The sequence below is a fragment of the Acinetobacter sp. AOR18_HL genome, assembly GCF_027855145.1.
GTDB classification, from domain to species: Bacteria; Pseudomonadota; Gammaproteobacteria; order Pseudomonadales; family Moraxellaceae; genus Acinetobacter; species Acinetobacter pittii.
In genome coordinates, this window is the sequence record NZ_JAKTIG010000059.1 from 1 (window position 1) to 47724 (window position 47724).

43 protein-coding genes and 1 pseudogene are annotated in these 47724 nt (G+C 38.7%); 16 read left to right on the forward strand and 28 right to left on the reverse strand.

The genetic code is table 11. The features are described from left to right. Positions 1-177 precede the first annotated feature (177 nt). The 17 genes and pseudogenes from MKL51_RS14705 to MKL51_RS14785 form a co-directional block, all read right to left on the reverse strand. A pseudogene (locus MKL51_RS14705) lies at positions 178-588 on the reverse strand (ATP-binding protein); the annotation flags it as partial. Positions 589-1403: 815 nt separating this feature from the next. Next, positions 1404-1862, reverse strand: coding sequence for a DUF7226 domain-containing protein (locus tag MKL51_RS14710; RefSeq protein WP_000215928.1), 459 nt, complete (start codon positions 1860-1862; stop codon positions 1404-1406). A 2-nt stretch (positions 1863-1864) separates the two neighbouring features. After that, entirely contained in the window at positions 1865-3769 is a 1905-nt protein-coding gene (locus MKL51_RS14715) for a Dam family site-specific DNA-(adenine-N6)-methyltransferase (protein ID WP_000879942.1), read from the reverse strand. 4 nt (positions 3770-3773) lie between these two features. Beyond that, positions 3774-4061, reverse strand: coding sequence for a hypothetical protein (locus MKL51_RS14720; protein ID WP_000384516.1), 288 nt, complete (start codon positions 4059-4061; stop codon positions 3774-3776). Between the two features lie 349 nt (positions 4062-4410). Next, positions 4411-6012 (reverse strand): Tn7-like element transposition protein TnsE, encoded by a 1602-nt coding sequence (locus tag MKL51_RS14725; protein WP_025466762.1) that lies wholly within the window; start codon positions 6010-6012, stop codon positions 4411-4413. Then, positions 6002-7534 (reverse strand): TnsD family Tn7-like transposition protein, encoded by a 1533-nt coding sequence (locus tag MKL51_RS14730; protein WP_000267038.1) that lies wholly within the window; start codon positions 7532-7534, stop codon positions 6002-6004. Before MKL51_RS14730 ends, MKL51_RS14725 begins: the two co-directional genes overlap by 11 nt. Positions 7535-7549: 15 nt before the next feature. Beyond that, positions 7550-9202 carry an AAA family ATPase gene (locus MKL51_RS14735; protein ID WP_000181345.1) on the reverse strand — a complete coding sequence of 551 codons (1653 nt, stop codon included), beginning with the start codon at positions 9200-9202 and terminating at the stop codon, positions 7550-7552. Continuing rightward, positions 9199-11289, reverse strand: a complete 2091-nt coding sequence (locus MKL51_RS14740) for an integrase catalytic domain-containing protein (protein WP_270904343.1) — start codon at positions 11287-11289, stop codon at positions 9199-9201. The genes MKL51_RS14735 and MKL51_RS14740 overlap by 4 nt, the downstream gene beginning before the upstream one ends. After that, entirely contained in the window at positions 11273-12082 is an 810-nt protein-coding gene (locus MKL51_RS14745) for a heteromeric transposase endonuclease subunit TnsA (protein WP_000085285.1), read from the reverse strand. Before MKL51_RS14745 ends, MKL51_RS14740 begins: the two co-directional genes overlap by 17 nt. Positions 12083-12240: 158 nt before the next feature. After that, entirely contained in the window at positions 12241-14079 is a 1839-nt protein-coding gene (gene glmS, locus MKL51_RS14750) for a glutamine--fructose-6-phosphate transaminase (isomerizing) (protein ID WP_017481847.1), read from the reverse strand. 12 nt (positions 14080-14091) lie between these two features. Then, a complete protein-coding gene (gene glmU / locus MKL51_RS14755; RefSeq protein WP_017481846.1) occupies positions 14092-15456 on the reverse strand; it encodes a bifunctional UDP-N-acetylglucosamine diphosphorylase/glucosamine-1-phosphate N-acetyltransferase GlmU in 1365 nt (454 codons plus the stop codon). 8 nt (positions 15457-15464) lie between these two features. Next, positions 15465-15998: a phosphatidylglycerophosphatase A family protein gene (locus tag MKL51_RS14760; protein ID WP_017481845.1), complete on the reverse strand. Its 534-nt coding sequence runs from the start codon at positions 15996-15998 to the stop codon at positions 15465-15467. Beyond that, the gene (thiL, locus tag MKL51_RS14765; protein ID WP_017481844.1) at positions 15976-16893 is read right to left on the reverse strand and encodes a thiamine-phosphate kinase; all 918 of its coding nucleotides are present in this window, start codon (positions 16891-16893) and stop codon (positions 15976-15978) included. The genes MKL51_RS14760 and thiL overlap by 23 nt, the downstream gene beginning before the upstream one ends. Before the next feature lie 16 nt (positions 16894-16909). Beyond that, on the reverse strand, positions 16910-17359 hold the full coding sequence (nusB, locus tag MKL51_RS14770; RefSeq protein WP_002119137.1) for a transcription antitermination factor NusB: 450 nt from the start codon (positions 17357-17359) through the stop codon (positions 16910-16912). A gap of 3 nt (positions 17360-17362) precedes the next feature. Further along, positions 17363-17833: a 6,7-dimethyl-8-ribityllumazine synthase gene (ribH, locus tag MKL51_RS14775; RefSeq protein ID WP_002119264.1), complete on the reverse strand. Its 471-nt coding sequence runs from the start codon at positions 17831-17833 to the stop codon at positions 17363-17365. Between the two features lie 11 nt (positions 17834-17844). Further along, positions 17845-18966 carry a bifunctional 3,4-dihydroxy-2-butanone-4-phosphate synthase/GTP cyclohydrolase II gene (ribBA, locus tag MKL51_RS14780; RefSeq protein WP_002119278.1) on the reverse strand — a complete coding sequence of 374 codons (1122 nt, stop codon included), beginning with the start codon at positions 18964-18966 and terminating at the stop codon, positions 17845-17847. A 239-nt stretch (positions 18967-19205) separates the two neighbouring features. Further along, on the reverse strand, positions 19206-20513 hold the full coding sequence (locus tag MKL51_RS14785) for a hypothetical protein (protein ID WP_080612948.1): 1308 nt from the start codon (positions 20511-20513) through the stop codon (positions 19206-19208). A gap of 59 nt (positions 20514-20572) precedes the next feature. Between MKL51_RS14785 and serB the strand changes: the two genes are divergently transcribed. Then, the gene (gene serB / locus MKL51_RS14790; protein ID WP_005804373.1) at positions 20573-21796 is read left to right on the forward strand and encodes a phosphoserine phosphatase SerB; all 1224 of its coding nucleotides are present in this window, start codon (positions 20573-20575) and stop codon (positions 21794-21796) included. Between the two features lie 23 nt (positions 21797-21819). Here the strand turns inward: serB and MKL51_RS21005 are convergent, their stop codons facing one another. Then, entirely contained in the window at positions 21820-22092 is a 273-nt protein-coding gene (locus MKL51_RS21005) for a hypothetical protein (RefSeq protein ID WP_017481842.1), read from the reverse strand. A gap of 113 nt (positions 22093-22205) precedes the next feature. Here MKL51_RS21005 and aciT point away from each other — a divergent pair, with 113 nt between their 5' ends. Together aciT and MKL51_RS14800 are read left to right on the forward strand one after the other, a co-directional pair. Continuing rightward, entirely contained in the window at positions 22206-22541 is a 336-nt protein-coding gene (gene aciT / locus MKL51_RS14795; protein WP_002119105.1) for a ciprofloxacin tolerance protein AciT, read from the forward strand. A 251-nt stretch (positions 22542-22792) separates the two neighbouring features. After that, positions 22793-23272 (forward strand): hypothetical protein, encoded by a 480-nt coding sequence (locus MKL51_RS14800; protein WP_002119134.1) that lies wholly within the window; start codon positions 22793-22795, stop codon positions 23270-23272. A gap of 44 nt (positions 23273-23316) precedes the next feature. On the opposite strand, the gene dtd is transcribed toward MKL51_RS14800, so the two are convergent. Beyond that, the gene (dtd, locus tag MKL51_RS14805) at positions 23317-23760 is read right to left on the reverse strand and encodes a D-aminoacyl-tRNA deacylase (RefSeq protein WP_005078726.1); all 444 of its coding nucleotides are present in this window, start codon (positions 23758-23760) and stop codon (positions 23317-23319) included. Between the two features lie 168 nt (positions 23761-23928). Between dtd and pncB the strand changes: the two genes are divergently transcribed. From pncB to MKL51_RS14830, 5 genes are all read left to right on the forward strand, one after another. Further along, entirely contained in the window at positions 23929-25143 is a 1215-nt protein-coding gene (gene pncB, locus MKL51_RS14810; RefSeq protein ID WP_017481841.1) for a nicotinate phosphoribosyltransferase, read from the forward strand. A 147-nt stretch (positions 25144-25290) separates the two neighbouring features. After that, a complete protein-coding gene (locus tag MKL51_RS14815; RefSeq protein WP_017481840.1) occupies positions 25291-26139 on the forward strand; it encodes a sulfurtransferase in 849 nt (282 codons plus the stop codon). Continuing rightward, positions 26136-26987 (forward strand): archaetidylserine decarboxylase, encoded by an 852-nt coding sequence (gene asd / locus MKL51_RS14820; protein WP_005066701.1) that lies wholly within the window; start codon positions 26136-26138, stop codon positions 26985-26987. The genes MKL51_RS14815 and asd overlap by 4 nt, the downstream gene beginning before the upstream one ends. A 428-nt stretch (positions 26988-27415) precedes the next feature. After that, positions 27416-28636: an acetamidase/formamidase family protein gene (locus MKL51_RS14825; RefSeq protein ID WP_025468475.1), complete on the forward strand. Its 1221-nt coding sequence runs from the start codon at positions 27416-27418 to the stop codon at positions 28634-28636. Positions 28637-28766: 130 nt separating this feature from the next. Next, the gene (locus MKL51_RS14830; RefSeq protein ID WP_017481838.1) at positions 28767-29186 is read left to right on the forward strand and encodes a hypothetical protein; all 420 of its coding nucleotides are present in this window, start codon (positions 28767-28769) and stop codon (positions 29184-29186) included. A gap of 70 nt (positions 29187-29256) precedes the next feature. Here the strand turns inward: MKL51_RS14830 and MKL51_RS14835 are convergent, their stop codons facing one another. Beyond that, positions 29257-30015 (reverse strand): AcfC family putative adhesin, encoded by a 759-nt coding sequence (locus MKL51_RS14835; protein WP_017481837.1) that lies wholly within the window; start codon positions 30013-30015, stop codon positions 29257-29259. Positions 30016-30256: 241 nt separating this feature from the next. Here MKL51_RS14835 and MKL51_RS14840 point away from each other — a divergent pair, with 241 nt between their 5' ends. Further along, positions 30257-31453, forward strand: coding sequence for an alpha/beta fold hydrolase (locus MKL51_RS14840; protein WP_017481836.1), 1197 nt, complete (start codon positions 30257-30259; stop codon positions 31451-31453). Between the two features lie 68 nt (positions 31454-31521). Here MKL51_RS14840 and phoR read toward each other — a convergent pair whose 3' ends face one another. The 3 genes from phoR to MKL51_RS14855 all read right to left on the reverse strand — a co-directional run bounded on the left by phoR (position 31522) and on the right by MKL51_RS14855 (position 34525). After that, positions 31522-32880, reverse strand: a complete 1359-nt coding sequence (gene phoR / locus MKL51_RS14845) for a phosphate regulon sensor histidine kinase PhoR (RefSeq protein WP_002121907.1) — start codon at positions 32878-32880, stop codon at positions 31522-31524. A gap of 9 nt (positions 32881-32889) precedes the next feature. Next, positions 32890-33600: a phosphate regulon transcriptional regulator PhoB gene (gene phoB, locus MKL51_RS14850; protein ID WP_000650776.1), complete on the reverse strand. Its 711-nt coding sequence runs from the start codon at positions 33598-33600 to the stop codon at positions 32890-32892. Between the two features lie 253 nt (positions 33601-33853). Further along, a complete protein-coding gene (locus tag MKL51_RS14855) occupies positions 33854-34525 on the reverse strand; it encodes a TetR/AcrR family transcriptional regulator (RefSeq protein WP_005066712.1) in 672 nt (223 codons plus the stop codon). Positions 34526-34735: 210 nt separating this feature from the next. Here MKL51_RS14855 and MKL51_RS14860 point away from each other — a divergent pair, with 210 nt between their 5' ends. Beyond that, positions 34736-35569: an SDR family NAD(P)-dependent oxidoreductase gene (locus tag MKL51_RS14860; RefSeq protein WP_002121857.1), complete on the forward strand. Its 834-nt coding sequence runs from the start codon at positions 34736-34738 to the stop codon at positions 35567-35569. Positions 35570-35626: 57 nt separating this feature from the next. On the opposite strand, the gene MKL51_RS14865 is transcribed toward MKL51_RS14860, so the two are convergent. The 5 genes from MKL51_RS14865 to MKL51_RS14885 all read right to left on the reverse strand — a co-directional run bounded on the left by MKL51_RS14865 (position 35627) and on the right by MKL51_RS14885 (position 40770). Then, positions 35627-36994: an MATE family efflux transporter gene (locus tag MKL51_RS14865; protein WP_017481835.1), complete on the reverse strand. Its 1368-nt coding sequence runs from the start codon at positions 36992-36994 to the stop codon at positions 35627-35629. Positions 36995-37100: 106 nt separating this feature from the next. Then, positions 37101-38255 (reverse strand): pyridoxal phosphate-dependent aminotransferase, encoded by a 1155-nt coding sequence (locus MKL51_RS14870; protein WP_017481834.1) that lies wholly within the window; start codon positions 38253-38255, stop codon positions 37101-37103. A 28-nt stretch (positions 38256-38283) separates the two neighbouring features. Next, on the reverse strand, positions 38284-39594 hold the full coding sequence (locus MKL51_RS14875; RefSeq protein ID WP_017387594.1) for a DUF445 domain-containing protein: 1311 nt from the start codon (positions 39592-39594) through the stop codon (positions 38284-38286). Between the two features lie 13 nt (positions 39595-39607). Continuing rightward, on the reverse strand, positions 39608-40171 hold the full coding sequence (locus MKL51_RS14880; protein ID WP_002122008.1) for a CC0125/CC1285 family lipoprotein: 564 nt from the start codon (positions 40169-40171) through the stop codon (positions 39608-39610). A gap of 59 nt (positions 40172-40230) precedes the next feature. After that, the gene (locus MKL51_RS14885) at positions 40231-40770 is read right to left on the reverse strand and encodes a DUF924 family protein (protein ID WP_002121850.1); all 540 of its coding nucleotides are present in this window, start codon (positions 40768-40770) and stop codon (positions 40231-40233) included. A 168-nt stretch (positions 40771-40938) separates the two neighbouring features. On the opposite strand from MKL51_RS14885, the gene gshA reads away from it, so the two are divergent. The 6 genes from gshA to MKL51_RS14915 all read left to right on the forward strand — a co-directional run bounded on the left by gshA (position 40939) and on the right by MKL51_RS14915 (position 47707). Beyond that, entirely contained in the window at positions 40939-42516 is a 1578-nt protein-coding gene (gshA, locus tag MKL51_RS14890; RefSeq protein WP_017481833.1) for a glutamate--cysteine ligase, read from the forward strand. Positions 42517-42532: 16 nt separating this feature from the next. Next, positions 42533-43054: a disulfide bond formation protein B gene (locus MKL51_RS14895; RefSeq protein WP_002121896.1), complete on the forward strand. Its 522-nt coding sequence runs from the start codon at positions 42533-42535 to the stop codon at positions 43052-43054. Between the two features lie 160 nt (positions 43055-43214). Then, positions 43215-46508, forward strand: a complete 3294-nt coding sequence (locus MKL51_RS14900; protein ID WP_068551321.1) for a type VI secretion system Vgr family protein — start codon at positions 43215-43217, stop codon at positions 46506-46508. After that, on the forward strand, positions 46498-46809 hold the full coding sequence (locus MKL51_RS14905) for a hypothetical protein (RefSeq protein ID WP_270904344.1): 312 nt from the start codon (positions 46498-46500) through the stop codon (positions 46807-46809). The genes MKL51_RS14900 and MKL51_RS14905 overlap by 11 nt, the downstream gene beginning before the upstream one ends. Before the next feature lie 69 nt (positions 46810-46878). Then, a complete protein-coding gene (locus tag MKL51_RS14910) occupies positions 46879-47289 on the forward strand; it encodes a transposase family protein (protein WP_171054439.1) in 411 nt (136 codons plus the stop codon). Next, positions 47237-47707 (forward strand): IS5/IS1182 family transposase, encoded by a 471-nt coding sequence (locus tag MKL51_RS14915; RefSeq protein WP_017482311.1) that lies wholly within the window; start codon positions 47237-47239, stop codon positions 47705-47707. The genes MKL51_RS14910 and MKL51_RS14915 overlap by 53 nt, the downstream gene beginning before the upstream one ends. The last annotated feature ends 17 nt before the right edge of the window (positions 47708-47724 follow it).

The following is a 47724-nucleotide window of genomic DNA, read 5'->3' on the forward strand; positions in this document are numbered from 1 at the left end:
GCGTTAGATTGGCTTACACCATTAGAGAAATTTGCTCAGCTTGTTGATTATCATAAGACTTTTCAAACTGTCGCACCTCATGTTTGAATTCGCCGTGATTTCATCAATCGTATCAAACTCCAAGAATGGAATGCTAATATCTTCAAATGAAAGATATGGATTTTCAAATAATCTCCAATCTACGAGGAGAGAAGTAAAAGAGCCGCTAATTTTCTTAGTAACAAGGAAAGTTACATTTCCTAAAAATGCTGCAGAGAGTCGTCCAATACCTTTTTCCCCCTGCGTTTGGCGAACTGGAATGCCAAAACGATCTTCATCACTTAGAGCTTTTTTCTTACTTTTTGATTCAGTACCAACAATTAGCCAGTTATCAATAATTTGCTCTGGTGACATACCACAACCATTATCGATTAATGCACCGCAAGGATAATCGGCATCTACAGTAAATAATGCAACATCTCTTGCATAAGCATCATAAGCATTTTTCCAAAGCTCACTAACAGCCGTGGGGCAGTCTGCAATTTGTCCTTTACCTAAGTGCTCAATAGTACGAGCTCTAGCTCTAAAGTTAAAAGATTTTACAGACATATTAAACCTTAAATAATCAGAATTATGAGGTACGTATCTAATATGGATACTTTTTCTTGTTATATGATAATAACTTAATGTTTGTTAGATGTCTTTTAAAATAAGAGAAGATACGCTGAAAAATTTATATAATTTTAAAAACAGATGTGTTGAGGCCGTATTTTTCAATTTTTCTACCATTTATAATATTAGGTCAAGAGACGTAAAAGAGTTTTTAAGGTTTCTTTTACCAAAATAGATTTGAATATTAATACTATAAATATATTTTTATTTTTTATTATTTTTCAGTGCGATACGGACCATAAATATCTTGTTTGCTTAAACTTAAATTCTTTAATTTTTAAACTGTGGTTGATTGATTAGTAATATAATTTAGAGTGATATTAGTTAAAAACCCCATCCATCCTTTTAATTTATAATCAGGTATTTCCTATTTTTTAAGCGATAAAACACGAGTGGAAGTGGTTTCTTATTATCAGAAGTATCAACCTCTAATATCACAATATTTTAATTATTAAACTAGAAACTGACTTCGACTACCCATCTAGCATTGCTTTCCATTTTTTTATCAATCCTTTGATCAGGCAATAAAAAAGCCCGGTATGCGTTACATATCGGGCTTTCTAATCAACAGAAGCGATCTACACCCTTTATGGCTGTGTTTGAACAATAAAGTTGTAAACTTGTGGTCTAATAAAATCAATAAGTTAAAAATTTCATAAAATTAAATTTTTACATTAAAGTCTTAAACTTAGTTCAAGACTTTATTTTTTCATTTAACATTATAGTTATAAACTACAGGGTTTAATTTTTGCTTAGTATTGAAATCCACAAAAACGCAAATAGTTTATGAAAGTATAAAATCTTCGTTCAGCTGTGTTTTGCTCTCCAGGGTATAAATTAATAAACCACTGTTTTAATTGGCTTTGAGATGGAGGAGGTGTTTGACTTTGGGTAAACTGGATGGCAGCGGCGAATACTGGCAAGTTCCGAATAGCTGAATCCATATATTGATCTTGTTGCGACTTATTGAAAGTAACAAAATTTTGCCCAATAGGAGTCAAAATAGTATGGTTATTTCTAATTAACTCGACTAATCCCAGCTTTTCAGCAGCTAATCTATAGTAACGTCCTTGACGTCCATTTGAATCAACCCCGATATAATTTTCCATAGCATCATCAGTATGGTGTCCATTATGTACGGCAAAGGGAACTAACATTACTTTTTCAATATCATCAGCTTGCAGAAAATTACTTGTATCTATAACTGTCACGTCTAATACCCTATGAATAAATATTCTTGAACTTTGTTGTTATCACTGGAGTTGGCATTTTTGTTGCCAATTGAATAACGATAATCTATTGGGATTACCTCTACATGATACTTATATTTTGACATAATCGCCAACATTTCATCTAGTGTGGGTAGACTATTTGATGAATAAGATACTATAAGTATGTCATTACGGAACCGCTTAAATAATAGATCAAAGGCTTCCGTTGCACCTTTACGAGAAGAAAAAGGAGTTGGGTACGATTTAAACTTTTTTGTAACAGTATGTTCTTGTATTTCAACACCTTGCCAATCTCGGGCCAAACCTTCTACAAAATGATATCGGCGAACATATTCATTATCTGATAATGGTGAATAGTAAGGTGGGTCAATGTAAACGAGTTTATTTCCTTGATGCTTTAATGTCATCGCATCTCCGAGGCGAGCTTTATTTTGCTGACCATTATCAAAGACTGAGGCATTAATCATATTTACTGCATCTAAAAATTGATCTCGAAACGACATTGATAAGTCCTTACGCCCATCGTCATAACGATAGCCAACATAGGTAAAAATACCTCGTGGTCGTTTCTTCAAGCAAGCACGCATTAATGCAGACATAGCAATTGCTTTCTTATATGGATTTTTTATAGTTTTAATATTGGCTCTAAGAATATCTATTAATTTATTATCATCATCAGAAAAATATAAGTCTTTAAACTTAGTTTCTACAAATGAATCATTGGGCCCTTTTGATTCAAGTAATGATAAGGTTTCTTCAGAGGTCAAAACAATATTATTATTCTCAATCATTGCTTTAGCAAAAACAGATGCCATAGTCATGTAATCATTACTAATAACGGTTTTACCATATGATTTAAACATATACCCAACAATGCCCGAACCTGAAAATAAATCTACCGCTGTGTCAAACTCAAATTGAGAAGCAACACCCCAGATCTCAGATAATAATTTATTCTTAGAACCCATATAGCGAGTAGGAGGATATAATTTTATTTGTTCAGATAAGCTTTCAGGAACTATACGAATATCAAATCGAGGTTTTGGTGGAATTGTCACAATAACATCTTCCCCAGTGCGTCGTTTACCATTGCATGAAATATAACGTTTAGTTTGAACTACTTCTATTGGGAATTTTCTATATTGTTCATGTACTAAAGGGTGGTTTGAATTTGTTAGGATGATATGACAACCCAATTCATGTAAGCGCTGGACTTCGGCAGCCAATTCTGTGTGATCCTCTTCATAGAATTGCTCTTTGGTATAGCGTTGGAAATCTGCATATTCAGAAATAGGTAAATATGGAGGATCTAAAAATATAAAGTCTCCAGGCTGAGCTTGTTTCCTTAATACGTCTTTATAATCTCCACAAATAATAGTAGTGTCTTTTAGTATTATTGATGCAGCTCTTAAAGCTTCTTCATCTATTATTTTAGGATTTTTATACTTTCCGAAAGGAACATTAAATTGTCCCTTTTTGTTAACCCTATACAGTCCATTAAAACAAGTCCGATTTAAAAATATAGTTCTTGCAGCAGCTTCTACATTAGGTAGTTTTTTCCAATCTTGACTACGAACAGCATAAAAAACTTCTTCTGTATTTTGATACTGCTTTAACTGATCTAAAATTCCATCTACATCATCTGCTACAGATTGATAGAGATTTACTAACTCTGGATTACTGTCTGCAATTATCCCATTGCTTGGCTTTAAAGCAAAAAAGAGGGCTCCACCACCAAAAAAGGGTTCAATATATCGACCATATTTCTTTGGTATTTTAGGGGTAATTTCTGTTAAAAGTTGAGTTTTCCCCCCAGCCCATTTCAATAGAGGGCGGCAATTTATTACTTTCTCTTGATAGAGTATTTCATTTTTTTTAGCTAACACGATGTTACTCCATTGGTAAAACTATTTGTTTACTGCCACCAAATTTTCCTTTAGAGGCACCACCACGTGGTTTCTTTGGTTCTATCTCAATCTCATTAAAAACTGCACGGAAATCCAGTTTGTTATCGGCCATTACAGCCATAAGCGTTGCAATGATTGCTAGATGAGATGGTACAACCCCTTTTTTTGAGCAATTGGTCACAGCATTACTGCTCATCTTTACCAATTCAGCAAACTCTCCTGTCGTAAGACCTGCCTTACCAAGTTGGCGTCGAAATTCAATGTAATCCATACAATTCAATCAACACATGTTTTAATTATTTTAACACATTAAAATATTAAATAAAATAATTAATTTATTTAATTTATAAATAATAAAATGTGTAAAACACATAAATTTATGTGTTTTATTGTGGGCTTAGACAAATATTTATTGGAAAGTGGACAGTTAAATGTTGCTTTAAAATAATATTCTATTAGTCAAAATAGACTTTGTATGGAGTTGTTCTTAAATTGAATACTATTCAAATAGTATGTATACAAATCTAATTTCATATTTTTTAACTTATTTTTATTATTTGATTTTATCTACTTTGACGTGAAGTTCGGTCTCAGAAGTTATTACTTAATTTATAATTTACTCATTTGTTATCAAAAATAATTAGTTTGTTATAAATTCGACTAGCCCAACTTTCTAAATCTTCAATGGCGATTTGTTGTCCATGTTCTTCAAGACGGGGGTGATTAAATCTGACTTGCTGAACTGCTATTTTTTTGATGAAGCTATGCGGCCAATTGAGTGTTTTTTGAATCACAAATTTACGAATTTTTTCATAATCCTCTTCCCAGCAGTTCATATCTTTTATTATTAATAATTGTGTTGAAAGGCGAGTTGCATTATCGGATGTATCAACTTCCAGTAAAATGAAATGCTGGCCTTGATGCAGAAAATGTACTTCAGCAATACAGCGTGGATTATTATCGGACTTTAAATGTTTGGTAAATCCCTCTACTTCAGGTAGAACTTTTAAAGTCAGTGAATATTGAATTCCATACTTTTCTTCAAGTTTATAAAGCATCTTTATAAAAGCTGAGAAGCGATCTAGATATAAATGAGCATCATCGGTCTGATCCTCAGAACCCTCAAAATCACCAGCTTTAACTGTGCCACCAATTCCTGGCTCATCTGCATTCACATCACCAATTAACTCATCAATATACTCTTGGGCATCATCCACGATAACAGCATTTTTTGAGCCAGTTTTATCTGCGACTTTCCCTGTTTCAAACGGGTCATCAAAATCAAGTAAAGTGGTTGGACCATCTACAATAGTAGGCTTATTACTAGGCGTTGCTTCTTCCTCATCATTCAGTTTGGGTTCTGCATGATTCGGCTTTGGTGGTATGGTACTGGTATTACCCGATTTTTTTGAGGCTTTAGAAAATTTATCATGATGAAAATAAACAGGCTTATCAATATGGGTGGAGAGCCCAGAAAAGCCAATGATTTCATCTATCTTAAATGTATTGGTTAACCTGTCGTAATAACCATGTGCCTCGATGTTTACGTCTGTTAAATTGGGTGGAATGAAACTAAAGTTCCATGTTCTTACCGTATTATTAATGCTTTCAAAAGCTTGGCACTGTTGAGCGATGCTTTCATATGAAGCTCTTATATTTTTATTTAGAAGTAGATATGCAAGGAATCGACGAAACCCTGGTTTATTAAAATGAGAAGTTGCAAGTGAACCTTCACATGATGGAAGAACCTTAATTAGGTAATGATCAGTCTTGCTCTGAATATCAAAGTCTTGTGCCAGCACATTCAACTCAAGCGCAGATCGAGTGAGATAAGCATTTTGGAAGAAGAAAGCTCTGGCTAACTCAAGCTGTGGCAATTGAATATGGACTTGCTTAACGGTTTGTGCTTCATTTGAAAAGGTTGCCAGAGCATCAAACCCAAAAAAGTGAAATTTTGATTTAGATTGGGCAAAAGACATCCACTCTGCTGGTAAGGGACATCTAAATTTTAGGTGAAATCCAGACTTTCTATGTTCATTTTTGGTGGAGTTGATAATTCGACGTTTAGCCAGCAAATGCATGTGGGAAAAAGAGGTGTTATATTTTGCTTTAGAGTCTTCAGACTCTCCCCACAGATTAATAAACCAGGGTTTATCATTATATCTAAATAGGTGTCCTATACCTGTAATCAATGTATCTAAAGGGAGGCGTTTAATGTGCATAAGTCTTCTTCTCACAAATTATATTTAGGAAAATTTGGGCTTCTTGAGTAATCCTTTCTTTACTTAATCCTGCAAGTCGTAATATTCGCCATCTATCTTTAGTACTGGATTCTGTATAACCAAGCCTGATCATGGCATGGGTAATTCTCCGTATTTGATAAGCCATTGTATCTTCAGAATAAGCTGAAAGAAATTTGGAGCTTAAAGGCAGTTGTTGCAAATGTTTGGAAATGGAATTTCCTTTGGATAACTGATTGAGAAACCAACTCTTTGACATTCTTGGACAAGCTAAGTCATCATTTGAACGATATAAAACTTTGAATAATTCTTTGGTTATTGAAAAATCACGGATAGACCAATTTATTTTATTTTTTCGGGCTTGAGGTTGTGATAAATGTCCTGAATTAAATGTCAGTAGCCAATTTTGATCGTTTCTATATAGCCACATATAAGTTGCCGAACCTGATTTAATATTACGGCCAGCCTTTACACCATGAAGTTGTACGATATCTTGCCATTTTTGTCTCATCTCCTCTGTTTTTATAGGAGGAATATTATCAGTAGAAATAGTTCGTTTTACAAAATATGGGGTTGCTGAAATAGAGCTGACATATTGCATAATTTCTTTAGGTGACATTTTGGGTATAAATGAAGACCAGACAATACAATGTTCCAAGAAACTAAAGGCTTTGCGGTGTTTTCTGAAAATAGATTTAAGCCATGAAGTATCTTGTTGGTGGTCAATACTTAAATTCTTAGAACGAAGATAACCAAGATTAAAATTTTTAATCACTTGCTCATAAGTTTGCTCATGACAAACATGATTCCCTCTACGGAAATTCTTTGCATCAGCCATTTCCAGATAAAATTTAGTCCATTGTTCATGGCTTGGCGATGGTTGAGGATCGAGTTGTAATAACTCCACAGCCATTTGCCCTAGTATGAAGTCTTCCTTGTAATAGGAATGAGCGGAGTCTTGAGTTTGATTTGGTAATAAGGGCAAGAATAGATGCCGATGCTGTTGTTGAATATAATCCTGAGACAGAAGTGAACAATTGTGTTTCAGGCAGATTGAAAGGTTGGGTAGAAACCAGGCTCTATTCCAGAAATACTCTCCATAAGTTTCTCGTTGCTGCTGTATGCAGATTGGACAGTAGTGGAATTTGGTGTTGTTGGGGACTCTGGAAGCATTCAGACCAAGCATAAGATGAATAGAGCCAGATGCCTGCTCAGCCATTAAAGTGATTGCCTTTTGTCGATGGGACTCCTGAACAAAAGGTGCATATAAGCCAAACATCGTATGTTTGTAAATCAGGTCTATTAAACTAAAACAGCCAGTTCGCTCTAATAAATGTACGATAGCATTTAAATGACTGGGTAAGTCTATGGTAGCAACGACTTTTCTATCTTGGTAAACCTCATCAAGTAACTGTTTTGGACTTTGAATGCCATGGTGTAATCCAGCACGGGCGATGGTACTGTAAATCAGCTCATCAGGAAGCGGTGTTGGAAAATTCCACATGATTCTTACCCCATACTATGACAACAGGTCTGACATTTGCAAAATTAAACCTTGATGGTCTAATTGGGTATAAATACTTTCTGGGCTGGTTGGGTTTATCGAAAAAATATGCCGAAGATCAGTATCTTCTAGCTCATTCCATTGTTTTAAGCTAATCCGTTGGTTTTTCTTTTTGGTTGCTGGTGCCTGTGACGGTGTATTGTCTGTCTCCATTGCTTGAACAATAGCAGCCAAGAGCTGTTGTCTAGATATTTGAGGTTTTAACGCTACAATTTTTTGAATGGCAAAGATGATGGAGTCTGATGGGAATTCATCTTTTAGCATCAGATATACACGTCGTTGATCATCATTACTCAATTGTTTTAAGGCTTGGTCTTCTTCGGATTCAACGGTAGATGCGGAGATTTTCTGAATAAGATGGATGATTTTCTTATCCATATCGGGTACAGCAAGATCTGAGAATTGAGCGATTCTTTCAGGTATACCTGAACGTAATGCGCTGAGCATAGGATGTACAAGTTTCAGCTCATCTTCATAAACACGTTTCAGCAGCTCTACAGTAATCGTTTCTGCTCCCGTTGCGAGGGCACGTAACTGAGCCAAAATAAAAAGTTTTACTACAATATCGAGAATACCTTGGCTCAAATCAAACCAGGTATCTCGAATCTCATCACTTAAGATAGGGTCTCTTTTCTGCAAGTACTGCAACTTCCAAAGTGTATTGGTAAATGCTATCCACTCAGGGTTTTGACTCTTCTGATCAGGTAGGTATTGTGGGATTGGATTCCAAAAGATAGATCCCAGACCAGCAGCACGTCGACTGGAACGTAGATCAAGATCAAAGATGTCTCTAGCTTTAGGTGTACCCACGAACAGCACAGGAATACCAATGGTATTGGTCATGGTGACAAAGAAGTTCAGCATTTTCTCTGAACCGCCAGACTTTGCCCGACTCAAATGTTGGATTTCATCAATGACTAACAGGCCTAAGGCAAACATATTGGCTGTTTGTGCCATGAGGGCAAGCATGGTTTCTACGCCATGTCTTTTCATCCCATACTTTTTCTCATAATTTGAACCAATGATTTTATCAATTGCTCGGAAAAAATTGAGACAAAGTTCTTTGAGTGAACCATCATGCGAGCAATCTATCTTTAAATAGACGATCTGATGGCGATTTAATGTTGGGTGAAAAATGACTTGAGGATATGTGTTTAGTATTCTTCGTAAAGAGGTCGTTTTACCACTACCTGAACAGCCAATGATGGCCATGCTATGAGCAGTGGATTCAGTTTCATCAAAGCGTTTGGCATTCAGATCACGTGTTTGCAATCTTTCATAACCATTTTGCAGGTGTTGTTGCAACTTTCCTGTGTTTGGATTACGTCCAACATACCCTCCACGAATCATGAGAGAAATACGTTCACTCAGTAACATATGCATTACTAAAGGCTGAAAAAAGGAACCTGTGATCTGATGGATATTATGGGCACGAATGACTCTTTTTTGCTTTAGATCATCAAGAGTAGGCGTTACTTTTGAGATAAGATTTTTTGTATCTTCAAATGGTTCTTGAATAGGTGGTAGGGCCTCAATGAAAGGATTGTCTTTATAAGCATGAACACCTGTGTCCTGATATTCTGCATTTCTTATTATATGATTTGTCATGACTGATCATCCTCATCATCAAAAAGACCTGGAACGAACTGCGGATAGTTTGATTCATCTTGTTTTGGCTTAAATGAAATAATGGTTCCTTGATCTTTAGGGTGTTTATCAGGTTTTAAGGAAGTATTTGATAATTTCTCATTTTCACGAACAGACTTTTTATTCGATTTTATTTCAGATAAACGCTGGCGATTGGATACACCAGAGTTGGTCGCCATTTTTTTTGCTTCAGCAATGGTGTCACGAATAAATTGATCCAGCTCTCTACGAGCAGCTTTGCTATTATCCTTTTCAATCGCATGTAGATTTTTTTCTTGATCTTGTATCTCCCACACTTGCCAAAATGACATACCCGCAAATTGACGACTTTTGGTTGATAAAGAGCATTCCCAATAGATCGTACTATCATGTTTTGGGAATAAATATATCTTATCTACACAGCTTGGATCGTAGGCCGCTTGGAGATCCTGTGGGCGAGTGACTTCTTTACTACGATGTAACCAGCCTTCTCTGAGTATTTCTGATCCAATGTAATACAGGCCCCATAAATTGACACCAGAAGTGGAAATGGAAACTTTCTTGCGAGGTAGTATCATGATTCGCAATGTATCTGGATCTACAGTACGAAGATGGCCTGTACGATTTTGAATTCCCCAGTTCCATATGTGTAATGGAATAGACGGTAAGTCTGGAGGAAAATCTGCATCTCTGTCATAAGTATCCAATACATGATACTGATTACGATAAAGTATTGTCTTTATGATCATTTTGGCAAAGGCAGAAATAGGTAAAACCGCATCAAGACGGTAATCACTTTCGCCATGTTTTTGAATACGATTTCCTTTAACTACTCCAGGAGCATAAGGTTTGAATTCTGCCTGTAATGTTCCAAAATAGCGTTCAACAATACCTTTTGCATCTCCTCGATAAGCAGGTGCATTTTCAATACGAACATTATAACCATGTACTAAGCGTTCGACCTGATGACTCATCATTTCACCACGGTCAGCAAGAATGGCATCAGGTAAACCTAGGGTTGGCCATTGTTCTGGCTCGATATCAATTCCAAGCAATTTGCATAAACTAACTTTATCACTGCAAGCATTTACAATCGCCTGCATGGCAACAACATAGGATGGATTATGAAATCCGATATAGAATCCCACGACCATTCTGCTGAAAACGTCAACCACTACATATAGGATCGGACGACCTATAATCTTGCTTCGATCATCATCAGCAACTAAATAAATGTCGGCAATAGTTGCATCAATTTCATAACGACTACCAGGCCCAAGCGTATTTGCTGTAGCAGTTCCACTTAATGGCCGTATATCTTTTTGAAAACTTAATACAGGAGTTCTGGTTTCTATTCTTTGTGGAAGTTCATATTCACGTTTGTAGAAATGGTCAAATTGTCTACGTGTTGGAATATCTGCCTGTTTTATATGTGGGTAATGTTGAACAAAGAGTTCCTCAAATTGACGATGAGCAGATGTGATATTAATTTTCTTGTCATTTAATAATTCAGATTCAACTATTAATCGAAAGAGCCTTTCAATTTCTGGCGTAATTTTAATACCTGTTCCATTGCCAAATTTACGCTTTGCTCCCGATTTTTTAGAACCTGCTAAGGTTCTTGGCTTTCCTGGTGCACCAGCGTTTCTATAATCTGGCAATAAGGCATTTGGAATTTGGCCTCTTTGCCAATAGCGGCGTAGGTATTTGTATATCGTTGCCTTAGTTGCGATATTTGTCTGTTCTACTAAACGAACCCGTTTAGCTCTAATCTCTTCATTAAAACAGCCTGTGTCATATACGATTGGTTCAATAATTTGGTAAGCCTGAGCACGTTTTTCAAAAGCGACTGAGTTTACGGGTGGCTCTATAGACTTAAGATATTCACAAGGGTCTGAGCTTCTAAATAAGCGTTTTTCATCAATCCATTGTGAAAGTTGTTCTTCAAGAACTAAAGTTGGAACTCCTTTGGCTTCTTCCATATTAATCCATATGATTTCGCCAGATTGAAAGAATAAAATCCGGTAGTGGCTTTCATCAAATTTAACGACCTCATTGATTTGCCACATAAGACACCTCTAAATCAAACACTAAGTCAGACCCTTTTAATTTCTGGAATGGCTGTTGGATATCAAATTTAATTAAACGATTTGCTATAAGTGTTCTTAAATATTGTAGGGTCGTTCCAGCTGTAGTTTTTTCCTGAATATCAATCTCTTTACAGAGTTTAATGATAGAAATCCCTGGTTTTTTTAAAAAATAATAAGAAATTGTATGTAGGCTATCCCAGATATCAGGCTCTAAATGTTCAGTAATAAAAGGGCTCAACCATTCAAGATTTTTTCGGGCAGTTGTGGGAATATTTTGTTCCGTCACAATACTCCATGGGATTTCTTTAACCTCCCAGTATCGACGTTCAATTTCGAGTTTTTCAATTGTTCTTTCTTTGATGAGTTCTTTTAATGGTTTTACCTGAATAACGAATTGAGGTTTTTTCTTATCATTTGTATCAATCAGAAAATCGGAAGTCATAACCTGTTCCGAGCCTTGTATGCTGGGATGTCTCAAACCATGCTCTAAACAGATTTCTTTTGTGTCGTCTAGATTCAAGGGAAATTGTTCCCGAATATCCTGAACAAAACTAGACCAATCTAAAATCAAAAAAACATACAGTTCCAAATTAGAAAGTAAATGATGAACTCTTTGCGTTTTATGAGAGTAGATACGATGAGAGACCCCACGAGAGGGTACATCCTGAATAGTCAGCCATGGTTGGTAATCTTTTCCCATACCTTGTCCACGACCGCTTTTTATTCTTTTGCTAATTTGTTCTTGTGTGAAGAATCTCGGTGCTCTACTCATAGAAAAACCCAGCCTACTTTTTAATCAGTATAGCTGGGTGTATCTGGTTTACAACTTTAATGTCTAGTTTAGAACTATATTGTTACAGTTTAGAACTTTAATGTTCAGTTTAAAACTATATTGTCTAAACACAATGGCATAGATAGCATGTCTGATTATTATTCTACAGTTACTGACTTCGCCAAGTTACGTGGCTGGTCAACGTCTGTACCACGTAATACAGCAACGTGATAAGACAACAACTGAACTGGTACGCTATAAACGATTGGAGCTAACCATTCGTTTACTGCTGGAATATGTACAACGTGTTGACGGTCTTTTCCATTGATTCCGCTATTTTCATCAGCGAAAACGAATAATTCACCACCACGTGCCTGAACTTCTTCCATATTTGATTTTAGCTTATCAAGCATTTCATCATTTGGAGCAAGAATCACGATCGGCATTTCATTATCAACAAGTGCTAATGGACCGTGTTTTAACTCACCAGCTGCATAGCCTTCGGCATGAATATATGAAATTTCTTTTAGCTTTAATGCGCCTTCCAATGCGATTGGATAATTCGTACCACGGCCTAAGAATAAGCAGTGATTTTTTTCAACGAATAATTCAGACAAACGCAAAATTTCTGGATCATACTTAAGCGTATCAAGAATAACTTTCGGGCTGTGCCATAACTCACGTGTAATTTCTTCAAGCAGAGCAGGGCTAATACGTTGTTTCACTTGACCAATTTTCAAGATTAACAACATAAGTGCAGCAAGCTGAGTCGTAAACGCTTTAGTTGAAGCAACACCAATTTCAGGACCAGCAAGCGTCAATAAGTGATGATCAGTTTCACGAACCATTGAAGACGTCGCAACGTTACAGATAGTCAAAGTCTGAATATCGATATTGTTTGCTTTAGCACGTTTTTGAGTTTCACGTAGTGCAGCTAAAGTATCAGCAGTTTCACCTGACTGTGAAATACAAATATAAAGTGTATTTTCAACAATTACAGGAGTGCGATAGCGGAATTCACTTGCGATTTCAACTTGGCAAGGCACGCCAATCAGTTGCTCAAACCAATATTTCGCAATCATTCCTGAGTGATAACTTGTACCACACGCAATGATTTGTACGCTTTGAATTTTATTGAAATCTGCATCAGCATTTTTCAAGAAATCATCACGTAAGCTATTGCCATCAAGCGCTTGAGAAATTGTTTGCTTGATTGCTTCTGGTTGCTCATAAATTTCTTTGAGCATGTAGTGTTTGTATTCACCTTTTGATGCACTACTTACGGTTGCATCAAGCTCTCGTACTGGACGCTCAACGCGTTCGCCATTTGCAAATACTTCAATTGAAGTACGAGTAAGACGTGCAATATCACCTTCTTCTAGGTACATAAAGCGGTTAGTTACAGGCAAAAGTGCAAGTTGGTCTGAACTAATAAAGTTTTCACCAATACCTACACCAATCACGAGTGGTGAACCTTCACGTACAGTAATGAGTTCATCTGGATAATCGCTGTGGATAATACCTAGCGCGTAAGCACCTTTAAGCTGAGGTACAACAGTTTCAACAGCTTCTAAAAGGCTATCTGTACTTTTTAATGCTTCAGCAACTAAGTGTGCAACAACTTCAGTATCTGTTTGAGAAGTAAAAACGTAACCTAAAGCTTGAAGGTCGTCTTTTAATTCTTGGTAGTTTTCAATGATACCGTTATGTACTACAGCGACCTTACCTGACATATGAGGGTGAGCATTGTTTTCAGTTGGTTTACCATGTGTTGCCCAACGGGTATGCGCAATCCCGATAGCCCCCGCAAGTTGGTGTTCAGCGACAGCTTCTGCAAGATTGATAACTTTACCTACACGACGCTCACGTAAAATTTGTTGGTTATTCAGTAAAGCAACACCCGCAGAATCATAACCGCGGTATTCAAGACGTTTTAAACCTTCAAGTAAAATCTCGGTTACACAACGTTGTGCAACGCCTCCGACGATACCACACATACTTCAATCCTCTTATTTTTTAACCTTTTGGGGACGTTGATAATTTGCTTTTGAAATTTGTTGTGCACGTTCAAAGGAGAGACTTTGCTCGGCTACATCTTTCGTAATCACAGAACCAGCACCAACTGTTGCGCCACTCCCAATGGTCACCGGAGCAACCAGCGAGCTATTAGAACCGATAAAAACGGCATCACCAATAGTGGTTTTGTGTTTATTTGCACCGTCGTAATTACAAGTAATCGTACCTGCCCCAATATTCGATTCAGCACCGATTTCTGCATCACCTAAATAGGTGAAATGGTTAGCTTTACTACCCAATCCAATCGTTGTATTTTTAACTTCAACAAAGTTGCCGATATGTACTTCATTTGCCAATTTAGCGCCTGGGCGTAAGCGTGCAAATGGTCCAATTTGAGCATTTTCGCCTACAACTGCGCCATCAAAAACGCTATAGGCTTGAACTTTAGTTCCGGCTGCAATTTTGGTGTTCTTTAAAATACAACCAGCCCCGATTTCTACAAAATCGCCAAGTTCACAGTCACCTTCAATAATCACATTGACGTCAATAAGAACGTCATGTCCAACTTTTACAGAACCGCGTAAGTCAAAGCGTGCAGGGTCTGCAAAAGTTACGCCTTGTTGCATAAGCTCTTTTGCTTGCTGTTGCTGGAACTCACGTTCAAGTGCAGCAAGTTGTAAGCGGTCATTGACGCCTTCAACTTCAAAAGCGAGTTCTGGTTGAATAGATGCGATTTCTAGACCATCTGCAACAGCCATTGCTACGATATCAGTTAGATAATATTCGCCTTGCGCATTTTCGTTTGAAAGTTTAGGCAACCACTCATGAAGTTTTGCATTGCTAACACAGTAAATACCTGTGTTGATTTCTTGAATCTGACGCTGAGCTTCTGTTGCATCTTTATGTTCAACAATCGCTTGAATCTTACCTTCTTGACGAACGATACGACCATAACCTGTTGGGTTGTCGACATGTAAAGTAATCATGCCAATGCCCGTTTTACTTGAAACTTCAACAAGTTGCTCTAGCGTTGTTTGACGTACTAAAGGTACATCACCATAAAGAATTAATGAAATCCCGTCTTTAGGAAGTACGGGTAAAGTCATTTGTACCGCATGACCTGTACCTAGTTGTTCTGCTTGTTCAACCCACTCAATATTTTCTTGTGCAAAAGTTTGCTTGACGTGGCCACCACCATGTCCATAAATCGTAATAATATTTTCTGCATGTATTTTTTTTGCTGTTTGAATGACATGTCCTAGTAGCGGGCGACCAGCTAAAGGTTGCAATACTTTAGGTAGTTGTGAACGCATTCGCGTTCCTTTGCCTGCAGCAAGGATAATGACGGTAGTTGACATGAGTAAACCTACTTAAATGGCGTTACGCCCCAGAAAGTAATAAATATGATGATACAGAGTGCCGCCCAAAGCCCTGCAATGATGTCGTCTAGCATGATCCCGAAACCACCAGCAACTTTCTGGTCGGCAACACGGATTGGCCAAGGTTTCCAAACATCAAATAGGCGGAATAAGCAAAAACCAATTAGTGCCCATTGTAACGACATTATATTAAAAAAGATTAAAGGCAGAAGAGTAATTGATTGTCCTGCAAACTCGTCCCACACAATTCGACCATCATCGTGTACATCAATAACTTTTGCAGTTTGACCACAAATATAAATTCCCACCAAGGACATGATGAGGATAGCGATCAAGCTTAAGTTAAAGCCAAGCGATAACCAGATTGGAATGAAGAGTAGGGCAAAGGCAGAGCCAAAAGTACCGGGAGCTTTAGGTGCGAGACCAGATCCGAAACCAACTCCACAGAAAACGATGCAGCGGTTGAACCAAGACATGTCCTTAAAATGAATCGGTGGCTTATGCAAAGTGTTGGTATCCATGAATTTGCAATGGGTAATCTGAACCCAAATGCTCAAAAGTTAGTTGTGTTTGCTCAACGATCTCTCCGATCATTGTAATCTTAATGTCTAGTTGTTTTTGCAAAAGTTTTTCATAATTTTGCGGTGTTATTGTAAAACATAATTCGTAGTCATCACCACCAGCTAAAGCATATTGCCAGCGCTGTTGTTCTGGTAGTTCTTCTAGCGTTGAATCAATCGGTAACTTTTCTAAAAGTAATCGGGCACCGACCTTTGAAGCTTTTAAAATGTGACCTAAATCTTGGGCTAATCCATCAGAAATATCAATCATACTAGATGCTAATCCCTTTAACTGTTGTCCAAGTTGACAACGTGGTGTCGGATAGTCTAGTCTTTTTTGTAATGGATGACCTAGGTGCTGTAAACCATAAGCTGCATCACCAACTTGACCGCTCACACAAACATAGTCACCGACTTTGGCACCTGAACGTAACACGGCTTGTCCGCTTTCAATCCAGCCCATGGCCGTAACAGTAATGGTGAGATGAGGGCCTTGAGTCGTATCTCCGCCAATAAGAGCAACGCCAAATTGATTACAGCAGTCATAAATTCCCTGACTGAATCCTTCAAGCCATTCATGATCAATTGTAGGTAGGCTGAGCGCCAGTAAAATACTATGCGGTTTTGCCCCCATTGCTGCAATATCTGAAAGATTGACAGCTACGCTTTTCCAGCCAATTGCATGGGCAGAGGTATCAAGAGGAAAATGACGTCCAGCAACGAGTGTATCTGCACAGATCACCAATTGTTGGTTTACGGGAGGGGTAATTAAGGCTGAGTCATCTCCAATACCCAAGGTGACATCTGTGTAAGATTGTCTGTTAAAGTATTGGTCAATAATAGAAAACTCAGCCATATCAACTTCAAACCTATTAGTTTGCTTGTTGTTTTTCAGCACTACGTAGTGTTGAACTTAAACGATCTAGAACGCCATTAATGTATTTATGGCTATCTGCTCCACCAAAGTGTTTAGCGAGTTCAATAGCTTCATCTAGAACGACACGATAAGGTACTTCTAAATGATCACGTAACTCGTAAGCACCCAAGCGTAATGTTGCTAGCTCTACACCATCAAGTGCACTAAGTTCACGGTCAAGAACCGGAATAAGTAATGCATCAAGATCTTCGTGCTGTGCAATCACTTGTGTTAGAAGTTCGTGATAGTAGTTTAAGTCTACCTTGTGCATTGCATTTTCAGCACGGGTGCGTGCTTCGATTTCATGTACAGGGTTGTGACTCATTTGCCACTCATAAATACCTTGTACAGCAAAACGACGTGCTTTACGTTTTGCTGCATAAGCGGCTTGCAGTGTTTGAGACATGCTTTAAATTGCCTTTAATAAATTAACCATTTCAATTGCAGTTAAAGCAGCTTCGCTACCTTTGTTTCCTGCTTTTGTACCTGAACGTTCGATGGCTTGCTCGATGCTATCAGTAGTTAATACACCATTGATGACAGGCAAGCTGCTTTCTAACGCGACTACACCTAAACCTTTTGCACATTCACCAGCAACGAAGTCAAAGTGTGGTGTGCTACCACGAATAACTGCGCCAAGTGCGATAATGGCATCAAACTGGTTTGATGTAGCTAATTTTTTAGCAACAATCGGGAGTTCCCATGCGCCAGGAGCATGAATAACAGTAATGTTATCTTCATTTACACCATGACGTTTTAATGTGTCGATTGCACCATCCAATAAGTGTTCAACAACAAAGCTGTTGAAACGACCCACTAAAATCGCATAACGACCTTCGCTTGCGAGATGTAATAAACCTTCAATACGGCGAATTGCCATAGCAACCTCGATTATTTCGTTGTGATTTGATCAGCAGTGACATATTCCACTACTTCTAAATTAAAGCCAGATAAAGCATTGAAACGTAATGGTGAGCTAAGAAGCTTCATTTTTTCAACACCTAAGTCACGCAAAATTTGAGCACCGACACCAATGGTTTGATATTGATGTGAAAGTGCTGCATTGGATTTCACCGGTTTTGGCTTATTTAAATCATCCAACGCTGGTCCCAAGTCTTGCAAATGATCTTGTCCGATCCAGACTAAAACACCGCGATCACTCGCTGCAATCGTCTGTAGGGCACGGTCTAAATTCCACGCAGGTTCACCATCAGCTTTATTTAGCTTAAGCAAATCGCGAATTGGACTAAAACCATGCACACGTACTGTTGTAACACCTTCTTTTGGCTCGCCTTTAACTAAAGCCAAATGAATGTCCGGGTTACCAATCTCACGATAACGATAAAGTTCAAATGAACCATATTCTGTTTGAATGGTTTTTTGATCCAGACGTTCAACCGTTTGCTCATTGGTCATGCGGTAGTGAATCAAGTCCGCAATTGTACCAATTTTTAAGCCATGCTTCTCGGCAAAAATTTCTAAATCTGCACGGCGTGCCATTGTGCCATCTTCATTAATGATTTCACAAATGACAGAAGCCGGTTCAAGGCCTGCTAAACGAGCTAAATCACAACCTGCTTCGGTATGGCCTGCACGATGTAAAACACCGCCTGGTTGAGCCATTAACGGGAAAATATGACCCGGCTGTACGATATCAGTTGGTTTTGCATGCGCTGCGACAGCAGCTTGAATTGTATGTGCACGCTCTGCTGCTGAAATACCCGTGGTAATACCTTCAGCGGCTTCGATTGATAAGGTAAAGTTTGTACTGTGCTGAGCGCCGTTTTGGTCAACCATCAACGGAAGGTTTAACTGTTTACAGCGCTCACGGCTTAGCGTTAGGCAAACTAGACCACGTGCATGGGTAATCATGAAGTTAATATCTTCAGGACGAACATGCGTTGCTGCAATGACAAGATCACCTTCATTTTCGCGATCTTCGTCATCCATCAAGATAACCATTTTGCCTGCACGAATATCGGCGACAAGATCTTCAACACGACTCAGCGGCATTCGCTTTCACCTTTTTTTGTCGTAAGACAATTTCTATTTAATAAATTTTGCATAGTTTACGCTGTTTAGAGAATTTTGCCTATGATTCTGATTTATCCAAATTTGTGACCTCTAAGAATAGATCGAGATTTATTTATACAAATAAATCATAAGAAAAAGGAGTAGTTTTAAATAAAAGGTATGAATTTAAATAAAAAAACCTAGCCAAAAGGCTAGGTTCTGATGCGCGTAGTTACTTTTTATGAAGCTGCACTACTTGGACTATCACTTTGTGGGATTGATTTTTTTCCCATTAAAATTTCAGTCCGGATATTTTGAGCAAGTTCAGCACATTCTGCATTCATACCATTGATCATAAATGCATGACGTGTCATCACATTGCTTGGGTTTGGCATAGCAACAAGTTGGTAGCTGTCTTGAATTGCTTTGAGCTGTTCATTTTCGAGATATAAAGCAGACTCTTTAGCGTGAAGATGCTGTGCTAAACGTTGAGCAGCTTCTTTTGCATCGATTTGCATAGCTTCTACAGCATTACATGTTGCACTACGAGTTTGCAGCGCAAAGCGTTTATCTTCACGGTAACGTTTATATAAAACATCTGAAAGTAATTGGAATACTGTTCCAATCATAAGTAGACATTCTACGGCATGCGTATGAGAGGTTGAAATCGCAAGTGTCGCACCGTCGGCATTAAACTCATCTACTACTTCAATATCTGTGAGTTTCAATTGGTAATGCTTAACGCATAACTCAATACTCTTGTTTAAAAAGAGCTGGCAGAGTTTGAAATAAGGAACAGATACCGATTGGTTAACACTGCTTAATAACTGTTTAGGGTCATAAAACTGAATATTGAGTGCCAACGTATGTTGGTCAGCTGAATCTGAAGTTTTTTCGGCTTGTTGGCGAGCTGCTGGTTTCGCTTTAGCTTGTTGCTGAGCTTGTGCAACCAAGGTTACCGTATTTTGTTTTTCTAGAGCCAATGCTTGAGTTAACTGCTGAATTTCATGCTTCAAGCGGTTTTCTTCATTAATGCGTGCCAAATATTCACTTCGTGTTGGACGAGCAATCGCGCGATAGGCAAGCCACAATAAAACATGCAAAAACAGAGAAGCTAAAATTGCAAGCCATTGAGTACGAAGAATTTCTCCGATACTTGGCTGAATCAACGTAACTTCAATAGATCCGACTTTCTTTTCATTTTGAAGGGCATCACGAGCAAAAATTTCGCCTTGGCGGGTTTTTGAAATTCCGCTCGTTGCTAGAACCTGTTTGTTTGCATCAAGAATGCGAATAGACGCAACACTTGGATTGGTCGCATAGCGATTGGCAATCAGAGCCAAAGACACCGTATTAGCAGGTTCAAGCTCGGATAAGCTGTCTGCAACGAGCTGACTGGTCATGAGCTGACCTTGACTCGCACGGTTTTCATTAAGCTGGTGTGTCGTTGCAATGACCAATAAAAAGGTATGCAATGCAAAACTAACGATCAGTAGGCTAGCAAATAGCCCTTGTCTAGGCGCAATCAAGTTAAACTTCCAAGGCAATTATATTGAAATTCGATTATGATTCTTACAATAGTTGTCACTCAGACTAGAGTCAATTCATGCGAGAAATCATTCTTATATCCTTTTTAGGACCGGACCAACCAAACCAGTTTACCCGATTAATGCAAGTACTATCCGTACATTCATTGCAAATACTGGATGTAGGTCAGGCTGTTATTCATAATCAACTTACATTAGGCATTGTAGTCGCTTCTGATAATGAAACTGCGACCGCATTGGCAATGAAAGAGATTCTGATTTTAGCACATGATATTGGCTTAACAGTGCGCTTTAAACCAATCACGGGCGCAGAATACGATCAATGGGTAAGTGAAGGTGGTCGGACTCGTTATATCGTCACGGCTTTAGCTCCAGAACTCACTGCGGCACACTTACAAGCAGTTACAAAAATTGTGTCTAGCCAAGGCTTTAACATCGAAACAGTAACGCGTTTATCAGGTCGTGTAGACTTTGAAAAGGATAGTGCATTCCCACGTCGTGCCTGTGTACAGTTTGGTCTAAGTAGCGGCCCAACTTTAGATGCACAAGCCATGCGAGCTGCATGTTTACTTCTTTCAAGCGAATTAAATATCGATGTTGCTGTTCAAGAAGACAACGCTTATCGACGTAATCGCCGTTTGGTGTGTTTCGATATGGACTCAACATTAATTGAACAAGAAGTGATTGATGAGTTGGCGATTGAAGCAGGGGTAGGCGCACAAGTTGCTGAAATCACTGAAAGAGCGATGCAAGGTGAGCTTGATTTTCAGCAAAGTTTCCGTGCCCGTGTTGCATTATTAAAAGGTCTTGATGCTGCTGTTTTACCTAAAATTGCAGAGCGTTTAACCATTACCGAAGGTGCAGAGCGTCTTATCTCGACTTTAAAAGCACTTGGCTATAAAACGGCAATTTTATCTGGTGGATTCCAGTATTTTGCTGAGTATTTACAAGGCAAACTCGGTATTGATGAAGTTCACGCTAACATTTTAGATGTCCAAGACGGTTTCGTAACAGGCGAAGTGAAAGGTGCGATTGTAGATGGTGCCCGTAAAGCTGAGTTATTACGCGAGCTTGCAAATAAGATGGGGATTTCTCTAGAGCAAGCGATGGCAGTAGGCGATGGTGCAAACGATTTACCGATGCTTGCGATCGCAGGTTTAGGTGTTGCCTATCGTGCAAAACCATTAGTACGCCAAAACGCAAATCAAGCGATTTCAAGTGTTGGTTTAGATGGTGTGCTTTATTTACTCGGTATGCATGATAAAGATTTAAATCGTGCTTAACCTATATGGATAAGCTTTAAGCGCTACTTCAGAGTAGCGCTTTTTTTATGCAGAATAGTCATAAAAACAAGCAAGTTATGACAAAATTTTGCACAGAAAAAAGGCAATAAAAAAATCTGAAAAAAACTTATTTTGATCCTTAAAAACGGCATATTTTTTTGTAATGACACGCCAGAATTGATGCCATATAGGGAATCGAACTTTTTGAATTTTACAAAAATGTAATGACAAAAGAATGTTGCGACAAAGTATGTCGCATTAAGAAAAAACGGGTCTTTTTTTCTAAAAAAAAACATCCATAATGCATCGTAAGCTTCAACACAAATCATGAATTAAAGTTGTTTTTGGAATGAGGTCGGGTATTAAAGACCGAATGTTTTTAGACGTTTTCATTAAGACGGAGGTTTCTATGGTAACAGCGAATTTTGCCGCTATCGCCGGATTCAGCTTAATTGCTGTCGCGCTTGTTGCTGTTTTCTTTTCTCCTTACCGTCGTTGGCTTGGTTTTATGCTTGCAGGGATGTTCTTTTGGGGGCTATTGGAAGTGGTCCGTTTTGGAGTTCAAGTCACTTTTGAAATGCCAGTCACATATAGTTATTTAACTGCATTAAGTCTAGCGATGGTAATGGTTACATTTATTTTGTTACGTGAGGATAAACAAGCACAAAAGGCATTGGCAAATCGCCAATATATAGAACACACGCCAGTATATGAAGATGATCAGCAGCAATGTTCTAGCCGATAATTAAATTGTTATCTAACGGTAAAAAGGTATGCACAGCATGCCTTTTTCATTTACGAAACGTGATTTTTATTATACAAAGCATTTATTAAAAAATAGCCAGTTATGCTACGATAGATGGGTCTGTTGACGTTTCATCTAGATTGCGTTGCCAGCTAAAAAATATCAATTGATGCATAAAACACAGGCAATGGTATGTCCTTGCTAAGTTTTGCTCTAAAGTTTTCATAAAAATACAATAGGCGTGAATGTTCATGAAACTTTCTTCCATACCTGTAGTCAAGTTACCTCTTGTTGATGTCAGTACAGACCCATTAGATTTGTTGGTAGCAGGTTTAGTGCTGCGTATGAAGCAGTTGGCGCGTACTAGCCCTAAGTTTATTGAACTGATTCATGACCGTGCATTCCGTATTCAGATCGGTACAGATTTAGGTGTTGCACGTCAGATCATTATTAATAATGGTCAGATTGATACTGTTGCAGGCGCACCTGAAAAGGCTGATTTTATTTTGCAATTTGCAGACAGTGAGCAAGGTGTAAAAACTTTGATCAAAGGTGACCCAACAGCATTTATGACGGGTATGCAAGATGGCAGCATTAAAATGGAAGGTGACTTCAGCCTATTGGTATGGTTCAACCAAGTTGCTAAGCTCATTCCGCCTAAGTTACCAAAACCAGTAAAAGATAAAGTACGTCAGGCACGTGCTTTTATTAAAGAGAAAACTGGACGTTAATATCCAAATATAAAAAAACTCCCATTTTGGGAGTTTTTTTATATCTATGCTTCGACTTCTAGATTGAATGTCACCGGACCATCATTAATCAAATGAACTTTCATATCAGCTGCAAAAATTCCAGTTTGAACTTTCTCAAATTGAGAATGTGTATATTCAACCAATTGTTCATATAACGCTTTTGCATCGCTAGGTGGCATTGCTGGGCCAAAGTCTGGGCGTAAACCTTTTTGTGTTTGTGCCATCAAGGTAAATTGTGACACAAGCAAGATTCCACCATTTGCTTGAGACACATTCCAGCCCATTTTGCCTTGTTCATCATCAAAAATTCGATATTTCAAAATCTTATCAATAAGCTTTTGGCCAATAGCTAAAGTATCATCTCGGCCAATGCCTAAAAACACCAGAAGGCCGTGTTGGATTTCGCCTGTAGTTTCACCATCTACGACTACTTTGGCTTCAAGAACTCGTTGTATTAAAGCGCGCATAATTAAAGCAAATTTCTATAATTAATTGAATTAACGTAGTTTAGCAGAATTTAAATTAAATGATTTTTAAAAGGAAATTTCATGGAACTGCAACAATGGTATAAAACCTCGTAATTCATCCGTAAAAATATGCTTTAATGCTAAGAAGCAAGCGAATAATCATTGACTATGTCTCCAATTATCCATTCTTTACTAGATACAGACTTGTACAAATTTACGATGCTACAAGTGGTTCTGCATAAATTCCCGCAAACACATAGTGTCTATCATTTTCGTTGCAGAAACTTAGAAGATACAGTCTATCCATTAGTGGATATTTTGGATGACTTAAACGAGCAACTCGACCATTTATGTAATCTCAAATATAAAGAAGACGAGCTACAATATTTAAGAAAATTACGATTTATTAAAAGCGACTTTGTCGATTACTTAGAATTATTCCAACTCAAACGTCGTTTTATTCAGGCTAGTATTGATGCAGAAGGCCGATTAGATATTCATATTGAAGGACCGATGGTTCAGGCGATGATGTTCGAGATTTTTGTCCTAGCCATTGTAAATGAGTTGTATTTTAGCCGTATCAAAACAGACCAAGTTTGGGCCGAAGGCGAACGCCGATTACAAGCAAAACTCGATTTGATTCAGCAATATGAAAAATCTCAACAACCAAATGATCCACCGTTTTTAGTTTCTGATTTTGGTACACGTCGTCGTTATAGTTTTGATTGGCAAAAACATGTAGTAGCAGCATTTCATAAAACTGTGCCAAATGTGTTCCGTGGTACAAGTAATGTATTACTGGCTAAAGAGCTTAACATTACACCGATCGGAACCATGGCACATGAATTCCTACAAGCGTTTCAGGCACTTGATGTACGTTTGCGTGATTTCCAAAAAGCTGCTTTAGAAACGTGGGTACAAGAGTACCGTGGAGATTTAGGAATTGCTCTAACCGATGTGGTAGGGATGGATGCTTTCTTACGCGACTTTGACCTGTATTTTGCCAAACTATTTGATGGTTTACGTCATGACAGTGGCGACCCGTATGAATGGGGTGATAAGGCGTATGCACATTACCGTAAATTAAAAATTGATACCAAAACCAAAATGCTGACCTTTAGCGATGGCCTTAATTTGCCAAAGGCATGGGAGTTGCATCAATACTTTAAAGATCGTTTTCAGGTGAGTTTTGGTATTGGAACTAACTTAACCAATGATATGGGGCAAAAGCCACTGAATATTGTGTTGAAACTGGTTGAATGTAATGGTCAGTCAGTTGCGAAGATCTCTGATAGTCCGGGTAAAACCATGACTGACAACGATACTTTCTTGGCCTATTTACGTCAGGTTTTTGAAATCGAAGAACTTGAAGAAGTGGTTTAAATAAAAAGTAGTCTCGCTATTTTTATTTTTAAAAGTGAGAATGCTGATATCTGATTTTCTGCTAAAGCGTAGCAGAAAATCAGAGTTTGTTAGATATATGCTTATGCTAAGATTGAAAATAAGCTGGTATAAAAAGAAACCATGACGATGACACTCCCTGATTTTAAACTCGATTTATTAATAGAAGCAGAAGAATTAGTGCCTTATTTAGGCAATGAATATATTCGCATTATAGATTTGAGCCGTGCATCGGTTTATGAACAACTCCATATTCCACATGCCATTCATTTACAGCCTAAATGGTTAGTGGCTCAACAAGAAGAAGCCACTGGTGTTTTGCCAGATGAAGCGGGTTTGCAAGCACTGATTGAAAAATTGAATATTTCACCTAATCATCATGTTGTGGTCTATGACGACGAAGGTGGGGCATGGGCTGGGCGTTTAATCTGGAATTTGCATTGCCTAGGATTTACCCGTACCAGTTTAATTAACGGGGGTATCCATGCATGGTTAGGTGCAGGCTTACCAACTACAGCAGAAGTTGAAAAAATTTCTCCTGTTACGGACTTAATTCAAATTGATTTATCACATGCCGCTCAGTTCCGTGTGAACTATGAAGAGCTACGCAAACAAGTTGAGCAAGAAAGTGTGCAACTGTGGGATTGCCGGACGAGTGATGAATATAGTGGTGTCCGTTTAGCAGCGCGACGCGGTGGTCACATTCCAAATGCCCTCCATTTTGAATGGAGTACTGCACTTAATCGTCAAAATCATCTAAAATTGCATCCGCTTGAACGCACGCGGCAGCGCCTTGAACAACTTGGGTTCGATTTACAACAACCTGTAGTTGTGTACTGCCAGTCACATCACCGTTCCGGTTTGGCCTATATTCTGGCTAGACTCTTGGGCTGGGAAGCAAAAGCCTATGATGGTGCGTGGAGTGAATGGGGCAATCGCCTCGATAGTCCTATTATTACTGGAGAATCACCGTCGTGAGTTTCACATCTCGATTAAAAAAAGAATTATTTATTAAGGCACAAAACCTTGTACCACAGCATCAATTGAGCCGTGTGGTAGGTAAAGTTGCTGCGAGTGAAAATCCAGTTGTGAAAAACGCTGTTATTCATGCGTTTAAAGCTAAATATGGGATTGATTTATCGATTGCTGAACAAGGCAATGCACTGAAATATAAATCTTTTAATGACTTTTTTACCCGTGCATTAAAAGAAGGTGTACGTCTCGTTGACGAAAATGCAGATAGCATTGTGTCACCAGCGGACGGCGCAATTTCTCAAATTGGTAAGATTACTGCAGGTGAAGTCTTTCAAGCAAAAGGTCAAAGTTTCTCTGTAGAGAAACTCATTGGCGATCCACAACTTGCTCAGCCATTCCAAGACGGTGAGTTCGCGACAGTTTATTTATCACCGCGTGATTACCACCGTGTTCATATGCCGTTTGCAGGGACATTAACAGAAACGTTATATGTGCCAGGCGAGCTATTTTCAGTAAATCAGGTCACTGCTGAAAATGTACCTGGATTATTTGCTCGTAATGAACGTATGGTGTGTTTGTTCGATACTGAACTTGGCCGTATGGCTGTTGTTCTAGTGGGTGCGATGATTGTTGCTGGTATTGAAACTGTGGCAACAGGCAAGGTAAAACCTTCAGGCCGTATTGAATTGCAACATCATCAGTTAAAGCTAGAGAAAGGTGCTGAGCTTGGACGTTTTTATTTAGGTTCTACAGCCGTTATTTTATTTGAAAAAGATAAGATCGAATGGGAGCAACGTTTTAAAGCTGAGTCTGTAGTTGTAATGGGCGAGCGCATGGGACATACCATTTAGTCCATTATATTGCTCCCTAAAAACAAGTAAACCCTGACTTTCATTATTCAGGGTTTTTTTGATTTAAATTATATAAAAGTAAAATATATAATTATGTTTGGATTTATATTATATGGAAATATAATTATTATTAAGTGATCTAAATGAGTACGTTATATAAGCTAGTGTATAAATATGTATCTGAAAAGAGCAAAAATATTAATATGATTAAAAATTAATAAATAAAAATAGAATGAAATATTTAAGTTAGACTTAAGTCGAGGTTTTAATTTTATTTGAAGATAAGTTATTAAATCTAAAAAATTTATTTAGTTTTTTTATAAGCATGAAGCGTTTTTTAGATATTACACAACTTTAGCCTTGGCACAATGCTTGCTAACTATTCAGGACCTTACTGTAATTTTCATATTTTTTTAGGTTCTGAAATCATGTTAAAAGTTAAATGTCTGACAGCTTCAGTTTTATCTGTACTTTGTATTTCACTCACTCATGCCAATGATTTTAAAGTTTTAAATCAAATTTCAAAACAGCCTACTCAACTTCAAACTGGGGAATATAAAGGTAATTATTATGTTCCATCTACTTTAAATACCATTACATGGGGCTATTTACCAAATCGAGATGCTAAACCCGTGCTTACTGTTCCGTCGGGTAGTGTTGTGACATTTGATACGGTTTCTCATGAAGGTTTGCTTGAAGACCAAGGGCGTAATGCTGAAAAGTTCTTTCAATCGAAAGGTGTCAAATCTAATGAAATCTTGGAAGATGCAAAAACAATTACGCCGTCAAATTTAAAGCATGATTTTCATAAAGATGGGCCGCATATTGTGACAGGCCCTGTTGCAATTGAAGGCGCACAGCCCGGTGATATTCTGAAAGTTGAAGTACTTAAAGTTGAGCCACGTGTTCCTTACGGTGTGATTTCAAATCGACATGGTAAAGGTGCTTTAGTAGGGGAGTTTCCTAAAAAAGTAAAGCAAGAAAATGCATCGGCTGAGCATCCTGAACGCTATGGAAATGTCTCAATTTTCACACCAATTGAAAAAAATGCTAAAGGTGAGTACGAAGGTGTATTAAAAACAGAATCGGGTAAATCAATACGTTTCCCGCTGTATCCTTTTATGGGAATCATGGGGGTAGCAGCCAATACTTCTGAGCCTGTTCACTCTGTACCGCCTGCAATGTATGGTGGAAATATTGATATTAATGAACTAGGTGCAGGTTCAACAGCCTATTATCCTGTTCAGGTCAAAGGCGCATTATTCTATACGGGTGATAGCCATTTCGCGCAAGGCGATGGGGAGGTAGCATTAACGGCACTAGAAGCTTCAGCCCGCGCCACGCTGAAATTTACCTTACTCAAAGCAGGTAAGGACAAAATACCGGGCAAAGAGCTAAAACAACCTTTAGCTGAAAATGCTGAGTTTTGGATTACCCCGGGACTTGATGAAGATCTTGATGAAGCGATGAAAAAGTCTACACGTGAAGCCATTCGTTTCTTAAACCAAGAATACGGTATTGATGAAGCGACAGCGTATGCCTATTTAAGTGCCGCGACTGATTTTGAAGTTTCACAAGTAGTAGATAAAACCAAAGGGATCCATGCAAAAATCAGAAAAGCTGATTTTAAAGAGTTTGAGAGTAAATAATTGAGATGACCTAAGCTTGGTGTTTAAAATATTAAATACCAAGTTAATCTTATTTTAACTATTTATAAGTTTTATATATTTTATAATTAAGTATAATAAATCTCACATATATTGATTAGTATAAAATCTAATGCAATCACTTCCTAACGTTCTACTATATTTGGCTGCACTATTAACATTCTGTGCCGCATTACTTCATTTTATTTGTGTGTTTTGGGGAGCAAATGGTTTTCGGTTTTTAGGGGCGGGGAAAAGTATTGTTCAGATGGTTGAAAGAGGGCACTGGTATCCTAATTTTACAGCTATAACTGTGGGCTTAATTCTAACTATATGTTCTATGTATGCCTTCTTTGCAGCAAAGGGAATACAGATATTACCTTTTACCAAAATTATTCTGTCGCTTGTTGCAGCGGTTTTTCTTATCCGTGGTTTTGCTTTTCCATGGTTAAAATCAAAATTTGTTGGTAATAGTGATTTATTTTGGTATGTCAGCTCAGCCTTTTGTTTAATATTGGGCGCTTTATATGCCGCAGGCGTATATTTAATTTGAAATGAATATATTCTAGGTGAACTAGAGTGAATAATTTTAAAAATAAAAGGGAGCTTGGCTCCCTTTTTAATTATTTAGTCCAACCATATTTTTTGAAAATAGTATTGCCTTGCTGAGACGATAAGAACTCTACAAGACGTTTAGCCTCGGCATCTTTTAAACTATGTTTGGTTAAGGCAACACCTGTATCACGATAGACAACTAGCTCTGGTTCGATAGGAATAATTTGCCCAACATCTGGGTTACTAACTCCCCAAATATTAAAGACTAACCAAGCATCATAGCTGCTATTTTCTTCCCAGTTTTTCTTGGCAATACCTGTGTTGGCTGCATAGGTAACAATATTCTTTCGAAAAGCTTTTGTTAATTGGATATTTCCGGTTCTGCCAACAATATCTTCCCACATACCAATTTGACCTGCACCATGTGTAACTAAAACCTTAACGCCAGATTTAGCGAGGTCTTTAAATCCTTTAATATTTTTAGGATTTCCTTTTCTCACTAAAATCGCTGCGGGGCGTAAATATAAAGGTTCTACCGAGTCTTTTATAATTTGCTCAGAAAATGTATTTTCGAAATCAGACATCATGGCTTCGGAACCACTATAGATAACATCTGCATCTAGTTTCGCCTTTTCAGACCATTGAGTAGTAGGACCAGAAGTCACATGAACTGCTATTCCTGTCTTATTGGTGAATTGTTTGGCGGCTTCTTTCATAGCAGGTGCTGGCCCACCCGGACCATATACTTGTACATCTGCAAAACTATGGATAGATAGAGAACCGAGAATAAGAAAAATCAGGTAGGGTATAAATTTTTGTTTTGGCATTTTAATCGCTATCGTAATTAAGAAAATATCAGCATATATTTTTTATTATTGAAATTGGATTAATTTTTGCAACGATATTTATAATACATATTCTTTAAAATATATTTAATGAGATTTTAAGAGACTATATAAATGTAAATTATTTTGAGTTGAATATAAATATAGAAGATTCTATGGTAATTTATATTTTATAAATTAATTATTTAAATAGATGTAATGTAAATAATAGAGGAGTAATCCCTTGATTAGAAAAAGTAATTCTTTTTTAAAAATTTTATTTAGCAGTATTTGTTTGGCATCTGGTTCTGCTATGGCTGCTCCAATTACAGATTTGGGTAAGCAAATTGTGAGCGAAAAACCGGGTTCAATATTGTCGCTAGAACAGCAAGCTGTGACGGATTTGTTTCCTCATGCAGATCAGCGTTTGTTGGTCAATTATCGTAGTCGAGGTATTCAGGGCGAACCTATTGTTGCATCGGCTTTTATTTTATTACCAAAAGGAACACCGCCAAAAAATGGCTGGCCGATACTGGCTTGGGCACATGGTACTACTGGAGTTGCTGATACTTGTGCACCTTCGGGCGACTATGTGGGTGGGCCAGTTCACTCATACCAAGAAGTTGCTTCCAAAGCTTTAGATGGTTGGCTTGCACGTGGCTATGCAGTTGTTGCACCTGATTATCAAGGTTTAGGTACATTAGGCGCACATCCCTATATGAATGCAAAGAGCCAACTGCATACAGTGGTTGATGCAGTGCGTGCATTACATATGCTTAAGCCCAAGAGCTTTAATAAACAGTGGTTGGTGATGGGGCATAGTCAAGGCGGGGCTGCAGCAATTGCAGTGTCTGCCTATGGTCAAAAAGATGCTCCCGAATTAGATTTAAAAGGGGCAATCGCTCTTGCGCCAGGCGGCTATCAATATGAGGGCATTGCAGAATATGTGAAAACTAATCCGAACCCAGAACCTAGTGTGGCAGCATTTTTCCCGATTGTATTATTGGGAGCACAAGCAGCCGAACCAAGCATTGTTCCTGAAAACTTAGTCAGTCCAGAAATGAATGCGGTGCTAACGCAAGCGCGCAGTCGTTGTTTATCTGAACTTCAATCTGATTTGAAGAAGTCTCCTTCTAGCATATTTCGCCATAATGCAGATTTAAAACCTCTTTTGGCTTATTTAAAACAGCAGTCTATTGAAAATATGGTGCCGACTGTGCCGTTAATGATTGTTCAAGGCTCTAAAGATCATTTAGTCGACCCTAGAGGGACATCTGCTTATTATCAGCAGCTATGTAAATTAAAAAAACCAACTATTTATCAAACGATTGATGATGGTGATCACCGTGATGCATTACGCCAGAGCAATACTTTTGCCACTAGTTTTTTAAACGTAATAGAGAAAAATCAGACAAAATCGTATTGCTCGAATTCTAAGTAAATTGGTTTAAATAATACAAAAAAGCCGACTTTTCATGAGTCGGCTTTTTGAATGTGAGAGGGGCAAATTTAGGTCATGTTATATAGTCTTTCTTTTGGAAAAACTGCGGTAAATGTTGATCCTTCGTTTTCTTTAGACTGCACATCTAAATAAGCGCCGTGTTGCATCAGCACGTGTTTTACAATTGCCAAGCCTAAACCTGTTCCACCTGTTTGACGACTACGGTCGCTATCAACACGATAGAAGCGTTCAGTCAGTCGTGGCAAATGTTTAGGGTTAATTCCGATGCCTGTGTCTTGCACACTAAAGTATGCATGTTCACCATCATCATGCCAACCAATCGTAATGGTTCCACCTTTTGGCGTGTACTTGATGGCATTGGTAATTAAATTACTAAATGCGCTGGCAATTTCCATGTCGGAACCAATCAGGTCACAGTGGCTATCAATATGTAAATTGAGCGTGTGTCCATAATCGGCATTGTAGGCCTGAGCATCATCAAACAATTGATTCATTAAACTCGGCATTTCAATAATCTGGTTTTTTGCAATTTTCTTATTATTTTCTAAATTTGATAACAGTAGTAAATCATTGACCAACGCATTCATACGTTTGGTTTGTGATTGCATCTGGTCAAATGCACGTTTCCAGCGTGGGCTAATATCTTCCTGATCGGTAAAGGTTTCGATATAACCACTGAGCACGGTTAATGGGGTACGAAGCTCATGCGAAATATTATCGACAAAGTCTTTACGCATTTGCTCAAGGTTGTGCATACGAGTCACATCGTAAGCCACCAATAAACGACTTTCTCCACCAAATCTTGTGAGTTTAACCTGCACATAACGGTCATCATCAAAATTTGAGTGAAGCTTAATTCCATCAGGTGCCTGATCAATATTGTTAAAATATTCAATAAAGGTTGGCTGACGTAAAATCGTTAATAAGTTGCGGCCACGGTCGAGAGGACTGATTCCTAACAAACGTTCCGCAGCAGGGTTCCACCACTCGATTTGATGTTGGTCATCAATGAGTACAACCGCTTCAGCAAGAGCAACTAATGAAGACTGAGCCCGGTCAATTAAACCGACCATTTCGGCCTGAACTATTCGTTCCTGACGCTGAGCACGGTAAACATTAAATAACAATGCCCCCCAAATCCCGTTAAGGTTTGGAGGAACGTCATAAGGTTTATTGGCAATCCAGTCATTGACCAGATATAAAGAACGCAACTGGAGTGTAAAAAACACCACGAAGGCGATAAAAATACAGCTCCAGAAATACCCAATACCGAAACCGACTAAACCGGCAATAATTAGAAAAAATAATAAAAGCCGTAAATCTTGTTTGGCAAACGTCCATAAACTACTGTAGCGAGAAAGCTTTTGTTCACGTACCTGTTCAGGGACGGGGTAGGGTTCATACATAAATCTTGGTTAACCTGCGGCTAAATCTGCACGTGTTGAGAAACGGTAGCCAGTTCCACGTACAGTCTGAACAAATCGGTCAACACCAAAAGGTTCTAGCACTTTACGCAAACGACGGATATGCACATCGATAGTGCGGTCTTCAATATATACATTACCGCCCCACACCTGATCGAGCAACTGGGCACGCGTATATGCACGTTCTGGATGGGTCATAAAAAACGCAAGTAAGCGATATTCAGTTGGGCCCATATCTAAAATACTGTTACCAAAGCTAACACGTTGGCTTACAGGATCAAGAATTAAACCATTGGCATCAATTGTTTTTTCACCACTTAATGCATTCGCGCGGCGCAGAACTGCCTTAATACGTGAAACCAGTTCACGTGTTGAAAAAGGCTTCGTCATGTAATCATCTGCACCCGCATCAAGACCTTGTACTTTATGGTCTTCTTCTCCGCGAGCGGTCAGCATAATTACTGGAATTTCTGCTAAATTCTCATCGCGTTTTAAGCGGCGACATAAATCGACACCACTTACGCCTCCAGGTAACATCCAATCAAGCAAGATAAGCGCCGGACGTTGGTCGACGATAATTTGATGAGCTTGTTTGGCATCTTCTGCCTGTAAACACTGAAAGCCTGCCATGTCCAAAGAAGTATGGATCATTTCACGAATAGGAAGCTCATCATCGACAATTAAAATATAGTCATCTTTCACAACGCAATATCCTATAGATTTAACGGTGAACCGTTTTGTAGTTATGACAGGCTTATTACAAAGATTAATTATGACAATTTCATTGCAGAAAAGTCTATAAAAATGAATTTAGCAATAATTTGTGACAAAACTAAGGCAAAGGTATGACCAAATTATGACATCTCGGCCTCAAACTTTCTAAAATCATTCAATAGGTTATCACCTTAATTGCTTAGCTATTTTTCACATTTTTAGCTGTCAAAAAACTTTAATATTATTTTGAAACTTGAGCTAATAAAGATAAAAAAACGATACGGCATGCAGTTAAAACCTGCTCAAGAGACTGCTCAAACCCGCCCATCACCCATCGAATCGCAATTTGAGTGACATATCCATTCAAACCAGTTGCGATTAAAGAAAGCTCATTTTCGTGGTGTTGAATTTGCGGCATGGTCAGCATAACAAAGGCTTGAATCATGCGATCAAATTGCGCAAGTGTTTCTTGAATGGTGGCCTGATTATGTAATTCTTGTACCAAGACTGCGTCGACATAGACAATACGAGCTAATCTCGGGTCATCTTTTAATGTCGTCAGCAGTGCTTTTAAACCTGCATCAACCATTTTTTCTGGATCGGGGGCAGCTTTAATCACGGCTTGCATCAGATTTTGCTGTAATTCTTCAATCATTTTTAAAAAGATGGTTTGAAATAAATCTTCACTCTTTTTAAATGATTCATAAAAATAACGTTCGGTGAGTTTTGCCTCTTGGCAGACATCTTTTACCGTCACTGAAAAAAAACCAAGGGTTCCGTAGGTTGCAATACCCGCTTCAATCAGCTTTTCACGGCGTGCCTCTTTACGTTCAGATAGAGATAACCCTTTGAACTGACGTTCTTTACTCACACTTTTTGTTTTCTTTTTACTGGTTGAGTCGTTAGTCGCCATAAATAAATTGTTTCCTGAAGAATGGTTTCCTAATTTATAGGTTTTAGCCAAATATGCTCACTATGATAAAGCCCTCAGCAGAATTGTGCCATTCTATCTGAAATTACAGTGTACTATATTGACAATGTGTATTGTCAAAATTATATTGAAGGTGTCTAAAGTGCACATGCAATGAACCGATTGTGCAAATCGAAAAACAAAGGATGGACAATGAAAAATTTTAAAAACAAAGTCGCTGCAATTACGGGCGCGGGTTCTGGCATTGGGCAACAGTTAGCAATTCTTTTGGCAAAACAGGGCTGCCATCTTTCGTTAAGTGATATTAATGAAAAAGGATTACAACAAACTGTCGAGCTTTTAAAGCCGTACAGCAATATTACTGTTACTACCAAAAAGCTTGATGTGTCTGACCGTGAAGCGGTAAAGCAGTGGGCGCAAGAAACAGTACAAGATCACGGCTCTGTTAACCTAATTTTTAACAATGCTGGTGTTGCGTTAGGTTCGACTGTCGAAGGCGCGACCTACGAAGATTTAGAGTGGATTGTTGGGATTAACTTCTGGGGTGTCGTATACGGGACTAAAGAATTTTTACCGTTCATTAAGCAAACTCAAGATGGGCACATTATTAACATCTCGAGCTTATTTGGTCTGACTGCTCAACCGACTCAATCTGGTTATAACGCAACTAAATTTGCTGTACGTGGCTTTACCGAATCGTTACGCCAAGAGTTGGATATTGAAAAAAGTGGCGTGAGTTCTTTGTGCGTACATCCGGGGGGAATTCGCACCAATATTGCTAAAGCTGCAAAAATGAGTGATAGCTTGAGTACTTTAGGTATGGACCCAGCTAAATCGATTCAAAACTTTGATAAGTTCTTACGTACCCCACCAGAAGAAGCGGCTCGTCAAATTTTGGATGCCGTTTTGAAAAATAAACGCCGTTTATTGATTGGTAGTGATGCAAAATTTCTTGATGCATTGCAGCGTTTGTTCCCAACAGGATATCAACGCGCTTCAACCGTTGTGACCAAATGGATGAAATAAGATTTAAATTAAAAAAAGCCATCAAATGATGGCTTTTTTTATATGGCTTGGATAGTTCTAGATAAGAACTTTGATCGTCTTTTTCTTCCAAATAAATTGATAATACAAGCCTTGAATAATACATAGACTGACAAATGCCAAGGCATAGGCAACCCAAATACCTTTAAGTCCCCACATTGAGCTAAACCAGTAAGCGCATGGAATTTCAATAAATAAAATGGCAGAGATGTTAATCAGCATTGGAACAGTCACGGTACCGCTCGCACGCATGATAGATGCAAAAATGGCACCTGCGCCAAAGAATAAAATCGCCCAAAGTACAATAAATAAAAGCTGTTGACCTAACACCACCACAGTTGGGTCGGTAATAAACAAAGCCATTAAATATTTTGAAAATAGATAACCAAGTGCAATTAAGGCACCTGTAAATAAAAAGTTCATTCCCAAAGCCGTGCGGGTTACTCGCGCTAATAGATCTGATTTACCCGCACCAATCGCTTGCGCTGCAAAAATTGAGGCTGCGATGGAGATCGAAATCGCTGGAAACTGAATGTAGTTGAGCACCTGATTCACTGCACCATACGCTGCTGTAGCATGTGAACCATAATGGTTAACCAACCCAACAATAACTAAACCCGCCATTGAGGTCGTAATCATTTGAATACCCGTTGGGACGCCTAAGCGTAAAATGATTTTGCTTAGTTCTGGATTATGACGGATATGTTGCAGAAGTTGACGATTCGGGCGAAGTGGATGATTTTTCTTGTTAAGATAAATCGCGAGAAAAATTAATATTGCGATATAACTAATAATTGATGCTATAGCAGGAGCAATAATCCCTAGGGCAGGAAAGCCAAAATAACCTTTGAGAAGAATTGGTGTAATAATTATACCGATGACACTGGTTAAAGCGAGGGCCAGTAAAGGGGTTGTACTGTCTCCCACACCACGTAAAATTGAGGTATAGATAATATAAACGAACAGAAGAGGGCTACCCGCCAACATCCATTGAACATAAGGCAAAGCAAGATGCATGACCTTTGGGTCGGTACCTAAAAGCTCCAAAATATCATGGGCGAAAAACACACCGATAATCGCGGTAATAATTCCACCAATGATGGTCATAAACAGGGTAGAACCGACCACACTTTGGACTTTCTCTATATTTTGCGCACCCCATGCTTGTCCTACTAAAACAGTCGTACCTGTTGAAATTCCGATAATAAAAGCGAGGAGCAAAAATAAGATAGGGAAATATACAGAAACTGCCGCAATCGCATCAACTCCCATCATTTGACCAACAAAGATGGTGTTAATAGTTCCTGACAAGTTCTGCAAAATATTGGTAGCAATCAAGGGTAGCAAGAAAACAAAAAATGTTTTCCATAGATTTTGCTGTTGAATTAATGACTGTCTTGGTGGCATGTGTTCTCCATCGCCCATCTCTTTGATGAGCGGGGCGGATATTCAACTTAGCATAGTTGGAGCGAATGACTTGTAGTATTTTTACAGTGCTAAGTGGTTAAATTTATTAACATTGATTTAAAATTTCTCCTGCTTTTTGCAGAGTCTCATCATTTTTAGCAAAGCAGAATCGAATCAAGCGTAAAGACTCAGGCGCTTGCTGGTAGAAAACCGAAACTGGAATTGCCACAATCTTGTATTGCTCGGCAAGAAACTGGCACATTTCTACATCGTTTAAATCAGGTCTAATTTGACTGTAATCAAGGTTTTGGAAATAAGTACCTTGAGATGGTTTTAGTAAAAAACGACTATTGTGAATTGCCTGATTAAATCGATCTCTTTTCGTTTGGTAAAACTGAGAAAGCTCTTGAATATGTTCTGGATGTTGCTCCATATATTGCGCTAGCGCAATCTGACAAGGAGTCGTGCCACAGAAATTCGCATATTGATAAATCTGGCGGAATAAACGCATTAGCTCAGGTGAAGCGACGCAGTAACCCGTTTTCCATCCCGTCACATGAAAGGTTTTTCCAAAAGAACCAATCACAAAACTACGTTCTCTGAGCTCTGGAAAATGCAATGCGCTAAAGTGTTGTTGACCATCAAAAACTAAGTGTTCATAGACCTCATCGGATAAAACCAGAATATTTTTATCTTGAATCAGTTCAATGAGTTCTAACCAGTCTTGTTTTGCCCAGATCGTACCGGTTGGATTATGGGGCGTATTCACCACAATCATACGGGTTTTGTCATTAATCAAATCTTTAACTTGTTCCCAGTTCACCTTAAAGTCAGGTGCTTGCAACGCAATATGAACAGCTTTACCGCCTGCTAACTCGACAGAAGGGCCATAACTATCATAACTTGGGTCAAAAATAATGACTTCATCACCTGCATTGATGCAGGCTTGTATGGCACAAAAAATTGCAATGGTTGCGCCGGGAGTAATCGTGATTTGAGTAACAGGATCAAGTTGAAGTTGATCACGCTGCTGAAATTGTAAAGCGAGTTGCTCCCGTAAACCGAGAATGCCATCGCCAGGCGGGTACTGATTATGTCCAGCTAAAGTCGCTTGAGATAAGGCTTCAAGTAAGGCTTGTGGCGCCGGAAAATCTGGAAAGCCTTGTGACAGGTTGAGTGCACCTAGACGATGTGCTAGTGCCGTCATGGTACTAAAAATAGTCACGCCTTGAGTGGCCAATTTTGACTGTAGCTGAAGCATATTGTTCTCTTATTAAAAATATTTAAAGTTATAAAATTGACTCAATCACTGCCCGAATTACACCGAGTGTCAAACCAATAAATGCACCCACTACAACACCATTTACTCGGATCATATGCAAGTCGCCACCGACTTCATTTTCAATTTTCCCGATCATTTCACGTGAATCCCATTCATGAATTCGTTCACTCACATAGCGTATGATTTTATGGCTATATTGATCCGTAAAGTTCATGGCAAGTCCTGTCATTTCTTTGTTGAGAACTTCACGTACTTTTACATTTTGAACAAGGTTTTCACCGAGCTGCTGAATCGCAGCTCGCAGGTTCATTGCAATACCAGAGTCTTCTTTCATTAAATCTTCTTTAATGGCATCACACAAAATAGTGACAGCACCACTAATAAAATTTAGAACTTGAGGACTATCAAGGAGTGCATCTTTACCGCTGTTAAGGCGTTGACTGGCAACACTATCGGGTTTCGCTAGTTCCAGCATGAGTGAATGTGCAATAGTTTCAATTTCTTGTCGCCATGGGTGTTCATGGTCGGCCAGCATCGATTCTACTTTTTCAACCAATGAGTCGATGGTACGTTGTTGAACATCAATACCAATCCAGCTTGCACCTCTTGCAAGTGACCAGACGCCCAGTGCTTTAAACATTTTTCGGGTTAATTCACGGGTTTTATCCGGGTTTTGTACCACCCACTCATGGGCAATATCGAGACCACGTTGTAAAACGTCTTGGTGGAAATCATTTTCCAAGACTGCACGCAGCATTTCACTGGCGAGTTTGTTGACTTGGGTATTACGTACCCATTGCACGCTGTTGTTTTGCACAAAATTAGCAATTTGCTCTTGGCTCACAAATTCAAAAATTTTCGGTACAGTTTGCTGAATGAGTTGTACCACTTGCGTATTATTTTGCGGACTTGCCAACCATTGACCAATTGCGAGGCTTAAGTCTGTTTTTTCTAGGCTTTTTTCGACCACTTGAGGCGAAAGAAAATTTTCCTGTACAAAACGGCCCATTGACTCTGCAATACGTGCCTTGTTACGCGGAATAATCTCGGTATGGTCCCGTAAAAACTTAGGAATCGGTAACTTACCAAAAGGGTTCCGAAACAGAACTGTAATCGCGTACCAATCGGCTAGACCGCCAACTACACCTGCTTCGGCCCCTAGCATCAAAATATGAATAAAACCTGTGTACTCTGGCAGAAAACGGTCGGCTACCATCAGTGCAATCCACAGCACAACGACGATGATCAGCGCTAGGGTAGCAAAATATTTACTACGTTTAAGACTGGGCACGTGGTGAACTTCTTCTGCCATGCTCATAAATTTATCCTATTCATTTTTGTTTTACTGGAGGCTCGGGCGGTGGCAACAGCGCTCCTGTCGGACTCAATCCATATTTTTGTCCGATTGATTTCAAGATCAAGGTTGCATCAAAAGCGTCTTGAGGAGCCTGCTTTTGATCCCGATAACATTCAATAGTATACGACACTTGAACAGGGTCGATATTGACCACTTGTGGGAAATCATAGAACGGATCATGCCAGAAACCCGGATAGCGACGACCATAGCCATAAGGATAAAAGCTTGGAGCAGATGGATAAACCACAGCCTGACGTGGTGGTTTCTGACTTTGGTTACTTGGGTCATTCAGTACTTTAAAAAAGCGGAAACCTTTTTGTACGGTCGTTTGCGCTGATTTTACCAAAGTGATTTCTTCAGCTGCGCCGTAACTCATATTCGGATCGGCTTGGAAACTAATACGAAACGTTTGCGCATTTAAAGGGTATGCGGAAAACTGACCAAGTTGATCAAAGGTTTTTGGTTTACTTGGAGTCGTTGCACAAGCAGTTAAGGTTAAGGCAGTGCCTAATGCTAAACAAAGAGAGAGATATTTCATGGTGAACTCCCAGCTGAGCATTAAAACAAAGATGACTCAGCATTAAAAATTAAGAAGCTTTAAAAACTACTGTTCGGTTCTAATAAAAATTCGGTTTCCTCTGGAGTAGAAACACGTCCAAGAATGGTATTGCGATGAGGATAGCGTCCAAAGCGATCAATAATGACTTTATGCTTTTTCTCAAAGCTTAAGTTAATTTCATTGCCGAGACGTTGAAATAATTTCAAGGCAAACTCATGAATCAATTTTGATTCACTATGCATAAACGGCATATATAAAAAAGAGCGTTGCTCTGGATTAAGCTGTGCATCGAGTTGCAAACTAATCGCTTCTTGTGCCAAAGCTAATGCCAAGCTGTCATAGGCAAAAGATTGAGGCTGATCACGATAGATGTTGCGAGAAAACTGGTCTAGTACAATAATCTCTGCCAAACGACCTTCTGCTGTTTTTCGCCAAGACCAGAGTTCTGCTTGAGTTGCCTGTCGATGAACATCAGAAAAATTTTCACGGATTTTTTTGTCAAAATCATCACTTTTTGCAAACCAAAGTGAACGGTGTTCAGGAGAAAACCAGAAGTTTAAAATGTCTTGTTCGTTCATGATATTGACAACTCTTTAGCAATTATTCTTCAATAAAATCACAATTCTTTCGTGTCTTAAATAACAAGATTGTGATAAAAATTGCCAAACTGGAATGATGTGATTATATAAGTAACCGTATCATCTCACGATTTTGTATATAGTGATCTTTAATAAGCGAGCAAATGCATGAGTCAACCCACTACACCATCTCAATCAGTTATTCCTGCTTGGGTGGATTCGTCGCTACTACAAGGCATGTTACGTGGAATAGAGCGTGAAAGCCTACGTATGCAGAGTAATGGGTTCTTATCACAAGAGTTACATCCGAAGGCACTAGGTTCGGCGTTAACACATCCAAAAATTACGACTGATTATTCAGAAGCGTTGATGGAGTTTATTACCTCACCTAAGCCAACCATTGAAGAAGCTCTGCACGAGCTCACCGATATTCATGCGGTTGTGCATCGTCATTTAGAAAATGGTGAAAAACTCTGGCCGCTATCTATGCCATGTATGTTAGACGACAATGAAGAGCGGATTCGTCTAGCGCAATATGGCACTTCTAATATTGGTCGTTTTAAAACACTATATCGCCGTGGGTTAGGAATTCGATATGGTCGTCGTATGCAGACCATTTCAGGAGTGCATTACAACTTATCTTTCCCAGATACACTTTTTACTGAGCTACAAGCTCATGAAACTGACGAACAATTAAAATCATTAAGTTTGCAGGATTACCGTAGCCATCGTTATTTTGGCCTTATTCGTAATTTTATTCGTTTAACACCATTGGTCATGTTCTTGGTGGGCGCAAGTCCAACAGTCTGTCGCTGTTTCTTAACTGGACATAAACATCATTTGTTGCCTTTAATCAAAGGTTCATACTATTTACCGTATGCTACAGCTTTGCGTATGGGACGATTAGGCTATCAAAACTCAGCACAAAAAAGCTTAGGTATTCATTACAACAATTTGTCTGGTTATCTGGATGGTTTACAAAAAGCCGTTCATTCTCCTTACCCACCATTTAGCCGTTTAGGGTTAAATGATGCATCTGGTGAGCCGTTGCAAATTAATGATCATGTTTTGCAGATCGAGAATGAATATTACAGTCTAGTACGTCCAAAACAGGTGCCTCAAGCAGGTGAAACACCGTCTCAAGCTTTAAAAAATCGAGGCGTTGGTTATGTTGAGTTACGTGCTGTAGATGTAAATCCATACTCGGCAATTGGCGTTGATGAAACGACAGCAGGCTTTCTTGAAGTGTTAGCACTTTATTGTCTGTTAAGTGATAGCCCAGACTTGTTATGTTCTGAGCAAGACTTGGTTGAGAAAAATCAGACAGAGGTGGTCAACCGAGGTCGAGCGCCAAACGCAACCATTACAGATTTAACTGGGTCATATCACATCGAAGATTGGGCACGTTTATATATTGCAAAAATGCAAGATTGTGCACAGTTACTCGATCAGACCTATGCAACGGACTTGTATGGTTCAGCTTTGGCGGTCATGCAAGCACGAATTGATGAAGTTGATGAAACTTTATCTGCCCATGTCATTGACGATACGTTAAAGCATGGTGGAACTTGGAGTTTTGGTAGCCACATGGCTCAGTTACATGCTGAAAGTTATGAACAGCATGAGCTTAGTGTGGAAACTTTGAAACATTTTGAACAGTTGGCTGCGCAATCTTTACAGCAGCAAGAAAAACTTGAGCAAGATACCAAGATCAGTTTTGATCAATATCTTGAACAATATCGATAATAAAACGAGGTTTTACATGCGATTAAGTTACCGTTTGGTGAGTGGACTACTTGTTTTAGCAAGTATAGTCGGCATGTCTTTTGCGTTGTATCTGGAACATGTAAAAGGTTTAGAGCCATGTCCGCTCTGTATTTTTCAACGTGTTGGCTTAATGGCGATGGGCCTTGTAGCACTCATAGCCTTTTTGCATAACCCAGTTTCCAATGCGGTTAAACGTTTTTATGCATTTTTAGCAGGCATCGCAATTTTATGGTCAGTAGGTGTGGCAGGACGTCATGTCTGGTTGCAACATTTACCACCAGATCAAGTACCAAGCTGTGGCCCGGGTTTAAATTATTTAATTGATGCTTTACCAATGAAAACGGTTTTACAAGAAGTATTGTCGGGTTCAGGTGAATGTGCAGCAATTGATTGGACCTTTTTAGGTCAATCTTTACCAGTTTGGTCATTGGTCTATTTCCTCTTACTATTACTGGTCTGTTTATGGCAGTTATTCCGTTTTTATCCAGTATTTAAGACAACCAAAAAAAGAGCTTAAAGCTCTTTAAAAAAAGCCCAACACTATGTTGGGCTTTTTATTGCTTGGGAATAGGTCAAAATATAAAAAAACGAATTAAAAAAAAGCATAATCATGTAGACAGATAGGTCTGTTTTTTTATAAAGTGCAGCCGTTTATATATCCTTATGATTATAAAAAAATGCTTTTTAATATCTTTAATGTTTTGGAAAAAATAGGGTTAAGTGCGCAGAAACGTGCCGTCCATGTGCAATTTTCTAATGAACTACTCAATAGCCAAGTTTTTTTACAGCGTATAGAAGGCCAACATCAGCTAAATGGGGGATTGGAAGCTGAGTTGATCTGCCTTTCAACGAGTGCCCAAATTGCATTAAAGCAGTTTATAGGTGTGCAAGTTGCCGTTGATCAGGTCACTGATTCTGGACAATTATTTCGAACTACTGGAATTGTGACAGAAGCGAGTTATGGCCAGAGTGACGGTGCTTTAACGCTTTATAAACTCACCTTAAAAGACGCGACAAACTTATGGCACAAACGCCGTAATAGCCGTGTTTTTATGAATAAAAGCATTATTGAAGTCACGGAAGTTTTATTTAAAGAATGGCAAGAAAAAAGTCAGCTATTTGCGACAAGTTTAAGTCTCGACCTCAGTGGGTTAAGTCAAAGTTATGATATTCGCCCATTTATCATGCAGCACAATGAGTCTGATTATGACTTTCTTACACGCTTGTGGCGAAGTGAAGGGATTAGTTGGTTAATTGATGAAGCAGAGCTTTTTGTTCCTCACTTTACTGCACCTATACAACCTCAAAAACTAAGACTCATTGATGATAATAGCCAGTACCAAGCTTTAGCACGTCGTAGTATTCGCTATCACAGAAGTAGTGCAACAGAATATCAAGATAGCATTACAGGTTTTGTTGCAGTACGGTCTTTACAGCCGACTGCTGTACATGTGCAGCGTTGGCAACCTGATGCTCTAGCACATGAAGAAGGTGTAGGTTCAGTTATCACTACACACCTACATTCAGAGCAATTTGATTCAGCGAGTTTGAGTCTTGAACAAGCATGGCATATGAGTCCAGCTTGGATGCAAGATTTGAAAGGGGAAGATCAGGCCACTGCTTCAAGTAGTAATCAGCTAGAGAAATTGAATCAGCAATTTACGGATATGTACGCGAGTCGGGCCAAATATTTTAAGGCTTATAGTAGCGTCCGTGATAGTCAAGTCGGCTATTGGTTTAATTTACAGGAGCATCCTGAAATTGATCAGCATGAAGGAGCAGATCAAGAGTTCTTAATCATTGCTAAAAATTTCTATAACCAAAATAACTTACCAAAAGATTTACATCAGCAAGTTAGCCAGTTGTTAACCAAAAGTCGTTGGAATAAACATGGTTATGATGATATTGAGCGCCAAGGTAATGAGCTGACCCTAATACGCCGTCAGATCAAGACGGCACCTGAATATAATCCAGAACAGCACCGACCAATTGCTTACGCACAAAGAGCGAAAGTTGTGGGGCCAGAGGGAGAGACTATTCATGTTGATGAATGGGGACGCATTAAGGTGCGTTTTCTATTCACCCGTAGTGATGATCATGGGCATGACGGTGGAGCAGGGAGCAATGACAATGATACCGACTCAGCTTGGGTCGATGTACTGACTCCTTGGGCAGGAGAGGGTTATGGAGCACGTTTCTTACCACGTATTGGTGAAGTGGTTGTCATTGACTTCTTTGATGGCAATATTGACCGTCCATTTGTGACTGGACGCATTCATGAAGCACAGCGCTCACCAACCAAGTTCGATGTGAAAGGGCAGCTTCCTGATACTAAAAAACTGAGCGGAATTCGCAGTCAGGAAATCAGTGGTAGTGGCTTTAACCAATTACGCTTTGATGACACAACGGGGCAAATTAGTACCCAATTACAAAGTAGCCATGCAGCGACACAGCTGAATTTGGGTAATTTAAGCCATCCGAAAGAACAAGCGACGAGTCAGGGTCGTGGTGAAGGCTTTGAGCTAAGAACAGATGCTTGGGGAGCTGTGCGTGCAGGTAAAGGTATGCTCATTAGTACCTATGCACAAGAGCAAGCTATTGCAGACCATCTAGAGGCTGCACAAGCACAATCCTTACTTTCACAAGGTTATGAAAGCATGAAAATGCTCAGTGAAGTTGCAGCCAAGCAACAAACTGATGCTTTGAACGTGATTAATCGCTTACCCAAATTTATCCAGTCACTTGAGCTAAAAACTACAGGACAGGCATTAGATAGTACGGTGAATCTATTTAAAGAAGGGATTAATAACGATCCTATTCATGCATTAAAAGACTGTGGCGGCTTTATTCAAGATATTGGTGCGCTAGGAGGAAATGCAAAAGGCGTTGTAGATGAGTTTAATGCTTTCTTTACCGATGCCAAAGATGCGGTAGAAAATTTAAAAGCATTTATTGAAAATGTTGAAGAGCATGGTGCCGACATCGTTAAAGGAAAACTTGCTAGCATTAAAGACCGCATTCATAAAAATCCATTTGAAAGCATTCAAGAGGTCGGAAAAGTCTTAGCCAATGTTGAGACTAAAGACTTTGACATGATGAGTGTATGTGGAACGTTTAGTAAAGGCAGTAAATTGGAAGTATCACCTTCTAAAGCATTAAGTTCTTTGCAAGGCTTTATGGAAGGTTATACCCAAGGTTTAGAAAGTAGTTCCGATACTAAACAGCAAGAACAAGGCAAAATTTTTAGACAAGCGCTGATGTTATTAGCATCGCCAAATGGGATTGCCTTGACGACACCTGAAAATATTATTTTGCAAGCTTCGCAAGATATTGCAGAAAGTGCTAGTGGCTCCATTAACTTAAGTGCACAGAAAAATATCGTTGGGCATGCACAAGACAAAATAAGCTTGTTTGCCGCGCAAAAGGGTTTCCGTGCTTATGCAGCAAAAGGAAAGCTCGAACTACAAGCACAAGACGATGCCATTGAAGCAATTGCTAAAAAGGTCATTAAGCTCATTTCTACGGAAGAAAAAATCGAGCTTACGAGCCCAAAAGAAATTGTTTTAACAGCGGGTGGATCTCAGCTCAAAATTAATGCAGATGGCGTATTTTCAACAACAGGTGGCAAGTTCGAAAGTAAAGCTGGGCAGCATTTGTTTACGAGTGGAGCTAAGGTTTCTTATGAGGTTCCACAGCTTCCAAATACTGCTATGTATAGTAATAAGTTAGATGTTTATGATTTATTTTGGGAGAGCGATTTTAGTCAGTTTACATATAAAGCTTTTATTCAAGAAACAAATTCATTTATCTCAGGAGCCTTAGATGAACATGGGCGAACTGGGAAAATTACAAAAGAAGACCCGTTTAATATAAAAGTTTTAGTTGGAAAAGAGCAAGAGCTGTGGGATGTAATTGTTGATGAATGGGATAATGAGGATTTTATTTTAGGAGTAAAAAATAATGAAAAATAAGTGTTTAGTAACCTTTATTTTATTAGACTTACTAGGGCATCCCATTAAAAATGCTAAATATCAAATAAAAAATGGTAATAATCTCATTGCTGAAGGATTAACAAATTCTAAAGGAGCGATTGTTGATATAAGTAGAGATAAAGGAGTTGTACTTGATGTTTATTTCCAAAATATTTTAAATCAGATGCAACTTATCAGCAGAGTTTGTCTTGAAAAAAGTCATGCTATCGTCAAGTTATATAGTCCATCAGTTTTAATAAAAACTCAGCTGAGAGAGAAAGGGAAAACTGGTCAATATTAGATCTCTTTCATAAATCAAAAAACGACCTTCTTTTTGGTTAATATTTGCACTCCGGATTTCTTGGCATTCGTGCATAATCTGCGGATGAAATACATCGATTCAAACAAGCTTTCTGATCCTCAGTTCAAGCGATACACAGGCATCTCATGGTCAACTTTCTATTTGATGGTTGAGCAATTGCAGAAGCATGTCTCTGCCAAAGGCAGACCGCCCAAGTTAAGCCTGGAGGATCAGGTTCTGCTCTGTCTGAGCTATTGGCGGGAATACCGAACCTTATTTCACGTTGCGACGAGTTACGGGGTTTCAGAGCCCACAGCCTCAAGAATTGTCCGTCATGTTGAAGACTGCCTGATTCGGTCCAATCTGTTTAATTTACCCAAAGATTTACCCGAGGGCGAAGGCATCGACTGGAATGTTGTGATCGTGGATGCCACGGAAATTCCAATCCAAAGACCTAAAAAAACAGAAGAAAAGCTATAGCGGCAAGAAAAAGACCTATACCTTTAAAGTACAGGCCATGATTCACTACAAAACTCAGCAAATTATGAGTTTATGTACCAGTCGCGGTGCAGTGCATGATTTCGAGTTGTTCAAACGCAATTTAAACCAGATTCCTTTTGGGGCTTTTATCCTTGCAGATAAAGGCTATCAGGGGATTTATGTGTTGTATCCGAATAGCCTGTTGCCATTAAAAGCCAAAAGACACTGTAAATTGGATCCTGAATTGAAAATCTATAATCAAGAAATCAATAAAAGAAGAATCGGAATTGAGCATGTATTTGGCAGCCTGAAAACCTTCAAAATTCTTGCTGAGCGTTATCGAAATAGAGGTAAAAGGCTTGGTTTGAGATTCAATTTAATCGCTGGAATCTACAACTTGGAGCTGAGTAAAAAATGATTTATGAAAGACATCTA

What these genes read in the sequence shown, in the direction of transcription:
- glmS (WP_017481847.1), bottom strand. Translation starts at nt 14,079, where the DNA reads ATGTGTGGTATCGTCGGAGGCGTTGCACAACGTTGTGTAACCGAGATT.
- MKL51_RS14740 (WP_270904343.1), bottom strand. Translation starts at nt 11,289, where the DNA reads ATGTGGCAAATCAATGAGGTCGTTAAATTTGATGAAAGCCACTACCGG.
- MKL51_RS14725 (WP_025466762.1), bottom strand. Translation starts at nt 6,012, where the DNA reads ATGCACATTAAACGCCTCCCTTTAGATACATTGATTACAGGTATAGGA.
- MKL51_RS14915 (WP_017482311.1), top strand. Translation starts at nt 47,237, where the DNA reads ATGCCACGGAAATTCCAATCCAAAGACCTAAAAAAACAGAAGAAAAGC.
- MKL51_RS14875 (WP_017387594.1), bottom strand. Translation starts at nt 39,594, where the DNA reads ATGAGCATGGCAGAAGAAGTTCACCACGTGCCCAGTCTTAAACGTAGT.
- MKL51_RS14735 (WP_000181345.1), bottom strand. Translation starts at nt 9,202, where the DNA reads ATGACAAATCATATAATAAGAAATGCAGAATATCAGGACACAGGTGTT.
- thiL (WP_017481844.1), bottom strand. Translation starts at nt 16,893, where the DNA reads ATGGCTGAGTTTTCTATTATTGACCAATACTTTAACAGACAATCTTAC.
- ribH (WP_002119264.1), bottom strand. Translation starts at nt 17,833, where the DNA reads ATGGCAATTCGCCGTATTGAAGGTTTATTACATCTCGCAAGCGAAGGT.
- MKL51_RS14885 (WP_002121850.1), bottom strand. Translation starts at nt 40,770, where the DNA reads ATGAACGAACAAGACATTTTAAACTTCTGGTTTTCTCCTGAACACCGT.
- dtd (WP_005078726.1), bottom strand. Translation starts at nt 23,760, where the DNA reads ATGCGCGCTTTAATACAACGAGTTCTTGAAGCCAAAGTAGTCGTAGAT.
- MKL51_RS14815 (WP_017481840.1), top strand. Translation starts at nt 25,291, where the DNA reads ATGACACTCCCTGATTTTAAACTCGATTTATTAATAGAAGCAGAAGAA.
- MKL51_RS14730 (WP_000267038.1), bottom strand. Translation starts at nt 7,534, where the DNA reads ATGTGGAATTTTCCAACACCGCTTCCTGATGAGCTGATTTACAGTACC.
- serB (WP_005804373.1), top strand. Translation starts at nt 20,573, where the DNA reads ATGCGAGAAATCATTCTTATATCCTTTTTAGGACCGGACCAACCAAAC.
- pncB (WP_017481841.1), top strand. Translation starts at nt 23,929, where the DNA reads ATGTCTCCAATTATCCATTCTTTACTAGATACAGACTTGTACAAATTT.
- MKL51_RS14860 (WP_002121857.1), top strand. Translation starts at nt 34,736, where the DNA reads ATGAAAAATTTTAAAAACAAAGTCGCTGCAATTACGGGCGCGGGTTCT.
- MKL51_RS14905 (WP_270904344.1), top strand. Translation starts at nt 46,498, where the DNA reads ATGAAAAATAAGTGTTTAGTAACCTTTATTTTATTAGACTTACTAGGG.
- MKL51_RS14855 (WP_005066712.1), bottom strand. Translation starts at nt 34,525, where the DNA reads ATGGCGACTAACGACTCAACCAGTAAAAAGAAAACAAAAAGTGTGAGT.
- MKL51_RS14835 (WP_017481837.1), bottom strand. Translation starts at nt 30,015, where the DNA reads ATGCCAAAACAAAAATTTATACCCTACCTGATTTTTCTTATTCTCGGT.
- MKL51_RS14880 (WP_002122008.1), bottom strand. Translation starts at nt 40,171, where the DNA reads ATGAAATATCTCTCTCTTTGTTTAGCATTAGGCACTGCCTTAACCTTA.
- MKL51_RS14825 (WP_025468475.1), top strand. Translation starts at nt 27,416, where the DNA reads ATGTTAAAAGTTAAATGTCTGACAGCTTCAGTTTTATCTGTACTTTGT.
- phoR (WP_002121907.1), bottom strand. Translation starts at nt 32,880, where the DNA reads ATGTATGAACCCTACCCCGTCCCTGAACAGGTACGTGAACAAAAGCTT.
- gshA (WP_017481833.1), top strand. Translation starts at nt 40,939, where the DNA reads ATGAGTCAACCCACTACACCATCTCAATCAGTTATTCCTGCTTGGGTG.
- MKL51_RS21005 (WP_017481842.1), bottom strand. Translation starts at nt 22,092, where the DNA reads ATGTTTTTTTTTAGAAAAAAAGACCCGTTTTTTCTTAATGCGACATAC.
- MKL51_RS14900 (WP_068551321.1), top strand. Translation starts at nt 43,215, where the DNA reads ATGCTTTTTAATATCTTTAATGTTTTGGAAAAAATAGGGTTAAGTGCG.
- MKL51_RS14870 (WP_017481834.1), bottom strand. Translation starts at nt 38,255, where the DNA reads ATGCTTCAGCTACAGTCAAAATTGGCCACTCAAGGCGTGACTATTTTT.
- ribBA (WP_002119278.1), bottom strand. Translation starts at nt 18,966, where the DNA reads ATGCCGCTGAGTCGTGTTGAAGATCTTGTCGCCGATATTCGTGCAGGC.
- nusB (WP_002119137.1), bottom strand. Translation starts at nt 17,359, where the DNA reads ATGTCTCAAACACTGCAAGCCGCTTATGCAGCAAAACGTAAAGCACGT.
- glmU (WP_017481846.1), bottom strand. Translation starts at nt 15,456, where the DNA reads ATGTCAACTACCGTCATTATCCTTGCTGCAGGCAAAGGAACGCGAATG.
- MKL51_RS14895 (WP_002121896.1), top strand. Translation starts at nt 42,533, where the DNA reads ATGCGATTAAGTTACCGTTTGGTGAGTGGACTACTTGTTTTAGCAAGT.
- MKL51_RS14865 (WP_017481835.1), bottom strand. Translation starts at nt 36,994, where the DNA reads ATGCCACCAAGACAGTCATTAATTCAACAGCAAAATCTATGGAAAACA.
- MKL51_RS14760 (WP_017481845.1), bottom strand. Translation starts at nt 15,998, where the DNA reads ATGGATACCAACACTTTGCATAAGCCACCGATTCATTTTAAGGACATG.
- MKL51_RS14720 (WP_000384516.1), bottom strand. Translation starts at nt 4,061, where the DNA reads ATGGATTACATTGAATTTCGACGCCAACTTGGTAAGGCAGGTCTTACG.
- MKL51_RS14800 (WP_002119134.1), top strand. Translation starts at nt 22,793, where the DNA reads ATGAAACTTTCTTCCATACCTGTAGTCAAGTTACCTCTTGTTGATGTC.
- aciT (WP_002119105.1), top strand. Translation starts at nt 22,206, where the DNA reads ATGGTAACAGCGAATTTTGCCGCTATCGCCGGATTCAGCTTAATTGCT.
- MKL51_RS14745 (WP_000085285.1), bottom strand. Translation starts at nt 12,082, where the DNA reads ATGAGTAGAGCACCGAGATTCTTCACACAAGAACAAATTAGCAAAAGA.
- MKL51_RS14830 (WP_017481838.1), top strand. Translation starts at nt 28,767, where the DNA reads ATGCAATCACTTCCTAACGTTCTACTATATTTGGCTGCACTATTAACA.